Raw genomic sequence first — 57,671 nt, 5'->3', positions numbered from 1 at the left:
GGAAGTGGCACTGGAATACTGCCGCCGGGTGAACGCGGGGAACCTCCCCTCTCTCCTCAGGCTGTTCGCCGTGGACGTGCGGTTCGAGGACCCCGTGGGGACACCTCCGGTCATCGGGCGCACGGCCCTGGGCGCCCACTTCGCCCGGGTGCTGGCGGGCCGGGCCGAGGAGCTGCCCGGACGCCCGATCCCGGCGCAGGACGGCCTGCACGTCGCGGTGCCGATCGTCGCCACCATGGACTACGTGCCGGTCGGCCACGACCTGGCGGCGGCGGGGCTGGTCACTCCCCCCTCGGAGCCCGAGCGCGGGCGGCTGCGCTTCGATCTGCTCGCCGTCATGCGGCTGGACCACGAGTGGCTGATCAGCGGCATGCGGGTGTTCTGGGGGAAGTCGGACGTGAGCGTCCAGATGTAGGGGGCCGACTGGGGTGGACCGCGGCGCGCCACCGGGATAGACGTGCGGTGGAGGAGGATCGCCTATGCCTACGGGAACAGCGGTGGTCGCCGGCGCGGGGCTCGCGGGCATGCTCGCGGCCTCCGTGCTGGCCAGGCGGGTCGGCAGGGTGACGCTCGTCGAGCGCGACGCGCTGCCCTCCGGGCCGCGTCCCCGCCGCGGGGTGCCCCAGGCGCGCCACGCCCACCTGCTGATGAGCGGCGGGGTCCGGGCGCTGGACGCGCTGCTGCCCGGCACGTCGGACCGCCTGGAGGCCGCGGGCGCGCGCCGCGTCGGCATGCCGGGCGGCGTGGTGTCCATGTCCGCGTACGGCTGGCAGCGGCGCTTCCCCTCGACCAGGCACATCTTCGCGTGCAGCCGGGAGCTGCTGGACTGGGTCGTCGGGCGGGCCGTGCTCGCGGACCCTCGGATCACCCTGGTGGAGGGGGCCGACGTGACCGGTCTGCGCGGCGGGCCGGGCGCGGTCACCGGCGTCCGCGTCCGGCCCCGTGACGGCGGGCCGGAGCGCGAGCTGCCCGCCGACGTGGTGGTCAACGCCGCCGGGCGCGGGTCGCAGCTCTCGCGCTGGCTGGCCGAGCTGGGCGCCGCCGTGCCGGAGGAGGAGGTGATCGACCCCGGCACCGCGTACGCGACCCGGGTGTTCCGGGCGCCGCCCGGGGCGCGGGAGGGGTTCCCGCTGGTGGCGATCTACGCCGACCACCGCGAGCCGGTGCCAGGCCGGAACGCGGTGCTGCTGCCGATCGAGGACGGCCGCTGGATCGTGACGCTGTCCGGCACGCGGGGCGGCGAGCCGTCCATGGCCGAGGAGGACTTCGCCGAGTGCGCCCGGCGGGTCCGCCACCCGCTGATCGGCACGCTCATCGCCGGCGCCGAGCCGCTCACCCCGGTCTACGGCTCCCGCAGCACGGCCAACCGGAGGCTGCGCTGGGCCGACATGGCGGCCTGGCCCGAAGGGCTCGTGGTGCTGGGCGACGCGCTGGCGGCGTTCAATCCGGTGCACGGCCACGGGATGAGCGCCGCCGCCCACGCCGCCGAGGCGCTGGACCGCGCGCTCGCGCGGGCGCCCGGCCCCGCCGGCACCCGGGAGGCGCAGCGGGCGGTGGCGGCGGCCGCGGACGATCCCTGGCTGCTGGCGACCTCGCTGGACGTCCGCTATCCCGGCTGCCGCGTCCGGTCGGCCGACCCCCGCCTGACCCGGCGCCCGCCGGAGGGCGGCCCCGAGTTCGGCGACCTGCTCGGCTCCGCCGCGCTGCGCGACCCCGAGGTGAGCGCCGCCGTGATCGACGTGAACACCCTCTCGGGCCCGCTCGCCGGCCTTCAGGCGCCCGGCGTGGTGGCCGCGCTGCGCCGCCCGCCCGCCCACCCGCCGCTCGGCGAACCGCCGATCACCCGGAAGGAACTGGACACAGTGACATCGACGGCCAGGAGACACGCGTGAAGCGGCTGGCGGGCAGGGTCGCCGTGATCACCGGCGCCGCGGGCGGCATCGGCCGGGCCATGGCCCGCAGGTTCGCCGCCGAGGGCATGGCGCTGATGCTGTCCGACATCGAGGAGAAGGAGCTGGCCGCCACCGCCCGGCTGGCCGCCTCGGCGCCGGAGGCCGGCAAGGTGCTGACCCAGGTGACGGACGTCAGCGACGCCGCGGCGGTGCGGGACCTGGCCGACCGGGCGTTCGCCGAGTTCGGCGAGGTGCACCTGCTGTGCAACAACGCCGGCGTGCTGTGCGGGGGCCGGATCTGGACCCGCGAGCCGGCCGACTTCGCCTGGTCGTTCGGCGTCAACACCTGGGGGGTGTTGCACGGCATCCGCGCGTTCGTGCCGCGGATGATCGAGCAGGGCACCGAGGGGCACATCGTGAACACCGTGTCGGTGGCGGGGCTGCTCGCCGGCCCGTACGCGGCGCCGTACGCGGTCAGCAAGTACGCCGCCTTCGCCGCCACCCAGTGCCTGGCCCAGGACCTGCGGCTGGCCGGGTCGCGGCTGAAGGTCACCGCCCTGTGCCCCGGGGTGGTGCGGACCGGGATCGCCCGCTCCGAGCGGAACCGGCCCCCGGAGCTCGCCGCGACCGGCGACAGCGACGACGGCGCCGCCATGCGCGCGTTCGCCGAGGACAGCGTCCGGCACGGCATCGACCCGGCCGAGGTGGCCGCCGCCGTCGTGGAGGCGGTCCGCGCGGAGCGCTTCCTGGTGCTCACCCACCCCCGGCACGCCGACGGGCTGCGGGCCCAGACGAGGCTGCTGCTGGCCGGGGAGCCGCCGCCGGTCCCGGCCGGCGAGTGACCGGGCCGATTAGGGGTTGCCGCTAGGGGGCGAGGGCGGCCTACGCTGCGAGCGGCCGGAACCCACGTCGTCGTACGGCCGCAATGTCATGCACGTCACCGCCACCCGACTTCGAGAGGCGGGCTCATGCGAATCGTCGTGACCGGCGGCGCCGGTTTCATCGGCTCGAACTTCGTGCGCAGGCTCCTGGGAGGGCACTACATCGACGACGCCGGCCTGGAGGTCCGCGTCCTGGACAAGCTGACCTACGCCGGCACGCGGGCCAACCTGGCGCCGGTGCTGGACGATCCGCGGCTGACGTTCACGCGGGGCGACGTGTGCGACGGCGGCTTCATGGCCGAGTCGCTGTGCGCCGGCGACGTCGTCGTGCACTTCGCCGCCGAGTCGCACGTGGACCGGTCGATCGCCGACTCGCGCGACTTCGTGCGCACCAACGTCGTGGGCACCCACACCGTGCTCCAGGCGGCGATGGAGGCCCGGGTCGCCAAGGTGGTGGTCGTCTCGACCGACGAGGTGTACGGCTCGATCGCGTCCGGCTCCTGGGACGAGGACCGGTCGCTGGAGCCCAACTCACCGTACTCGGCGTCCAAGGCGGGGGCGGAGTTGCTGGCGCGGGCCTACCACCGTACGCACGGCCTGCCCGTCTGCGTCACCCGGGGCTCCAACACGTACGGCCCGTACCAGTTCCCGGAGAAGCTGATCCCGCTGTTCATCACGAACCTGCTGGAGGGCCGCACGGTCCCGCTGTACGGCGACGGCCGCAACGTGCGCGACTGGATCCACGTGGACGACCACTGCCGCGCCCTGGCCCTGGTGGCGGCGGCCGGCCGCCCCGGCGGCACGTACAACATCGGGGGCGGCAACGAGCTGACGAATCTGGAGCTCACGATGGAGCTGCTGGCCATCATGGGCGCCGACGCGTCCCGCATCGAGTACGTCGGCGACCGCCTCGGGCACGACCGGCGCTACTCGCTGTCCACGGGCAAGATCGAGCGGGAGCTGGGGTTCCGGGCCGCGATCCCGCTGCGCGAGGGCCTGCGCGACACCGTGGACTGGTACAGGCGGAACCGGGAGTGGTGGGAGCCGCTCAAGCAGCGACAGGAAGTGCGTCTATGACCGTTCGGCTCGACTCGGATCTGTGGGTCCGCCGCTACACCCCCGCGCCGGGGGCGTCCGTCCGGCTGGTGTGCCTGCCGCACGCGGGCGGTTCGGCGCCGTTCTTCCGGCCGGTCTCCCAGGCGCTCGCGCCGGCCGTGGACGTCTTGTCGGTGCAGTACCCGGGGCGGCAGGACCGGCGCTCGGAGCCGTGCGTGGAGACCATCCCGGAGCTGGCCGACCAGGTCGCCCGGGTGCTCGCGCCGCTGCTCGACCTGCCGCTCGCGCTGTTCGGGCACAGCATGGGCGCGACGCTGGCCTTCGAGGTCGCCCTCCGGCTGGAGCGCGACCACGGGGCCCCGCTCGCGTGGCTCTTCGCCTCGGGCCGGCGCGCGCCCTCGACCACGCGCGAGGAGCGGGTGCACGAGCTGGGCGACGAGGAGCTGTTGCGCGATGTGGCGCGGCTGCGGGGCACCGACTCGCGGCTGCTGGAGGACGAGGACGTCCTGCGCATGGTGCTGCCGGCGATCCGGGCCGACTACCGCGCCTCGGAGACCTACGCCTACCGGCCGGGGCCCCCGCTGGCCTGCCCGATCACCGCGATCCTGGGCGACCGCGACCCGAAGGTGACCGTGGCCGAGGCGGAGGCGTGGCGCGGGCACACCACGGGCGGCTTCGACGTCCGGGTCTTCCCCGGCGGCCACTTCTACCTGAGCGACCACTCGCGCGAGGTGCTGCGGGTCATCGCCGAGCGCGTCGTACCCGGCCATCCCATGGCGTAGCCGCGTCCCCGGGCCGGTCAGGGGGCCGTTAGGGGTTGTCCGGCCCGGCGTCGCGCAGTGTGCTGTGCCTGGCAGATCGTGGACGAGACCGAGAGGGACACCGCCCGCATGACCACACGAGTCTGGGACTACCTGCCCGAGTACGAGAAGGAACGGGCCGACCTGCTGGCCGCCGTGGAGAAGGTGTTCGAGTCCGGCCGGCTGATCCTCGGCGAGAGCGTCCGCGGGTTCGAGGAGGAGTTCGCCGCCTACCACGGCGCGGCCCACTGCGTCGGCGTGGACAACGGCACCAACGCCATCAAGCTCGCGCTCCAGGCGCTCGGCGTCGGCCCCGGCGACGAGGTGATCACGGTCTCCAACACGGCCGCGCCCACCGTGGTCGCGATCGACGCCGTGGGGGCGGTCCCCGTGTTCGCCGACGTGGACCCCGACCACTACCTGATGGACGTCGCCCAGGTGAAGGACCTGATCACCGAGCGGACGCGCTGCCTGCTGCCGGTCCACCTGTACGGCCAGTGCGTGGACATGGCGCCGCTGCGGGCCCTGGCCGCGCAGCACGACCTGGTGATCCTGGAGGACTGCGCCCAGGCGCACGCCGCCCGCCACCACGGCGAGCCGGCCGGCACGATGGGCCACGCGGCGGCGTACTCGTTCTACCCGACCAAGGTCCTGGGCGCGTACGGCGACGGCGGCGCGGTGGTGACCTCCGACGACGAGGTGGCCCGCAACCTGCGCCGGCTGCGCTACTACGGCATGGAGGAGCGCTACTACGTCGTGGCGACCCCCGGCCACAACAGCCGCCTGGACGAGGTGCAGGCCGAGATCCTGCGGCGCAAGCTCACCCGGCTGGACGCGTACGTGGAGGGCCGCCGCGCGGTCGCCCGCCGGTACGAGGAGGGGCTCGGCGACACCGAGCTGACGCTCCCGGCCACCGCGCCCGGCAACGAGCACGTCTACTACGTGTACGTGGTGCGCCACCCGCGCCGTGACGACATCATCGAGGCGCTGAAGGCGTACGACATCTTCCTGAACATCAGCTACCCCTGGCCGGTGCACACGATGACGGGCTTCGCGCACCTCGGCTACGAGAAGGGGTCGCTGCCGACGACCGAGCGGCTGGCGGAGGAGATCTTCTCGCTGCCGATGTACCCGGCGCTGCCGCTGGACACCCAGGAGAAGGTGATCCTCGCCGTACGCGAGGTGCTGGCCGCCCTGTGAGCCCGCGCGGGACGGGCGCCCGGGACGGGGTCAGTCCCGGGCGCTCGTCAGGCTGTGCAGGCAGGCGACCAGGCTGCGGGCCTGCACGTTGAGGTAGTGGCTGTGCCGCAGCAGGTCGGCGAGCTGAGCCATGGTGACCCAGCGGTAGTTGGGGTGGGCCAGGTCGGCGTCCGGCTCCACCTCGATGATCGTGTAGCGGTTGCGGGCGTGGAAGAACCGGCCGCCCTCCTCCGACAGGACGGCGGTGAACCGGATCTGTTCCGGGCGGGCCAGCAGCACCTCGTCCAGGAACGGCGGACGGGCGTCGGCCGGCAGGCAGGAGTAGTTGTCGGGCGTGCACTGCACGGTCGGGGCCAGCTCGATCACATCGACGTACCCCGCCTCGACCTGGGCCTGCACCAGCACGTGCAGCACGCCGTCGATCCGCCGGCACAGGAACGCCACCAGGCCGGTGCCGTGGGGCTCGATCATCGGCTGCGTCCAGTGCGCGACCTCGCGGCCGGTCGCCTCGACATCGACGCCGATCACGCTGAAGAACAGGCCGGTCTCGTGCGAGATCCGCTCCTCGGTGCGCCGCCAGCCGCTCACCTCGCGCAGCGGGATGAGGGAGGTGCTGACGTCGATCCTGGTCCTGGCGTCGGTCACCCAGCTCAGGATCTCGCCGAGCCGGTGCAGGGCGGGGCTGGTGCCGTCGCAGGAGCGCAGCAGCGCCGCGCGGAAGCCGTCGCCCTCCTCGCGCCCGGCCGGGTCGCTGGTCGCGAACGGCAGGCACGACATGACCGTGCGGGCGTCCATGTTGACCAGGTCGTCGAGGGCGAGCACGCGATGCATCTGGCCGAGCGTCATCCACCGGAAGCCGTCGAGCACCTCGACGTCGTCGGTGGTCTCGACGATCATGTTGCGGTTGCGCTTCTGGTAGAACGCCGACCCCTGCTCCGACTGGCGCACGTCGGCGATGACCCGCGATCCCGAAAGGTCGCGGAAGTAGTCGAGATAGGGCACCTGCCGGCCGCCGTGCACCCGGGTGTAGTTGCTGCGGGTGGCCTGCACCGTGGGCGAGAGCTGCAGCCCGTTGCTGTTGCCGGGCTCGACCTTGGCCTGCATCAGGCAGTGCATGACCCCGTCGAACTCCTTGACCAGAATGCCGAGGATGCCGATCTCGGGCTGGTTGATGATCGGCTGGCGCCAGTGGGGGACCGGCCGGTCGCGTACGTGGATGTCCAGCCCCTCGATGGTGAAGAACCGGCCGCTGGCGTGCCGGATGACGTCGGCCCCGTTTTGCCAGCCCGTGAGGGAGTCCAGCGGCACCCGCCGGACGAGCGCCGCGGAGGTCCGCGCGCGTTCGGCGAACCAGGCGCGGAACGCGTCCACCTCGGCCGGCCCGCTCTCCCAGGCGAGCGCCGACTCGGCGATCCGGCGGGCGAGGCCGTCCGCCCACGGCGGTGCGGTGGTCATCGGGCCGCGCCCGCCGACAGCGCCAGTTCCAGCTTCTGGCAGGTGGCGTAGTCGGGGAGCAGCCCGCGCTCGCGCGCCTGCTCCAGCGTCATCGCGTCGCGGTCCCTGGCGGACATGATGGGGTCGATGTCGCCGGGGAGGTCCACCCCGATGGCGGGATCGAAGACCGACAGGGAGTGCTCGTGCTCCGGCGAGTAGCTCAGCGAGATCAGGTAGGACATCACGGTGTCGTCCTCCAGCGACACGAAGGCGTGCGCCACGCCGACCGGCAGGTAGACGGCGCGGAAGGCGTCGTCGAGCAGCACCGAGTCGTACGCGCCGAACGTGGGCGAGCCCAGCCGCACGTCCACGACGATGTCCAGCGCCCGCCCTCTGGGGCAGTGAACGTACCGGGCCATGCCGGGCGGGCTCAGCGTGAAGTGCAGGCCGCGGACCACGCCGCGCCGCGAGACGCTGAGACTGCTCTGCGCGATCGGGAACAGCGGCTTTCCGGCGCGTTCCTGGAAAACCGGCGCCTGAAACGGCGAGGCGAACACCCCGCGCTCGTCGGGAAACCGCTGCGGAGTGAACTTCAGAGCGCCCGCGACGGCCAGTTCGTCTACCCACATAATTCGCAAGGATAGCCGCCGGACCAGCCGAATCCGGCACGTCCGGGCCAGGTTAGGGGTATTCGAGAATAGGGGTTGGCGGCTCGGCGGGCGCTATTATGCTGGGCCCGCGGAACCTTTTTGCGCGAATTAATCCGAAGGGAGCCGCGCGGTGAATTCCCGCAGGCCGCTGGTCACCGTCCTCGGCGCTTCCGGCTTCATCGGCTCGGCCGTCACGGCGGCCCTGTCCCGGCGTCCCGTGCGGCTGCGCGCGGTGGCCCGCAGGCCCAGCGCGGTGCCGGCCGGCGCGGCCGAGGTCGAGGTGCGCGAGGCCGACCTGACCTCTCCCTCCGCCGTGGCCGACGCTGTCGCCGGCGCCGACGCGGTGGTGCACCTGGTGGCCAGGATCGAGGGCGCGGCCACGTGGCGGGCGTCCGAGTCCGACGGCCTGGGCGAGCGGGCCAACCTCGGCGTCCTCCTCGACACGGTCGGCGCCCTGCGCGGGGCACGCCGTGCGGGGCCGCCGCCGGTGGTGGTGTTCGCCGGGTCCGCCTCGCAGGTGTGCGCGCCGGTCGGGGGGCGGATCGACGGCACCGAGCCCGACGCCCCCGTCAGCGTGTACGGCCGGCACAAGCTCGGCGCCGAGCGGGCGCTGAAGCAGGCGTCGGCCGAGGGCGTGCTCCGGGGCGTCGTCCTGCGCCTGCCCACCGTCTTCGGGCAGGGCCCGGCCTCGGTGGCGCCGGACCGGGGCGTGTGCGCGACGATGATCCGCCGCGCGCTGGCGGGCGAGCCGCTGACCATGTGGCACGACGGGACGGTCGAGCGCGACCTGCTGTACGTCGAGGACGCGGCGCGGGCGTTCCTGGCCGCGCTCGACCACGCCGACGCGCTGGCCGGCCGGCACTGGGTGGTCGGCACGGGCGTGGGCACCCCGCTCAGGGCCCTGTTCACGCGGATCGCCGAGCTGGTCGCGGCGGCCACCGGCGCGCCGCCGGTGCCGGTGGCCTCGGTCCCGGCCCCGCCCGAGGCGGCGGCGACCGACTCGGTCGGCTACGCGATCGACTCCTCGGCGTTCCGGGCCGCGACGGGGTGGCGGCCGGAGGTGTCCCTGGACGACGGCCTCGCCGCGACGGTGCGCGCCATGGCCGGCTCGGCCCTCGTACGACCCGCCTGACCGTCACCACACTGCCGACCTTGCGGCCGGTACCTCGGCGCGGCCCTCGTACGCCCCGGGCCCTTGGCGCGGTAGGGCCTCAGCCGGTGCGGTGCGCCGAGGTCAGCGTCTCCAGTTCGGCGGCGACCGACGCGAGGGAGGGCGCGGCGAGCGCCTCGTCGCGGGCCAGGGCGGCGTTCGCCCGGAAGGACGGGTCGTCGATCATGCGGCGCACCTGTTCGCGCAGGGCCTCGGGGGTGCGCTCGTCCGGTCCCGCCGACAGGCCGGCGCCGCGCTCGGCGAGCCTGGCGCCGATGAGGGTGCTGTCCCAGGTGCCGTCCGGGACGACGAACTGCGGCACCCCCGCCACGAGCGCGTTGCCGAAGGTGCCGGAACCGCCGTGGTGGATGATCAGCGAGCAGGCCGGCAGGAGCGTGCTCAGCGGCACGAAGTCGACCGGGCGCACGTTGCCCGGCAGCGCCGGGACCGCCGCGAGCTGCGCGGCGTTCAGCGTGGCGACCACTTCGACGTCCAGGCCGCCCAGCGCCTCCAGCATCGCGGGCAGGGCGCCCTCGTGCTCCCCCTCGACCTCCCGTTGCGACAGCCCGAGCGTCAGGCACACCCGGGGCCGCTCCGGTGGCCGCAGCACCCACCGCGGGATGGGCACCGGCCCGTTGTAGGGCACGTATCTCGCGGCGACCCGCCTGAGCCCGAGCGGGAAGCCGAGCCAGGACGGCCAGGGGTCGATGGTCCACTGGCCGGCGACGACCTCCTCGTCGAAGTCGCGGTCGTACGCCTTGAGCGCGCGCCGCAGCCACTCGCCCAGCGGGTCCTCGGTGAACTCCGACAGCGGGTGGGCGGCGATGTCGAGGAAGATCCTGCGCATCCGGCCCAGCAGGTCCATCCCCCACAGCATCCGGGCGTGCGCCGCGCCGGTGACGCGGGCGGCGATCGGCCCGGCCATGGTGAGCGGATCCCAGACGACCAGGTCGGGCCGCCATTCGCGGGCGAAGGCCACCAGGTCGTCGATGGCCCGCGGCGTGTTGAGCTCCTGCATGACCCGGGCGCTGTAGGCCAGGACGGGCAGGACGAAGTCCCACGTCAGCATCTCCGGCCTGGACTCGGCCATCGCCGTCCAGGCGTTGGTGACCTCGCTCCTGGTACGGCGGCGGGCCTTGGCGTCGATGTCGGCCGTCTCGCCGATCGCGACCGGCGTGAGCCCGGTACGGGTGATCTCGGCGGTGAGGTCGGGCGCGCTGGCCACGCACACCTGGTGCCCCGCCGCGTGCAGGGACCACGCCAGGGGGACCATCGAGTACAGGTGGGTGCGGGCCGGCAGCGCCAGGAACAGCACTCGCATCGGCGTCCTCCGGCGGCTCGTTGCGCCGATCGTCGTCCCGTGCCGGAGCGGCGGTCAACCCCTACCGCGCGCCTCTGGGGTCCGGGGGAACGGGGTCGGGGCCCGGGTCGCGCAGCGTGACGGGATACGGCGGACAGACAGGCACGCACCGGCGACCACCCCACATTTCCAATTAACTCGCCAAATCCCCTATTTTTCGCATTTTCCGGTGGACCCGGCGGCAATATATTGGCGCACGTGAGAATGTTGTTCGTCGCCAATCCGGTGCTCAGTCACGTCCTGCCGCTGGTGCCGCTCGCCTGGGCCGGCCGTACGACGGGCAACGACGTGTTGTTCGCCACCGCGGGGGTCACCGAACACGTCCGGCAGGCCGGCCTGCCGGTCGCCGACCTGCTCCCCGGATTCGCCGTGGAGGAGTGGGAGGAGCAACTGCACCGGCGCTACCCCGACGTGCAGGGGCTGGGCGCCCTGCGCGCGCACGGGATGAAGTTCGCCGCCCTGAACGACACGCTGGCCCGGCCGCTGGCGGAACTGGCCGAGGCGTGGCGGCCCGATCTGGTGGTCTACTCCGAGATCACCCCGATCGGCGCGGTGGCGGCGGCCCGGCGGGGCGTGCCCTCGGTCCGGCACGACATCGAGATCTGCGACACCTCCTCGATGCTCGGCCACCTCGCGGACGTGCTCGCCGGCGCGTTCGGGCACGACCTGCCGCCACAGGCGCGCGCGCCCGAGCGGATCGTCACCGCCGTGCCGCCCGCGCTGGCCACCGGCAAGCCGCGCGACCTGGCCATGCGGCACATGCCCTACAGCGGCGGGTTCGTGCTCCCCTGCCGGCAGGCCCCGTCTCCCCGGCCCCGCCTGGTCGTCACCGGCGGCACCTCCACCCAGGACGACCGCATCGGGCGGCTGGGCCGGATCCTGCGGGCCGCCGGCCAGGTCGATGCCGATGTCGTCCTGGCGATGCCCCCGGAGGCGGCGAAGGCGTACGAACCGCTGCCGCCGAACGTGGAGGCGGCGGGATGGGTGCCGCTGCCCCGGCTGCTGCCCGGGGCGTCGGCGCTCGTGCACCACGGCGGCGCGGGCACCGTGATGAGCGCGGTCGCCGCGGGCGTCCCCCAGCTCGTGCTGCCCGACGAACTGCCCCGCCACCTCAACGCGCAGGCCGTGACCCGGCAGGGCGCGGCGATCACCGCCCGTCCCGAGGACGTGGACGCGGCGCTGCTGCGACGGCTGGTGGAGGACCCGGCTCTCCGGGCGGGCGCGGAGCGGCTGGCCGCGGAGTGCGCCGCGCTGCCGCCGCCCGCCGAGGTGGCCGGCACGCTGGCCATATGGGCGCAGGCCGGTAGGGGCGGATAGGGGGCGCCGAATAATCGCCCGGGGAAATTAGGGGGCCGGGCCGCGCACTCCCGCGCGTCAATTCAATTACGATGACAACCGCACTTCACCGCTCCCGATAGCGTGGTCAAGCGGCCTGGCCTATGATTGCCGTCCGGGCACCACCACGAATCGCAGGCCAGCAATACGCTCCACACCCACGCGGTCAGCCGGTCCCGCCCGGCGGGCCGTCCACTGCCCCCGGTGAGGAACCATGACAACGGCGATTTCGGCGACCGGCCTGGTCAAGACCTTCGGCCGCACCCGCGCGCTCGACGGGCTGAATCTCACGGTGACCACGGCCGAGGTCCACGGCTACCTGGGCCCCAACGGCGCCGGAAAGACCACCACGCTGCGGATCCTGCTCGGCATGCTCCGCGCCACCTCGGGCGAGGTGACCCTGCTCGGCGGCGACCCGTGGCGCGACGCGGTGGAGCTGCACCGCCGCCTGGTCTACGTGCCCGGCGACGTCACCCTGTGGCCCAACCTCACCGGCGGCGAGATCATCGACCTGCTCGGCCGGCTGCGCGGCGACCTCGACCGGCGCCGCCGCGACGAGCTGATCGAGCGTTTCGCGCTCGATCCCCGCAAGAGGGCCCACACCTACTCCAAGGGCAACCGGCAGAAGGTCGCCCTGGTGGCGGCGCTGGCGTCCAACGCCGAGCTCCTGCTGCTCGACGAGCCGACCTCGGGGCTCGATCCGCTGATGGAGGCGGAGTTCCGCAAATGCGTCGCGGAGAAGAAGCACCAGGGCGTGACCGTCCTGCTGTCCAGCCACATCCTCGCCGAGGTCGAGGTGCTGTGCGACCGGGTGAGCATCATCCGCGACGGGCGCATCGTCGAGAGCGGCACGCTGGAGGAGCTGCGCCACCTCACCCGTACGACGGTCACGGCCGACCTCACCGGCGACCCCGGCCAGGTGAGCGGCCTGCCCGGCGTGCACGACGCGCGCGTCGAGGGCTCGCGGCTGCACTGCACCGTGGACACCGAGCACATCGGCGAGGTCATGGGCCGGCTCAGCGCGCTCGGCCTGCGCGGCATCACCGCGCAGCCCGCGTCGCTGGAGGAGCTGTTCATGCGCCACTACCAGCGCACCGGCTCCGGCGCCGAGACCGCCTCCTCCGGCACGACGCGGGGGCGCTGAGCATGGCCGCCACCACCGCGACCGTCTCCGGCGGCGCCCACGCGCCCGCCCGGCAGCACACCGGCGCCCTGACCCTGCTGCTGTTCATCCTGGGCCGCGACAAGGTCCGCTTCGCGATCTGGATCCTGCTGCTGGTGGCGATCCCGATCTTCAACGCCTTCTCCCTGGAGGCGCTGCTGCCGACGCCCGAGTCGCGCGAGGTCTTCGCCCAGGGCAACGAGGCCAACCCGGTCACGCTGTCGGTCCTCGGGCCGGTCGTCGACACCTCCATGCAGGGCATCGTCGCCTGGCGCTCGGCGGCCCAGGGCGTCCTGGTCGCCGGGCTCGCCAGCGCCCTCATGGTGATCCGGCACACCCGCACGGAGGAGGAGTCGGGCCGCAGGGAGCTGATCAGCGCCACCGCGGTGGGCCGCCAGGCGGGGCTGACCGCGGCGTTCGCCGCGGTCTTCGCCGCGAACCTGGTCAGCGGGCTGGCCCTGACGCTCCTGCTCGTCCTGGTCACCGGATACCCGCTCGCGGGCTCGCTGCTCTACGGCCTGCTGTTCGCCCTGATCGGGTGCGCGTACGGGGCGGCGGCCGGAACGGTGGCCCAGCTCGCCCAGAGCTCCGCGCTCGGCCGCGGCATCTGCGTCGGCCTGCTCGCCGCCGCCTTCGCCCCCGGGATCGGCGGCGCCCGGGGTGAGAGCGAGTGGCTGGCCTGGCTGTCGCCCATCGGCTGGACCCGGTTCGCCAGGGTCTACGTGGACGAGCAGTGGTGGGTGGCACTCGTCCCGATCGCGCTCACGGTGGCCTTCGCCGCGCTCGCGTACGCGCTGTCGGCGCGCCGCGACCTCGGCTCCGGCACGATCCCCGACCGGGCCGGCACGTTCGGGCCGCCGCAGGCGGGGCCCCGGCTGCGCAGTCCGCTCGCCCTCGCCTGGCGGCTCCACCACGACCACCTGCTGACCTGGACGCTGAGCCTGACCGTGGTCAGCATCCTGGTCGGGTGGGTGTCCAACACCTTCGACGACCGGCTGGGCGGGCTCGGGGTGCTGCGCGAATGGCTCGCCGGGCTGGACAGCGACAGCGTCGGCGACGCCTTCCTGGCGATCATCACCTTCGTGCTGCTCCTCGTGGTCGGCGTGCCCGCCGTGAGCATTCCGCTGCGCGCCCACGCCGAAGAGGAGAAGGCGTTCGCGGCCACCCTGCTGGCCGGGCCGGTGAGCCGGAGCCGCTGGCTGTCCGGTCATGTCCTGTTCGCGCTCGCCGGGCCGAGCCTGATGCTGCTACTCGTCGGGCTCGGCACCGGCGTGCCGTACGCGCTGGCCACGGGGCAGCCGGAGAAGCTGACCCACCAGGTCGGCCAGGCGCTGCTCGGGCTGCCGGCCGTGTGGTTCATCGCCGCGGTCACCCTCGCCCTGTACGGCCTGGTGCCGCGCGCCGCGGTGGCGGTCGGCTGGGGGTTCCTGGTGGTCCTGCTGATCCTCGTGGCCGTCGGCGAAGCGGGACTGATCGGCCGGGGCGCCTTCGTGTTCACCCCGTTCGGCTACAGCCACCCCATGATGACGCTGAACTGGGCGGCGCCGATCGCGTTCACCGTGCTGGCGGCCGTGCTCGTGGCCGCCGCGTACGCGGGCTTCCGGCGGCGCGACCTGGAGGCGTGAGCGCCGGGTCAGAGCAGCGCGAGGTCGTGCAGGGTGAGCAGGGCGTCGGCCACGTCGTCGGGGGTCAGCACCTCAAGCACCTCGAACGGCCAGCGCAGCACCGACATCTGCAGCGGCTTGCCCGGCCCCGGGGCGACCGCCACCCGCACCCCGGCCTGCCTCATGCCGTCGTGCAGGTGCCCCAGCCAGATGGGGTCGGTGTAGTTGCGCACGAACGCGCCGGCGACCTCGGCGGCCGTGGTCACCGGCTCCCGCCGGAACCCGGTGAACAGCGGCAGCCGCGGGTCATGGAACCGCGTCCGGCGTACGTGCGGCTCCATGAAGTCGCGCAGCGGCCGTGACAGCGGGCTGTGCAGCGCGCCGAAGGAGGGGTAGACCAGCGCCCGATCCGCCGGCATGTGCGTGGCCAGCCGTTCGAGCACGTCGAGGTACCCCGACACGGTGATCATGCGGTACTCGCCGTCGGCGGTCAGCCCGGAGTCGGCCGCCAGGTACACCTCCGGCCACACGTCCCCGTAGTACCAGTCGATCTCGCGCTGGGGCGTGGCACGCGGGAACGCGAGCTGGGCCAGCCCTTGCGGCCGGGGCCCCAGCGACAGGTCGGGCGCCTCCATCATGCGCCGGGCCAGCGACAGCAGGTCCTTGCGCTCGATGCCCCCGGCCACGCACGACGCGACCATGACCCCGCTGCTGTAGCCGCCGACACTCCGGGCCCGGACCCCGGCCGCCTCCAGGACGTCCACGATGCCGAGGGAGACCACGATGCTGCGCAGCAGCGGGATATGGGCCAGCTCGTCGGTCCTGATCTCCAGCGAGAGCAGCTCGTCCACGCCGATGCCGAGCCAGCCGGCCGCCTGGTCGCACCAGGTGCGCATGACCTCGTAGCGGCCGTAGAGCGCCTCTCCCTGCGGCTCAAGGGCGGCCCCGGCCTTGAAGAAGTATCCCAGCGACACAGGTGAACCCTTCTCCGCGGGCTTGCCCGGCGAGACGCCCGCCGCCGGGATCTCCGGCCTTTTGTTTTTCCGCATTCTCATTTCGCCCGCATTCCACGGGCCCGTCAACCCCTAAAGCGGCGGCTCACCATACCGGCTCGAATGACCAAGCTCGAATGACCGAGAAGGATGCCCGCGATTTGCGTGGTCCCGCTCCGCGCACGACACCGTTTTCCGCACCTTGGCGCCGAACCGGGTGCGAGGTGACCGGAGTCGGGCGGGGGCGGTTGCGGCGCACGGACGGCCGGGCTCCGCGCGGGGCCGATTTCGGCCCGGCCCCCCGGCGAGCGCGATGAGCACCTCCGGCCGCGGTCCCGGCGGACGGGGCGCGGCGGACGGGCGGGCACACGCCCCGCCGGAACGGCCCAAAGACGTGAGCCTTGCTCGGATCGGGCCTGTCGGCGGGCGGTCGGCGCCGGGGCTCGCGGCGGCGTATCGCAGGTGTCCGGAACAGGGGTTCGGGCGGCGGGAGCCGCGGGGGGACGGGCGCCGCGCCGCGGGGGGACGGGACCGCAAATCGGCGCGGGCGTCCGCCCGGGTGTATGACACAAGATCGGCGCAGGTCAGGCGCGCGCGTCAGACATCGCTTCACCAGATGATGAAGTTCGGGTGCGGCACGCCCACCCTCACCGCCTTATCACGAACCGCCCCTTATTCCAACGGCGTACCCCCCTGAAACGGACTAATCACCGGCTATTGCCGACGGCAACCGCATCCCTGACATCGTGGTTCGTGACAATGTGAGTACGTACCGCTCATTGCGGCCCGGCAGCCGAAGCGGCATACTCTTGCAAATACAATGAGCGATACCGGCTCTTGGAAGTCCGTTGGGCAGGCGGTGACGACCGCCCGTCCGCGGTCACGTTGCGTGACGGTATCGGCTGGTGATCCACCCGGACGAAAGGAGCCCGTGCCCCGCGGGATGGCAGCAGTTCCGGAGCGGCCGATTCGGCAGGGCGCGGGGGCGCACAACTCCATCGAGAGCGTCTTCGATCGAGGTTGCTGCTGGGACTGGAACACACGGGGTGATAGTTGTGGAAGTCGCGGAGGGGCACCGCAAGGTCCATGTGAACACCGCCGCCGAGCCGGAGCGTTGTGCCCGGCCGGGCGCTGACCGGCACAGGAACGCACGATCGCCCGCCGCCACCGCGCCGGTGAGCCGACGCGGGCGCGGCCCGACGAGCCCTGCCGGCCACCCGGCCGTACGCGCGCGGACAACACCGGCCGCCTCGGCGACGACCACCCCAGCCCGGCCGCACCAGGGCCATGGACGGCCGAGCCCCGCCGACGGGCGCACGGGGACCGAGCCCGGACACGCGCCCAAGCCCACGCACGAATCCAAGCCCAGGCACACGCCCAGGCACACGCCAAAGCCGAGACACGTGGCCAAGCCCACGCACGCGCCCACGCCCAGGCAAAGGCCCATGGCCAGGCACACGCCCACGACGAGACACGCGCCCAGGCCCAGGCACGCGCCCATGGCCTGGCCGGCCGGCACGATCACGTCCGTCAGGACCTGCCGGCCCCCTGACGGCCCGCCCCTCACCACCAGGCGATCCGGTGCCGCCGCCAGCGCGTGCGCACCGCCCGCCCCCATGCGGCATCCGCCGCACACAGATCACGCCCGCGGCCGGCGGGCATCGCCCCCGGAACCTCCCCTGCCGTCGCCCGGCACGGTGGTTCTGTGACCGGCGTCCGGGCGTCGCTCATCGCGGTCCGGGCCGCCGGGTCCGGCGAGCCGGGCAGCGGGCGGGCCGGGGCGCCTCCGCAGGCCGGGGCGCCTCCGCAGGCCGACGCGCCTGCGCGGGGCGGGCCGGGACGGCGGCACGGGCCGCGACCACAGCACCGACCGCGACCGCGGCACGGACCAGGACCGCAGCACGGACCAGGACCGCAGCATGGGCCGGGATGGCGGCATGGGCCGCGACGGTGGCCGAAGCCCGCTCGGCGGGCCGCCGGGGCCGTGCGCGGGAGCCGGTTCCATGAGGGCCGAATCACCTGCCGGGTGCGGCCCCCTCCGCCGGTGGCCGCCGCTCGTGGTCACGCTGCGCGACCGCCTCGGTGGCCTGAGCCCTGCGTGCCCACCCGTTCCCCAACCTTCGACGATATTCGAAGTGATACCGGTCGATGACGTGACATCGGCCGGACGGATACGGGCACAACCTCACCTGTGCCGGCTCTTACCACATGCGCGTCCGTACACGTCCGGCTGAATCGGCCGGCGGCCGGAATCGCGTCCGGGGCCGGCCGCCGTCCTCGCCGCAAAGTTTACCCAGAATTCTGGAAGAAGTCCGCCCCCCGCACCCGTAAACCTTTTTCGTAGATTCAGCCAGAGGATTCAAACAATGGCTCTGATCGAACGAGACAGGCAATTTGAACACTTGTTCCGGTCATTTGACGACAGCCCGCAGGGTAAGGGGCTACTGGCGGTGATCAGTGGCTCCGTGGCGGTCGGCAAGAGCCGCCTGTTGCACACGTTATCCGAAAAGGCCGCCGATAATGGTGCGATCGTGCTCACCGCCACCGCGTCCCAGGCCGACCACAAGCTTCCGTTGGAGGTGGTGAACCAGCTCTTCAGCGCGCTGCCGGCCGGCCGCGAGGACAGGGCCGAGCTCGACCTGTTGTTGCGCAAGGGCGCCGTCGCCGCGATGTGGTCGGAGCTCGAAACCGAAACGGTGCCGCAGATGTGGGCGCAGATCATGCAGCGGCTGTGGGGCGTGGTGCTGCGCGCGGCCATGGAGGCGCCGGTGCTGATCGCGGTCGATGACGCGCACTACGCGGACGCCCCCTCCAGCCAGTGCCTGCTCTACTTCGCCCGGCGGCTGCGCTCGTCGAGCGTACGGCTGGTGCTGACCGAGCTGGAGTCGCGCACCCCCGCTCACCCGTGCGTCGATCCCGAGTTCCTGCGCCTGCCCCACTGCGACCGGGTCCGGCTGTCGCCGCTGAGCGAGCGCGGGGTGGCGGCGCTGCTGCAGGAGAGGCCCGGCAGCCGGCTCAGCCGCGCCTGCCACGACCTGACCGGGGGCAACCCGCTCCTCGTGCACGCGCTCATGGCCGACCAGCGGGGTTCACCGGCGGCGGGCCAGGCCGAGGGCCAGTCCGCTCCCCCGCTCGTCCTCGGCGAGGAGTTCTCCCAGGCGGTGCTGAGCTGCCTGCACCGCGGCGGCGAGGACATGCTGGAGCTGGCCCGCGGCATGGCGATCCTCGGCCCGGCGGCGACTCCGGAGTTGCTGGCCGAGCTGCTGGGCATGAACCCGGCGCACGTCCCGCTCGTCATGCGCGCCCTGCGCGGCACCGGGCTCCTGCGCGGTGACGCCTTCCGGCACCCGCACATCCGCGCCACGATCGTGAACGCCCTGGGCCAGGACCACCGCTCGGGGCTGCACGTCCAGGCCGCCCAGCTCCTGCACGAGAGCGGCGCCGAGGCCACCACGGTGGCCGAGCACCTGGTCCTCGCCGGTGTCGCCGACCTCCCGTGGATGCCGGAGGTGCTGGAGGAGGCCGCCCGGCACGCGCTGGCGGAGGACCGCGTCAAGTTCGCCATATCCTGCCTGGAGCTGGCCCGGCGCGCGAGCGACGAGAGCGAGCGGCTGCGGCTCACCGTGTCGCTGGCGGTCGCGGAGTGGCGGCACAACGCCTCACGGGCTGTGCGCCACCTGCCGGAGCTGGCGGCCGGGGTGCGCGCCCGGCGGCTGACCGGCGACACGCTGGTGACCACCATGAAGTTCCTGCTCTGGTACGGCCGCGTGGACGACGCCGCGGCGGCGCTGAGCGAGGTGTCGGGCCAGGAGGAGGCGCTGCGCCAGTGGCTCGCCTGCTCTCATCCCAGCCTGCTGGACAAGGCGGCGAAGGAACCCCCCGCGCCCAGGCACATGGTGCCCGCCACGGCGGCCGGGCTGGAGGCGGAGGCCACGACGGCGCTGTTCACCGTGCTCGCCGAGGGCGGGAGCGAGGAGGCCATCAGCCAGGCGGAGACCGTGCTGGAGAGCTCCCGGCTGGACGAGACCACGATGGAGCCGATCACCTCCTCGCTGCTCGCGCTGATCTACGCCGACCGCGTGGAGAAGGCGGGCCACTGGTGCCGCATCCTGCTCGATGAGGCGATCAGCCGGCGCGCGCCGAGCTGGCAGGCCATGCTCACCGCGATCGACGCCGAGATCGCGCTGCGCCGGGGAGCGCTGCCGCGGGCCGAGCGCAGCGCCGACGCCGCGTTGTCGCAGCTCTCCGCGGCCGGCTGGGGCGTGTGGGTGGCGCTGCCGCTGTCCAGCCTGCTCCAGTCGGTGATCGCGATGGGCAAGCTGGACAAGGCCTCCTGCCGGCTCAGCCAGCCGGTGCCCGAGGCGATGTTCCGGTCGCGGTTCGGCCTGCAGTACCTGTACGCGCGCGGCCAGTACTTCCTGGCCACCGAACGGTTCCGGGCGGCGCTGAACGACTTCACCCGCTGCGGGGCGCTGATGACGGACTGGCGGCTCGACCTGCCGGAGTTCATCCCCTGGCGGACGAAGGCGGCCGTCGCGCACATCGAGATGGGGCACTACGAGCAGGCGCGCCGGCTCATCTCCGAGCAGCTCAAGTTGCTCGGCCCCGGCCGGTCGCGCGCCCGCGGCCACTCGCTGCGCCTTCTGGCGGCCACCAGCGAGCTGCGCAAGCGGCCCGGACTGCTCAAGGAGGCGATCGACGTGCTCCAGGCCAGCGGCGACCGGCTGGAGCTGGCGTGGGCGCTGACCGACCTGAGCCAGGCGCAGCGGGCGCTGGGCGAGGCCGGCCGGGCGCAGATGACCGCGCGCATCGCGTCGCAGGTGGCCGAGGACTGCGGGGCGAAGCCGCTGCTGGCGGCCCAGGCGCACGGCCATCGCGACCGCCCGCGCGACGACGCGCAGCCCGCCGTGCCCTCGGGCGACGGCGGCGCCGAGAACGGCAACGGGGCCGCGCACGGCATCCGTACGCTGAGCGACGCCGAGCGCCGCGTCGCCGCCCTCGCGGCCCGCGGCGACACCAATCACGAGATCGCGCGCAGCCTGTTCATCACGGTGAGCACGGTGGAGCAGCACCTGACCAGGGTCTACCGCAAGCTCAACGTGTCGGGCCGCACCGAACTGCCGACCGAGCTGTGCGTCATGGCCATGGGACCCGGCCAGAGCGGCGGCGTGCCGATGCCCGGCCCCGCCCCCGACGACGCCACCCCGGCCGGTCCGGCGCTGCGACGCGACCTGGAGGCATGCCCCTGATCCACCAGCACGCGTTCACGGCATCGCACCTCAGGGCCGGCCGTCCCGTACGGCAGGTGGCCGCGGCTCCGCCCGCCGCGCCACATCTCCCCGGCCCGCCGAGGACGCGAGCTCCGGCCGCACCAAGGCGCCTCCTCGATCCGGCGGCGGTTCCCCCCGGCCACCGCCGGCGCCCGGCCCGCACCACCGGCCGCGACCGGCCCTGTTGCCGGAGCGCGCCGGATCAAGGCCCCCGGAGTGGCGATGGACCGTCCGGAACGAATGCCGGGACACCCGTCGTCATTCACTTCTCGTGGCGGGAGGGCGAGCCCGCTCAGGCGCTTCCGCCCTGGAATATCTCCGTCGGGATCACAACGCCGGGACGGCCGGTGGGACCGGCGTCGATTTCGGCCTGGCAGCGGGCGATCAGTTCGCTCGCGACCTTTTCCAGCGGTATGCGGACGCTGGTGATGGTCGGCTCGGTGATGAGTCCCATCGCGCCGCCGTCGAAGCCGGTGACCGCGATGTCCCGCCCTACGCGAAGCCCCAGGGAATGGCAGACGTTGACCACGACGGCGGCGATATAGTCGCTTCCCGTGACGATCGCGTCAGGCCGTTGCCTCCGGCCCAGAACGCGGCGCACCTGTTCCCGGATCGCCTCACCGGAACCCTGGAAGACATCGCCGTCGGCCGCATTCAGCCCGTGGTGTTCGAGGGCCCGCCTGAAACCGTGAAGCCGCTCGACCTTCCAGTACTCATCGCCCTCGGCCCCGATATAGGCGAAACGGCCGTACCCCTTGGCGACGAGGTAGTCCATGAGCATGGCCATTCCGTCGGAGTTGTCGATGTCCACCCATTGTTGCGGCAGGTCAGGGGCGAGACGGCCGAAGGAGACGAACGGCAGTTTGCCGTGCGCGAGCAGCCGGACTCGGGGGTCGTCCACCTGTGATTCGGAGATTATCAGCGCATCGACGTTGCCCCGGGCGATCAGCTCGTTGAAAACCGCCAAGGGGTTGCTGTCGGAGTGTGTGAACACCAGGATCTGGTATCCCTGCCGGGCGGCCGCCTTGATCAGCGCCTGAAGGAAGCTGAGCGTGAATCCCTTGACAATCTCCAGCTCCTCGCCCGACATGTGGTAACCGATCTGCATGCTGCGCCGGGAGCGCAGGGTCTGGGCCGCGCGGTTCGGTTTGTAGGAGAGCGTCTCCATGGCCGCCATGACGCGCGCCTGGGTCTGCGTGGAGAAGTAACTCTTACGGCCGTTCAGCACATTGGAGACCGTCTGCCGGGAAACGCCGGCGAGTTTCGCGACATCGTCGATGCTGGGGCGGCGGACTGAGCGGCGGTTGTTCGCGTCGGCCATTCTCCCCCGATCGGCTCTGTCTGACATTCGCACCACTCGTCGTGTCGCAGGCAGCCCGGACCAATGCTTTCGGACTCTAGCACGCATCCCAGGCCGGAAGCGGTCGCGCGAGACTGGGGCGACATCTTGACGTAACGCGGGCGACATGTCAGTCTCGGCGCAGCATTGAACGATACATGTGAGCGCGCTCACTACGACCCGTCATCCCCATCGACCCTTCGCAGCCGGGCACGGGCGGTGCCCGGCCGATGACGCACGGCATCATTCGGACGAGAAGGACGTAAGTGTGGCAATCGTGGAGACCATCGCCGACGAGGGCGACCCTCACTCCGGTGCGAGCGACCGGGGCGGGGCCGACGGCTTCGTGCACCTTGAGGCCTCCGGGGTGGGACTGGTGCTCGACTGCCGCGGTGCCCGGCTGCCGCGGGTGCTTCACTGGGGGCGGGCGCTGCCGCACGCGACCGACGCGGACTTGACGGCGCTGGCGCTGGCTTCGCTGCCGGCGACGGTGCCGAACTCGCTCGACACGCCGGCCTCCGTGACGATGGTCCCGGAGCCGGCGACCGGGTGGTTCGGCCTGCCCGGCCTCCTCGGCCACCGTGACGGCCGGCACTGGTCACCCCTGTTCGCGACCGAGCACGTCGCCGTTCACGACCGCGGCGCCGAAGGCGGCGAGGTCGTGGTCCTCGCGTCGGACGCGGTGTGCGGCCTGTCCCTCGAACTCCGCCTGGACCTGACGGCCTCCGGCGTGCTGCGCATGCGGGCCGTCCTGCGCAACACCGCGTCCGGGTGGTACACGCTCGACGGCCTGGTGATGGCCCTGCCGGTCCCGTCGGAGGCGACCGAACTGCTCGACTTCACCGGCCGCTGGAGCCGGGAGCGCACCCCGCAGCGGCGCGCGTTCTCCGCCGCCGCCCATGTCCGCGACGGACGGCGCGGGCGCACCGGCTCGGACGCCTCGTTCATCCTCGTCGCGGGCGAGAAGGGGTTCGGGTTCCGGTCCGGCCAGGTGTGGGGCGTGCACGTCGGCTGGAGCGGCAATCACCGCACGTACGCCGAGCGGCTGCCCACCGGCGAGTCGGTCATCGGGGGCGGCGAGTTGCTGCGCAGCGGCGAGGTCCGGCTCGCGCCCGGCGCGTCGTACGAGACCCCGTGGGTCTACGCGGTGCACGGTGACGGCCTGGACGAGATGGCCGCCCGCTTCCATCGTCAGGTGCGCAGCGGGCACGCCGGACCGCGACCGGTGATCGTCAACACCTGGGAGGCCGTCTACTTCGACCACGACCTGGGCCGGCTCAAGGCGCTGGTCGACGCGGCGGCCGAGGTCGGGGCCGAGCGGTTCGTGCTCGACGACGGGTGGTTCCGGGGGCGGCGCGACGACCGGGCCGGGCTGGGCGACTGGTACGTCGATGAGGTGCGCTGGCCGGAAGGGCTGCACCCGCTCGTCGAGCACGTGCGGGCGCGGGGCATGGACTTCGGCCTGTGGGTGGAGCCCGAGATGGTCAACCCCGACTCCGACCTGGCCCGCGCGCATCCGGACTGGATCGTGGGCGCCATGGGCCGCCGGCCCCCGCCGATCCGGCACCAGCAGGCTCTCGACCTGCGCCGGCCGGAGGCGTACCAGTACATCCTGGAGCGGCTGGACGCGCTCGTGAGCGAGTACCGGATCGCGTTCCTGAAGTGGGACCACAACCGCGACCTCATCGACGCGGACGTGCACGGGCAGACCACGGCGGTGTACCGGCTGATGGACGAGTTGCGCGCGCGCCACCCCGGGCTGGAGATCGAGTCGTGCTCGTCGGGTGGCGCCCGGGTGGACCTCGGCATCCTCGCGCGGACCGATCGGGTCTGGGCCAGCGACTGCATCGACGGCCTGGAGCGGCAGGCGATCCAGCGGTGGACGGCGTTGCTCCTGCCGCCGGAGCTGATCGGTTCCCACGTGGGGGCGGCACGCTCGCACACCACCGGGCGCACGCAGAGCCTGGCGCTGCGGGCCGGGACGGCGTTGTTCGGCCACTTCGGCATCGAGTGGGACCTGACCACGGCCACCGATGAGGAACGCACCGAGCTGCGGCGGTGGGTGGAGCTCTACAAGCGGATGCGCGGCTGGTTGCACCGCGGCGTCGTGGTGCGGGCCGACCATCCCGACCCGGCGCTGTGGGTGCACGGAATCGTGTCCGCCGAGCGGGACCAGGCGCTGTTCTCGGTGGTGGCGATGACCACCGGCGCCCGCACCCAGCCGGGACGCGTCCGCATCCCCGGGCTCGACCCGCACCGGCGCTACCACGTGCATCCCCTGGCCCCGGGGGACAAGCCGGGCACGACCGCGCTGACCCCGAACCCGTGGCTGGCCGAGGGCGTCGTGGTCACCGGCGAGGTGCTGGCGGAGGTCGGGTTGTCGGCCCCGCCGCTGCACCCCGAACAGCTTCTCCTGCTGCACATCACGAAGGCATGACCGTCATGAGCGCCATCACCGAACGGCAGCACGGCGCCTCGGCGCCGCGGCGGGACACGTCCGTGCCGCGGCGCCGGCGCCGGGCGGGCGACCTGCCCGTGGCACTGGTCTTCCTCCTCCCCGCGGCGGTCGGGTTCGGCGTGTTCTACCTGTGGCCGACGCTGCGGACGATGTACCTCAGCTTCACCGACTACAGCCTGCTCGCCCCGCCGGAATGGGTCGGCGCCGAGAACTACCGGCGCCTGTTCCAGGACCCCCTGTTCTGGAACTCGCTGCGGGTCACGGTCGAGTACGTCGTGATCAACATCGGGGTGCAGACGGTCGTCGCCCTCGGCCTGGCCGTGCTCATGCACCGGCTGACCCGCTCCGGACTGATCCGCGGCGTGCTGCTGCTGCCGTACCTGGTCGCCAACGTGGTGGTCGCGCTGATCTGGTACACGATGCTCGACGCCCAGCTCGGCATCGTGAACAGGGCGCTGGAGTGGGTGGGCCTGGACCCGGTCGCCTTCTTCGGCGAGACCGCCACGGCGATCCCGACCATCGCGCTGGTGAACGTGTGGCGGCACATGGGCTACACCGCACTGCTGATCTTCGCCGGGCTCCAGGCGATCCCGCGGACGGTCTACGAGGCGGCGGCGACCGACGGCGCCTCCGAGCCGACGATGTTCCGCAGGATCACCCTGCCGCTGCTGCGGCCGACCCTCGTGCTCGTGCTGGTGCTGACCGTGATCGGGTCGTTCCAGATCTTCGACACGGTGGCGGTCACGACCAAGGGCGGGCCGGTCAACGCCACCAGGGTCATCTACTACTACATCTACGAGCTGGCGTTCCAGCGCTTCGACTTCGGATACGCCGCCGCCATCTGCGTCGCCCTCTTCGCGATTCTCGCCGGCCTCGCGCTGATGCAGCTCAAGATGCTGCGCGCCGGCGACACGGACCTGGACTGAGGGGGAGCCATGAGCCACGTACCGACAGCACGCGCATCCTTCTCGCCGGCGGGACGGCGGCGGCCGAACTGGCAGCGGATGGCGGCCTGGGCGATCCTCGTGCTGTTCGTCCTGATCACGCTGGTGCCGTTCTACTGGATGCTGCGCATCTCGCTGTCCGACAACCGGACCCTCGCCGCGAACGCGGGTTCGCTGCTGCCGGCGGACTTCACGCTCGGCGCCTTCAAGCGGGTGCTGGGCATCGCGACGCTGTCGGAGGCCACCGCCGAGGGCGGCTCCGGCGCGACGATCGACTTCTGGCGCTACCTGGCGAACTCGGTGCTCACCTCGGCCGTCATCACGGTCTGCCAGGTCTTCTTCAGCGCCATGGCCGCGTACGCGTTCGCCCGGCTGCGCTGGCCCGGACGGGAGAAGGTCTTCTTCGTCTTCCTCACCGCGCTGATGGTCCCGCCGATCTTCACCGCGTTGCCCAACTTCGTGACCGTCCAGCAGCTCGGGCTGCTCAACACGTACGCGGGGATCGTGCTGCCGTACCTGTTCATGACGCCGTTCGCGGTGTTCTTCCTGCGGCAGTTCTTCCTCAACATCAGCAGGGAGGTGGAGGAGGCCGCGATCGTGGACGGCGCGGGACACGCGCGGATCTTCTTCCGGCTGATCGTGCCGATGAGCTCGGCGCCGATCGCCACCATCTCGCTGCTCGTCTATATCGGAGCCTGGAACGAGTACTTCTGGCCCCTGCTCGTCGGCCAGGAGGACGACGTGCGGGTGCTCACCGTGGCGCTGGGCATCTTCCGTTCGCAGACTCCGCAGGCCGGGCCGGACTGGGCCGGGCTCATGGCCGCGACCCTGCTCGCCGCCTTGCCGGTCATCGCGCTCTTCACTGTTTTCGGACGATGGATAGTCAATTCCATCCAGTTCTCCGGGATCAAATGATCCATCCCTGAGCCATCGCCATCCCCCACCGCAACAAGGAGATCTGGCATGCGACGAATCACGCGCCTAGCCGCCGTCGCGACGATGCTGCCACTGGCCCTGGCCGGGTGCGGCAGCGGAGGTGACAGCGGCGGCGACGCCGCGAGCACCGAGAAGACCGAAATCAGCTACTGGCTGTGGGACTCCAACCAGCTACCGGCCTACCAGGCGTGCGCCGACGCGTTCCACGCCGCCAACCCCGACATCACCGTGAAGATCTCACAGTTCGGCTGGGCCGACTACTGGACGAGCCTGACGACCAACCTCGTGTCGGGCAACGCGCCGGACGTCTTCACCAACCACCTGAACTACTACCCCGAGTTCGCCGCCAAGCGGCAGATCCTGCCGCTGGACGACTTCATCAAGGCCGACGGCGTCAAGACCGACGCGTACGCCCCCGGCCTCGCCGATCTGTGGGTGTCGAACGACGGCAAGCGGTACGGCCTGCCGAAGGACTTCGACACGGTGGCGATCTTCTACAACAAGAAGATGCTCGCCGACGCCGGGATCAGCGAAGACGAGATGAAGAAGCTCACCTGGAACCCCACCGACGGCGGCACCTACGAGAAGGTCATCGCCAAGCTCACCATCGACGAGAACGGCAAGCGCGGCGACGAGCCGGGCTTCGACAAGTCGAAGGTCAAGGTCTACGGCCTGGGCCTGGACGAGAACAACGGCGCCGGCGTCGGCCAGCAGATGTGGAGCATGTACGCGCTGTCCACGGGCTGGCAGTTCACCGACAAGAACCCGTGGGGCACCAGGTTCCGGTACGACGACCCGCGCTTCCAGCAGACGATCGCGTGGTGGCGCGGGCTGATCGAGAAGGGCTACATGCCGAGCCTGGCCATCGCCAGATCCGGCACCAGCGTCAACGACGGCTTCGGGGCGGGCAAGTACGCGCTGTCCACCAACGGGTCGTGGATGATCAACTCGTACTACGGCTACGACGGCGTCGAGGTGGGCACCGCGCCGACGCCCGTCGGCCCCTCCGGCAAGCGCGCGACCATCTACAACGGCCTGGCCGACTCCATCTACGCCGGGACCGAGCACAAGGACCAGGCGTGGCAGTGGGTCAAGTACCTGGCGTCCGCCGACTGTCAGAAGAAGGTCGCCGAGAAGGCCGTCGTCTTCCCCGCGATCCCCGAGGCGCTCACCATCGCCGAGGAGAAGTTCGCGGCCAAGGGCATCGACATCAGCGCGTTCACCGTGCAGATCCACGAGAAGACGACGTCGCTGTACCCGATCACCGACCACGCCAGCGACATCAGCGCGATCATGGGTCCCGCGATGGACGCGGTGCTGAGCTTCGAGGCCGACCCGTCCTCGCTCAGCAAGGCGAACGACGAAGTGAACGCCCTCTTCCAATAGCGCGTCGCGCTCACGGCGGCGCGGCCCGAGCCCGAGCCCGCCCCCGTTCGCGACACCCCGGCGACCGGCCGGGAACTCTCTGCCCGAGCCCGGCCGGCCACCGATACACCGAATCCCCTATCCGAAATCGGCCAGCAGTTGGAGAGCTGGAGGAGAAACATGCCCAGATTAGCAACACCCTGGCGAGTCACATCGGCCGTGGCCGGTGCGTTCGCCCTCGTCATCGCGGCGGTGAGCGCCGGCACCCCGGCGTACGGACAGGAACCCGCGGCCCAGCAGCTCGTCGTCGATCTCGGCGAGCGGACCGGCGCCTTCCGCGGCGCCGCCAGCGGGGCCCTGTACGGGCTCAGCGACGAAGGCGTGCCCAGTGACAACACGCTGGAACCGCTGCGGCTGACCACCGTCAACCAGAAGCCGCCCGCGGGCGCCCAGCACCCCAACGGCGACGCGCTGGTGGTGGCGGCCCCGTTCTTCCGGAACGGCGGCCAGTACATCCAGATCAACGTCCAGGACATGTACGCCCAGTGGACCTATGAGAACGCGGGCGGCGTGATCCCCTGCAACCAGGTCTGCTTCGACGACTACATGAAGAAGCTCGCCTGGGTGGTCGATCAGGTCAAGAAGAGCCCGTACGCCGACCGCATCGTCTACGTGCCGTTCAACGAGCCGGACGGCATCTGGTACAACACCTCCACCGGCAACGCCGCGCAGTACCAGACGCGGATGAACGCCCTGCTGACCCAGTGGAAGGCCGCCGTCGAGTACATCCGCGAGCACCACAAGGGCGCGCGGGTCATGGGCACGAACGACGCCGTGTTCCGCGCCCGCAACTACGGTGACTTCCTCACCTACGCCCGCGACAACAACGTGCTGCCCGACTTCGTGTCGTGGCACCAGCTCGACTCCAGCGGGCTGAACCCCCAGAACGCGAACTACTTCCGCAACAACTACCGGGTCTACCGGGAGCTGGAGCGGGAGCGGGGCATCTCCCCCATCCCGATCAACATCAACGAGTACGGCGGCAACCGCGACCTGACCGTGCCGGGCCAGCTCGTGCAGTACGTCTCCATGTTCGAGGAGGCGAAGGTCGACGCGGGCGGCAAGGCGTACTGGACCGCGGCCGGGCTGCTCGGCGGTGACGTCGTGGAGACCAACAAGCCCGGCGGCGGCTGGTGGTTCTACAAGATGTACGCCGACATGGCCGGCGGCGACACCGTCAAGGTCACTCCCCCGGCCGCGACCACGGTCGACAAGCTGGAGGCCATCGCGTCCATCGACGACCGCCGCCGGCAGGCGCGCATCGTGGCCGGTGGTGGCACGGCGACCGACTTCGACGTGGTCGTCGAGGACATCGACGAGGAGCTGTTCGGCGAGAAGGTGAACGTGACCCTGGCGGCGACCACGTGGAGCGGCCAGAACTCCGACGCCCCGCCGCCGGTCGTGCTGCTCGACCAGGACTTCACCCCCGAGAACGGCAAGCTGGTGATCCCGGTGCGCGGGCTCGGGGTCAACGGTGACGGCGGGCCGAACATCGACCTGATGGCGGCGTACGAGATCGTGCTGTCGCCCGGCGGCACCGGCACCCCCCGGCCCGTGGAACTGCCCTGGCGAGCCTCGTACGAGGCGGAGCTCGCCACGATCACGGCGGGAACGATCAGCACCTTCGGGACCCCGGCGAACTGGAACGCGGCCGCCACCTCCGGCACCCGCCACGTCGGCAACCTCACCCAGAGCAACAGCGCGGTGACCTTCGGCGTGGAGGTGCCGAAGGCAGGGGCGTACAAGCTGAGCATCCTGTACGGCAACCAGACCGGCCAGCCGTCCCAGCAGGTGCTCACGGTCAACGGCGGTCAGGCCCAGTTCGTGGACTACCAGGCCACGCTGAACTTCCAGTGGCGGACCCGCAAGGACGTCGTGGTCCAGCTCGAGGCGGGCGCGAACCAGATCAGCCTGGCCAAGTCCCACCCCCAGCTCGGCACCGCGGCCGGCCAGGCGACGCTGGACCGCATCGACCTGGAACCGGCTCCGGCAGGCCCGGCCACCCGGCACTACGAGGCCGAGCGGTCGCAGACCAAGGGCGAGGTGACCTACGAGTACGACAAGCGGCAGCAGTCGGGGGCGGGCTTCCTCACCCTCAAGCGCGGCGGTGAGGCCATGTTCACCGTCTACGCCGAGGAGGACGGCTACTACGACCTGGAGTTCCGGCACAACAGCCCCGGCAAGCGCGGCTCGGTCACCGCGAACATCGGGCTCGACCGGCGCGCTGTCAGCGGCGCGGTGCTCCGCGCCAACCCGGGCGGCGGCTTCTGGAAGACCGACCGGCACCGGCTGTTCCTGTCGGCGGGCGTCAACCGGGTGACGGTGGAGCCCACCGGCCCCACGCCGGTGCGCCTGGACCGGGTGAGCGCGACCCGCGCGACGTCCGGCCCTCAGCCGGTGCAGGTGATCGAGGCCGAGGCGGCCACCCGGTCCGGCTCGGCCGCGGTGGAGAACCACGGCTACGCCTCCGGTGGCAAGTACGTCGGCTGGGTCGGGCAGGGCCCGCAGAACCGGCTGACCCTCCAGGTGGACGTGGACAAGGCGGGCGACTACCTGCTCGTCGTGCACTACGCCAACGACGAGCGGAAGTCCGGCCACGTCTACAACGCCGACATCATCTCGCGCCCTCTCGACATCTCGGTCAACGAGGCCCGTTCGAGCAGGTACTGGTTCAAGAACACCTGGTCCTGGGGCAACTGGTGGGCGCGCGGCGTACCCGTGACCCTCAAGGCCGGCACGAACACCATCACCCTGTTCAACGACCCCGCCAACGGCGCGAAGGCCCAGGGATGCCCGACTCCGTGCATCCCCGAGCTCGACAGCCCGTGGGGGCCCAACCTCGACAAGTTCGCCATCGCACCGATCAAGACCGGCTGATCCTTCGCCCCGGGTGGGTGCGGCCACAACCGCCCCCACCCGGGGCTCCCCCCATCGCGGCGTCTCTCCGCCGTCACAGGACGATGAGGAGGCCGTCGGAGCCCACGGTGATCTCGCCGTCGTAGTGGTCGGACATGCCCTCGGTGAACAGACGGCGGGCCACGAAGCCGTCCGGGTAGGGCGTGAGGTGGGTGAGGACGAGGTGCTTCACGCCCGCCTGCTGCGCCTGTTTCGCCAGGGCGATGGTGTCGGCGTGGTAGGGGATGGTGCGTTCGGCCACCTCGGCGTCCTGGGTCCGGCCGAGGTCCCGCATGATCGGGATGGCCCGGCGGACGAGGTGGGAGGCGTAGGCCTCGTGGACGACGAGGTCGGCGTTCTGCATCGCGGGGAGGTTGACGGGGCTGACCTCCGTGTCGCCGCTGACGAAGACCTTCTTGCCGCGATAGGTGACGACGTAGCCGAGGGCGGGGGCGACGGGCTCGTGGGCGACGAGACGGGCGTCGATGGTGACGCCGCCCTCGTCGTAGACGCGGACGGAGCGGGCGCCGTCGGGGAACTCGATCTCGGTGGGGACGGCGTCGGCCGCCGCGCCGGTGGCGTCCAGGTGGGGCATGTTCTCCTTGCGGTATCCGTGGTCGAGCGCGTAGGCGGAGTTCAGGCCGCCGACGACCTGGTCCAGGCCCACCGGGCCCCAGATGTCGAGCGGCTTGGCGCGGCCCCAGATCCAGGTCGCGTTGACCAGGGAGGCGAGCCCGTTGAAGTGGTCGGAGTGGAAGTGGGTGATGAACACCCGCTCCAGTTCGCCGATGGGCACGTCGGACTCGGCGAGCGACTTGGTGGTGCCCTCGCCGGCGTCGAACAGGAACATCCTGCCGCCGGCGGCGACGAGGGTGCATGCCTGGGCGCGGGCGGCGCTGATCTCCGGCGAACCGGTGCCGCACAGCAGGACGCGGATGTGCTCGGTGTCCTGGACGAAGGCGCGGTCGGTGTCGTCCTTCAGGCGGTCGTGGATGACGGCGTCGATGATGCGGTCGCGGCCGAGGTGGACCGCGACCGCCGCGACGGCCAGGACGGTGAGCAGCACCGCCAGAACGATCCGCGTCTTTCTCAGTTTCACAGGCGGTTTCCCGGGGGTTCGGCTTCCGTCACAGGGACGGGGAAGCGAGGAGGGTCAGCCAGCCGGGCGCCGAGGGCCCGGCGGGCGGGAGGACGGTGAGGACGGTCCGGTCGGGCCGGACGACGACCGCCGACCCGCCGGTCCGCTTCAGCCAGCCGCCGAGGACGTCCTCCCGCCCGGTCCGCGGCGCGCCGTCCGGGGGCAGGATCTCGGTGCCGCCGGGACCGACGCGTACGACCGTCGCGTGCAGGGCGGCGGCCAGGCGCGCGGTCTCCGGGGTCTCCGGGCGGGCGGTGACGACGGCGAATCCGGGGCCGATGAGGTCGTCGAGCCTGTGCCGGGCCCCGCCGACGGTGACGAAGGGCTGGGGCACGAGGGTCCCGGCCGATCGGGACCCCGCCACGAGGGGGCCCGGCCGGAGCCGGGGCGAGACGCCGCGCAGCATCAGCGGCGTCAAGGCGGGCAGCCTGAGCACCCTGGCCAGGGCGGCCCGCCGCAGGGACGCGGTGCGGCCCTGGCCGCCGGTCATCGCCCACCCGGTCGAGACCGCCATCCGTATGACCCGGGTGACGTGCGGTTTCCTTTCGCTCTCGTAGGTGTCCAGGAGCCTGCCGCCGCGGATCGGGTCGGCGCCGGCCGCGGCGAGCTTCCACGACAGGTTGGCCGCGTCGCGCAGCCCGGCGCACATGCCCTGCCCGATGAACGGCGGGGTGAGGTGGGCGGCGTCTCCGAGCAGGAAGAGCCGCCCCCGCCTCCACCGGTCGGCGACGCGGGCCCTGAAGGTGTAGGACGCGGCGCGGATCAGCTCGATCTCCGAGACGGGGACGTCCCGGGTCCAGGGAGCGAGGAGCCGGGCGAGCGCGTCGGGGGCCGTGAGGTCCTCGGCGGTCTCGCCGGGGTGCATCCGGAACTCCCAGCGGTAGCGTTCCGGGCCGATCCGCATGAAGGTGGCGGCCCGGCGGGGGTCGCAGATCTGGTCCACGCCGTCCCATGCGCCGAGCCGCCGCGCGCAGCGCCCATCGACCACGAGCCACCGCTCGGTGAACCGCAGGTCGCGCATCCGGGCGCCGATGGTCCGCCGGACCAGGCTGTTGGCCCCGTCGCAGCCGAGCACGGTTCGCGCCGCGACGGTCTCGACGGCCCCGGTGGCCAGGTCGCGCAGCACCACCCTGGCGGGCCGGGCGGCGTCACCGGGGTCGATGCGCTCGGCCTCGACGCCGGTGCGCAGCCGGATCTCAGCGTGCCGGCCGAGCTCGGCGCGCAGCAGCCGTTCCAGGTCGGGCTGGTCGAACAGGTTGGCCTCGGGCCAGCCGTAGGCGCCGACGAGCTTGTCGCGCCGGAACTCCGCGATGGTCCGGTGCCGGCCGTCGAGCAGGCGCATGCCGAGGGCCGGCCTGCTGACGGCGCTGAACTCCTCGGCCACGCCGGCCTTCTGCAGGATGCGCAGCACCTCGTCGTCCAGATGGACGGCCCGGGGCAGCGGGTAGACGTCGGGGTGGCGCTCGACGACGAGACTGCGCACGCCGTGCCGGGCCAGCAGGATCGCGACCGTCAGCCCGGTCGGCCCGGCCCCGAGGATCAGCACGGGTTCCGGGGCCTCGGCGGTCACGCGATGACCTCATGGGTGAAGGCGTACCTGTCGAGGTCGGCGGTCAGCGCGCCCGGGTCTCCCCCGCCGGTCAGCCGGACCGAGGCGTGCGGCCGCCCGTCGCGCGTCTCGACCTCGACGTGCCCGGTCAGGCCCGCCGCGTCGAGCGCGGCGCGCACCAGGCGGCGGACGGCGTCCTCGACGAGCGCGGGCTTGAAGACCTTGCCGACCAGCGTGGCCGGCAGGCTGTCCACCACGTGCACCGCCTTCGGGGCCGCGGCGGGCTCGGGGGCGTGGGCGCGCGCCCAGGCGAGCAGTTCCGCCTCCTCCGCGCGGGCCCCCGGGGAGAGGACGACGTAGGCGACGGGCACCTCTCCCGAGTGCGGATCGGGCGCGCCGACGACGGCCGCGGCGTCCACGTCGGGACGCCCGAGCAGGCACTCCTCGATGGGCAGCGGGTCGATGTTGTGGCCGCCGCGGATGATCAGGTCCTTGGCGCGGCCGGTGAGGTAGACGTAGCCGTCGGCATCGACCCTCCCGAGGTCGCCGGTGAGCAGCCATCCGTCGAAGACCTTCCCGGACGGGTCGGGCGCGGGCCCGTCGGGTCCGGGCCGCAGGTAGCCGGGGAAGACGCTGGGCCCCTTGATCGCCAGGACTCCGGTCCGTCCTGGCGGGCAGTCCGTCAGCGGGCGTTCCGCGGCGTCCACCATGACGGCCTTGACCTGCTGGTAGGGCAGCCGGAGCCCCACCGAGCCCGCACGCGGCGCGAGCGCGGGCGTGGCGGCGGTCGCGCAGGTGGCCTCCGTCAGGCCGTAGCCCTCCAGCATCGGCACCTTGGCGGCCTCTTCGAACGCGCGCCGGACCTTGCGGGGCAGCGGGGCCGCGCCGACGGCCCCGGCGCGCAGGCTGGAGATGTCGGCGTCCTCGGGCACCTCCGGAAGCGCGGAGTAGACGGTCGGCACGCCGGAGAAGCTCGTCACCTTGTAGTGCTCGATGATGCGCCAGAAGTCGGCCATGAGCGCCTTGTCCCGGTAGCCGAGCGGCCCGAGGCTGACGACCGGCGTCCCATGCAGGAACGGGCCGAGCCCGGTGACGTGGACGGCGTTGACATGGAACAGGGGCAGGCCGGACAGGACGACGGAGTCGTCGAGATAGGCGCCCGAACAGCCCAGCGCCCAGGCCATGTACACCTCCATGGCATGGGTGTGCGGGGCCACCTTGGGCACGCCGGTCGTCCCGCCGGTGTGGAAGTAGGCGGCCAGGTCGTCCGGCCGGGGACGGCGGGCGGTGCGCAGCCCGCCGGACGGCTGCCGCGCGGCCGGCGCGTCGAAGGCCGCTCCCCCGGCGTCCGGCGGGGAACCGACGGCGGCCAGGACGAGCGGCCCGGGCAGCCGGGCGGCGACCCGCCGTGCCTTGGCCCACAGTTCCGGCGACACGCCCGGCCCGGGGGCCAGCAGCAGCCGGGCGCCGGTGAGGCCGAGGATGTCGGCCAGGTGGTCCTCGGCGAGCATCGGGTTGACGGGAGCGGCGATCCCCACGGCCTGGGCGCCGAGCAGGGCCGCGTAGGCGGCTCCGGAGTTCGGCAGCATCGACGCGACGACGCCGCCCTCGGGGACCCCGAGGGCGAGGAACGCGTTCGCGGCCTGGTGCACGCGCTCCAGCAGCGTGCCGTAGGTCCAGCAGGCGGCCTCGCGCCAGGGCAGGCCGCCCTCTCCGAGCAGGTACAGGGCGGGCCGGCCGGGGTGCGCGGTCGCGGTGCGGTGCAGCAGCTCGTACGTGCTCGCGGGCAGGTCGCGTTCGTCCAGGGGGACCGCCTCGACGGCGGGCAGGTCCTCGGGCCGCAGGATGAGCGGGCGGTCGCCCTGGGTGTGCGCGGCGGCGGTCATCGGAGTCTCCTCGAACAGGCAGGGGCGGGAGGCGCGGGGTCAGGGGCGCATCGCCTTGGCGAGGGCCAGCAGCCGCGGCAGGTCGATCTCGTTGTCCGCGCGCAGGGCCGCGATGGCGTCGCGCAGCAGGGCCGGGGACGGGCCGCCGCCGAGGAAGTCGGCGGTGGCGGGCGGCCCCCACTGGGCGAGTCCGGAAGCCGACATCGGGGCCCAGCCCGGCTCGACGGACGCGTCGAAGCGGTCGCCGTCGGTGAAGTGCTCCAGCAGCAGCCGGTCGGGGTCGCGCCAGTAGTCGAAGATCTGGCTTCCCTGGATGTGCCGGCCGATCCCCCACGAGCGCCGGTAGCCGCGCTCCTTCAGGTACTCGCCTCCGGCGGCCAGGGCGTCGAGGTCGGCGACCTGGTAGGCGGAGTGGACGTAGCCGGTGCCCGGCCCGAGGTGCAGCGCGAGGGTGTGGTGGTCGGCCGGTTCACTCCCCCGGTCGCAGCGGATGAACGCCATGGTCGGGCCCCGGTCACGCTGGCCGTCCAGGTACAGGAAGTCGCTGACGATCAGGCCGAGGTGCTTGAGGAACCAGTCGAGGTCCCGCAGGAAGACCGTGGTGGACAGCACCACGTGGCCCAGCCGCTCGACCCGCGCGGGTTCGCGCGGCGGACGCTGGACGGCGTTGACGCGCTCGACGCGCGCGCCGCTGTTGAGCGTGAGCGGCCGCTGCAGATCCAGGCCGCCGTGCTCGGGCGCGCCGTACACGACCCGGACCTCGATCCCCGAAGGCGTCCGCGCGGAGACGTACCGGCCGCCGCCTTCCAGGTCGGCGACCTCGCCGCCGGTCGCGCCGGCCAGCCGCCGCAGGTCCCCGGCGTCGGCGGCCTGGAAGACGAGCCGGGTGAACCGGGAGGCGGTGTCCTTGCGGATGACGAGGCAGTCGGTGCCGGGCAGCGCCCCGCGCAGCCGCAGCAGGGCGGGTGTGCGCTCGACGGCGGTGAAGCCGAAGTCGCGGGCGAAGGTCTCGGCGCGGCGCAGGTCCGGCTTGCCGAACTCCAGCCACGCGAGGTCCACGACCTTGATGACGGGATCGGCGGCCCGTCCCGGGTGTTCGCCGCTCAGCGCGCCCTGCTCGCTGTGCAGGCCCTTGTGCGGATCGGTGTGCATCCTTCCCCTCCCGGTCAGACGGACCCGACGGGGGTGCGCTGCTCGCCGAGGTCGAGCGCGCCGTCGTCGGTCCGGATGCGCAGGGTCATGACGTCGCCGTCCTGGAGGTAGGCGGGGTTGGCGCCCTGGCGCCGGAAGAACACCTTCCATTTGACGTGCGCGGGCAGCAGAGCGCCGAGTTTCTCCGCCAGCGGTCCGGGCGAGCGCAGCGCGGTGCCGCCCGGGGTGCCGGTGAGCAGCACGTCGCCGGGCTCCAGCAGCTGGAAGCGCGACAGCAGCGTCAGCGCCCTCGCCGGGGTGACGATCATGTCGGACGCGGTGCCGTCCTGCCGGACCCGGCCGTTGACCGCGCAGGTCAGGCGCAGGTCCGCCAGCCGGGCGAGGTCTGCGGCGCCGGTGAGGAGCAGCCGGGGGCCGAGGGGGGTGAAGGTCGGATACGACTTGCTCTCGTAGAACTGGGTCTTGGGGAGCTGCAGATCCCGCGCGCTGACGTCGTTGGCGATGACGAGACCGGCGACGTACTCGGCGAGGTTCTCCTCGGTCACCGTGGTCCCGACCGGGATCGGGGCCCCGATCACGAGGCCGAGCTCGACCTCGTGGTCGAGCAGCCGCACGCCCTCCGGGCGCAGGACGGTCGCGTACGGACCGGTGATCGAGCCGGAGGTCTTGCGGAAGAACGCGGGCGGCACCCGGTCGGGGTCGAAGCCCGAGTCGGCGGCGTGCGACCGGTAGTTGACCATCTGTGCCACCACCCGGCAGGGGGACGTCACCGGGGAGAGCAGTTCGGCCTCTCCGGCCGGCTCGGCGGGACCGCCGTCGCGTGCCGCGGCCGTGATCGCGGCGCGGTCGGCGAGCAGTTCGGCGGTGGTCGCCGCGGCGGTCCGGATGGGGACCAGGCCGGCGGGCGTCTCGATCCGCCAGCCGGCTGTGGTTCTCACGATGGGCACGGTCATGGGCGTTCCTTGCGAAAACGGGCCGGTTCGGACGGGCCGGCGCTTGGGAGGGAAGCATCAGACCTGCCATCCGATGGCGTCAACAGCCATCAGTACTGATGATCTCATCAGAACTGAGGCATGTATCATCTAAAGGTGAGCAGCTCAGAAGAGACGGCGCGTCCGGTCAGCCGCCTGGACCGGCGCAAGGCCCGCACCCGGGCCGCGTTGATCGCGGCGGCCCAGCGGCTGCTGGCCGAGCAGGGCGGGACCGAGGCGAGCATCCAGCAGATCACCGACGCCGCGGACGTCGGCTTCGGCTCGTTCTACAACCACTTCACCAGCAAGGCCGAGCTGTTCGACGCCGCCATCTCCCAGGCGCTGTCCGACCACGCCGAACTGCTCCGGCGGGCGACCGCCCACCTGGACGACCCCGCCGAGGTCTTCGCCGCCTCGGTCCGCCTCACCGCCCGGCTGCGCGACACCCACCCGCGGGTATCCAAGATCTTCCTGCACACCGGCCTGCCCTACCTCACCGCGGGCCACGGCATGCCCGTGCACGCGCTGCGCGATCTGCGGGCCGCCGACGCCGCGGGCCGCCTGGACATCGGCGACCCCGAGCTCGCCGTGGCCTGCGTCGGCGGCGCCCTCCTCGGCGCCCTGCAGCTTCTCGACGCTCGCCCCGGCCTCGACCCCGACGCCGCGATCGAGCAGGTCACGGTCAACCTGCTCCGCATGTTCGGCCTGGACGCCTCCGAAGCCCGCCGCCTGGCCACCCGCCCCCTGCCCGGCCTCCCCTGACGCCCTGTCATGGTGGTCCGGTGCGTCACGGCACGAGGAACGACGAGTTGTGGAGGATCGATGGAGCTCGGCTCCGCGGTGGTACTGGTCACCGGGATCATGGCCTCGGGCAAGTCCACCGTGGCGCACCTGCTGGCCGAGCGCCTGCCGCGCTCGGTCCACGTGCGCGGCGACGTGTTCCGCCGCATGATCGTGTCCGGCCGTGCGGAGTTCCTGCCCGAGCCGAGCGCCGAGGCCCTGGCGCAGCTCCGCCTGCGATACCGCGCCTCCGCCGCCACCGCCGATGTGTACGCGCAGGCCGGCTGGACCGCGATCGTGCAGGACGTCGTCCTCGGCGGGTTCCTCGACGAGTACGTGGCGGCCGTACGGACCCGGCCCCTGTACCTCGTGGTCCTGGCCCCGTCGCCGGAGGCGGTGGCGGCGCGGGAGGCCGCGCGGGCGAAGACCGGCTACGGGGCCTGGACGGTCGAAATGCTGGACCGGTCGCTGCGGCACGAGACCCCGCGGCGCGGGCTGTGGCTGGACAGCACGCACCAGACCCCGGGCGAGACCGTGGACGCGATCCTCGCCCGGCTCACCGAAGCCCGGATCGACGAAGCCCGGATCGACGAAGCCCGGATCGACGACTGACCAGCACCGCCCGCGAGCTCAGGGCGGCGCCGGTGCGTCCGGGCGTGTCCGGGCCTGTCCGGACGTAGATCGCCGCCGGCCCGGGTCCCGGTGTTCCTTCCGGCCCGCGTCACTCCGCCACGTACGTGCGGCGGGCCCACACGAAGACCCGCAGCTCGCGGTCGCCGACGAGGGTCGTGTCGGTACTGGCCTCGAAGTGCTCGTAGCGGTTGCCGCACAGCACCTTGACCGTGGTCACGTTGAGGTCCGGCAGGTAACGCAGCCGCTCCTCGTCGGCGAGCGCCGTGCCGGGGCCGCCGCTGAGGAACACGTTGGGAGCGCCGTTGTCGTCCATGATCACCCTCACCCTCTGGACTTGCGATTCCAGCACGCTGAACGTGCGATTCCGGCACCTGCCTGCCCGGGACTCCTACAGCGGGATGTTCCCGTGCGTCCCGCGCTGGTGGGCCGCGTCGGCGAAGACCTCCGCCACCGCGGCCCGGGTCCGCGACGGGTCGATGACCTCATCGATCACCCCGAGCGCGAGTCCGCGCTCGACACCGCCGGCGAGCCGTTTGTGCTCCTCGATGAGCCGCGCGCGCAGCGCCTCGCGCTCCTCTTCGGGCGCGGCGGCGAGCGCCTTCCTGTGCAGGACGCCCACGGCCGACTCGGCGCCCATCACGGCGACCTCGGCGTCCGGCCAGGCGAACACCTTGGTGGCGCCCAGGGAACGCGAGTTCATGGCGATGTAGGCGCCCCCGTACGACTTGCGCGTGACGATCGAGACGCGCGGAACCACCGCTTCGGCGAAGGCGTACAGCAGCTTCGCGCCACGTCTGACGACGCCTCCCCACTCCTGGGCGACGCCGGGCAGGTAGCCGGGCACGTCGATCAGGGTGAGCAGCGGCACCCCCATGGAGTCGCACATCCGTACGAAGCGGGCGGCCTTCTCCGCGCTCAGCGAGTCCAGGCAACCGCCCTTGCGCAGCGGGTTGTTCGCCACGACGCCCACGGTCTGGCCGGCCAGCCGGCCGAGGCCGGTCACGACGTTGGGCGCCCACTTCGCCTGGAACTCCTCGAAGGTACCGCTGTCGCCGCCGGGATGCGCGGCCTCGGTGTCGAGGAGCCCGGTCACCAACGGCCGTACGTCGTAGGCCCGCCGAGGTGAGGCGGGCAGCAGCGCCCGCAGGTCCCTGGCCGGGCCCACCGCGTCCAGGTCCACCTTCCCGGGGACGGCGAGCAGGGAGGTCACGTGCCGGGCCCGCGACAGGGCGTCCTCCTCGGAGTCGGCCACGATGTGCGCCACCCCGGACTTGCGGCCATGGGCTTCCGTCCCGCCCAGGCCCTCCATGTCGATCCGCTCGCCGGTCACGCTGCGCACCACTTCCGGGCCGGTCACGAAGACCCGGCCGGCCGGCGCCATGATCACCACGTCGGTCAGCGCGGGCCCGTACGCGGCGCCGCCGGCGGCCGGGCCGAGCACCACGGAGATCTGGGGGATCTTGCCCGACGCGCGGACCGTCGCGGCGAAGATCCGGCCGATCCCGTCCATCGCCTCGATCCCGTCGGCGAGTTTGGCGCCGCCGGAGTGCCACAGGCCGATGACCGGGCAGTTCTCCCGGAGAGCGAGGTCGGTGGCGTCGGCGATGCGGTTGCACTCGCCGGCTCCCACGGCTCCGCCCATCACCCGCGCGTCGGTGCAGAACGCGATGACCTCCACGCCGTGCACCCGCCCGCGCACCACCGCCGTCCTGATCACGTCGCTCTCGTGGACGACGGTGAGGGTTCCCTTGTCCAACAGCCTCGCCAGCCGGATCAGGGGGTCGCGTGGGTTCTCCTCGGCGAAGGGCTCGCCCACCGGCTTGCCGCCGGTGCCCGCCGGCCCCGGCGGCGCAGGTGTGGACAGCTTCGTCATGGCGATCCCCTTCTCCATGGATTGACTGGCTTGTTCACGGCATCGGCGGACCCGCGGGGGCCTGGCTCGGCCGGTCGGAGCACCGCCGATCCGAAGAATTCACGGAGTCAACGTCTCGGTGAACTGCTTGTGGTACAGATCGTGGTAGAAACCGCGGCGGTCCAGCAGTTCCCGGTGGGTGCCCTGCTCGACGATTCGCCCGGCGTCCATGACCACGATCGCGTCGGCCGCCTGAATGGTCGAGAGCCGGTGCGCGATGACGAAACTCGTCCGTCCGGACCGCAGCCGGGCCATGGCCGCCTGAATCATCGCCTCGGTACGGGTGTCGACGTTACTGGTCGCCTCGTCGAGTATCAGAATACCCGGATCGGCGAGAAAAGCTCGGGCGATGGTCAGCAATTGTTTCTGACCCGAGGAGATATTGGACGCGTCGCCGTCGAGGACCGTGTCGTAACCGTCGGGCAGGGCGCGGACGAAATCGTCGACGTGGGCCGCTTCGGCCGCGGCGAGGATTTCGTCCTCCCGGGCGCCCTCCTTGCCATAGGCGATGTTGTCCCTGATCGTGCCGTGGAACAACCAGGTGTCCTGCAGCACCATGCCGAAACACCGGCGCACCTGCTCGCGGCTGAGGTCGCGGTAGTCGACGCCGTCCAGGAGGATCTTCCCGCCGTCGATCTCGTAGAACCGTACGAGCAGGTTGACGATGGTGGTCTTCCCCGCTCCGGTGGGTCCGACGATCGCCACCGTCTCGCCCGGCGCCGCTTCGAGCGTGAAGTCCTCGATCAGCGGCCTGTCCGGTTCGTAACGGAAGCTGACGCCTTCCAGGCGTACCCCACGGGCGTCCGCCGTCGCCTCTGCCGGTCCCGCCCCGGACGGCAGGGCCGGCAGAACCGGCTCTTCCGGCGCGTCGAGGAATTCGAAGACCCGCCTCGCCGACGCGATTCCGGATTGGAGCACGTTCATCTGACCGGCGATCTGGATGACCGGTGACGTGAAACGCTGCGAATACTGGATGAACGCCTGCACGGCACCGAGCGAGAGCGCCCCGGTGGCGACCTGGAACCCACCGAACGCGGCGACGACGACGTAATTCAGGTTGCCGACGAACAGGACGATCGGAAAGATCGCTCCGGACAGGAACTGGGCTCTGAATCCCGCCTGCCGCAACCGGTCGTTCTGGCGGCCGAACTCCTCGGCCATCGCCTGCCGCTGACCGTAGGCCAGCACCAGAGCATGGCCGGCAAAGGTCTCCTCGACCACCGACGTGATCTGACCGGTGCGGTCCCATTGGGCGGTGAACCCGGCCTGCGACCGGCGAGCGATCAGGAACGTCACCGCCATCACCACCGGGATGGTGGCCAGGGCCACCGTGGCCAGCAGCGGGGAGATCCAGAACATGATGCCCAGGGTCCCCAGGACCGTGAGCACCGCGGCCGGGAGCTGGCTGAGCCCCTCTTGCAGGCCGGTGTTGACGTTGTCGATGTCGTTGGTGACCCGGCTCAGAATGTCGCCGCGCGGATGGCTGTCGAAGTGCCGCAACGGCAGGCGGGTCAGCTTCTCCTCGGTCGCCTGGCGCAGCCGGTACATGGTGCGCTGGACGACACCGACCAGGATCCGGGTCTGAACCCAGGTGAGAACGGCACTCAGCACGTTCACCAGGGCCACCATGCCGAGCACCCACCCGAGCCGGACCAGATCGATCCCGCCCAGGTTGAAGAGCCTTCCGAAGACACCCTCGACGAGGATGTCGGTGGCCTGACCGAGCAGCGCGGGACCGCTCACGAGGAAGCCGACCGAGAGCACGGTGACCACGGCCACGACCATCAGCCGGAACCACTCGGGGCGGAGCAGGGCGATCAGCCGGGGCACGACGGGGCGCTGCCCGCCACGGCCATCGTCGATGGCATCGCCGATGGCATCGTCTCGGGCATCGTCTCGGGCATCGTCTCGGGCTTCGTCGAGGGCATCGTCTGGCGCGCTCACGAGCCCGATCCCCATCCGAGCTGCGATTCCATGATTTCCTGATATGTTCGGCAGCCCGCCATCAGCTGCGAGTGGGTGCCGATGCCGGCGATGCTCCCGGCGTCCAGGACGATGATCTGGTCGGCGTTCATGACCGTGCCGGCCCGCTGCGTGGCGATGACCACGGTGGCGTCACCGGTTTCGGTGAGCAGCGCGGCCCGCAGGCGGGCATCGGTGGCCGTGTCCAGAGCGGAGAAGCAGTCGTCGAACAGGTACAGGCTCGGGCGCCGGACGAGGGCCCGGGCGATGGACAGCCGCTGGCGCTGGCCCCCGGAGAGGTTCGCGCCGCCCCGCTCGATGCGAGCGTCGAGCCGCCCGGGCAGGGCCATGACGAAGTCACGGGCCTGAGCGATGTCGAGTGCCCGCCACAGCTCCTCCTCGGTGGCCTCCGGCCGGCCGAACCTGAGGTTGCCGGCGACCGTTCCGGCGAAGAGAAAGGCCGTCTGCGGTACCAGCCCGATGCCGGCCCGCAGCCGGTCGAGCGACTGGGCCGGAACCTCGATCCCGTTGACGAGCACGGCCCCCGCGGTCGCATCGAGGAAGCGGGGGATGAGATTGAGCAGCGTGGTCTTGCCGCTGCCCGTGCCGCCGAGGATGGCGGTGGTCTGCCCGGGCCGGAAGGCGAACGTCAGATCGTTCAGCACGGGCCGCTCACTCCCCGCGTACCCGAAGGTGACGTGGCGGAATTCGACGGCACCGGTGACGGCTTCCGGGACGACCGGCTTCGGCGGGTCGGCGATGGCCGCTACGGAGTTGTTCACCTGCTGGATCCGTTCCGCGCTGGCCATGGCGCGCGGGAGCAGGATGAGGACGGTCACGCCGACCACGACGTACAGCATGATCTGCATGATGTAGAGGAGGAACGCGGTCAGGTTGCCGATCGACATCGAACCGCTCTGGAAGAGCTCCGCACCGAACCAGAAGACGCCGGCGCTCGACAGGTTCGTGATGGCCATCACGAGCGGAATGAGCAGAGCGAAGACCCGGCCGGCCCGAAGCGCGGTATCGGTGATGTCGGCGTTGGCCCGTCCGAACCGGTTCTCTTCCCAGCCCGTGCGCAAGAACGCCCGGGCCACCCGGACGCCGGCGATCTGTTCGCGTAGCACCTGGTTGAGGCGGTCGGTCTTGACCTGGACGGAATGGAACATCGGAAGCAGCCGGACCACGACCCAGCCGGTGACGGCCAGAACGGCCGCCAAGGTGATCGCCAGCAGGGGGGACAGCCCGGGCCCTTGCCCGACCGCAAGGATCACCGCCCCCAAGGTCGTGACGATCGCGCTGGGCAGCAGGCTGAGCGCCACTTGGAAGAAGAGCTGGACCTGTTGTACGTCGTTGACGCTGCGAGTGGTCAGCGACGCGACCCCGAACCGGTTCAGCTCGACGACCGAGAAGGTCTGGACACGATCGTAGATGGCGGTACGGATGTCCGCCCCGACCGCCATCGCCACCCACGAGGACAGATACACCGAGATGAGGGAGGCGACGCAGAGCAGGACGGCGATGGTGAGCATGATTCCGCCGGTCCGGCCGATGTGACCGACGTCGCCCTTGAGCACGCCGTTGTTGATGATATCGGCGGTCAGAATCGGCAGGTAGAGGTTCCCGGCGGCTTCGAGTACCTGGAGGATGGCGATGACGCCGAGCTGACGGGCGTAGGGCCGGAAGAAGCCCCGGATCAGGCCGATCAGCCGGCCTCGCACGGGGGCCCGGCGACCGACCTGATCGGCGTTCAGCCGCCGTTCGTGCTCCGTGACACCGGAGTCGAGGTGCGCAGTCGCCATCGCGTTTCTTTCGTCCTGTCCTTGTATGACCATCACGGCGGCCGCTTCTCGCGTGTTCCAGGAGTGCCGGGAAACGCGAGAAACGATCCGCCGTCGACCTGGACAAGGGCCGGGCAACGCCGCAGCCGTCTCACACGGCCCCATCCGGCCGCGGACGTCTCCGAGCCGACGCTCGGCTACTCCTGGACGACCTCTCCGACCAGCACGGGCTCGTCCTGGTTCTCGTTCTGGTTCTCGTTCTGGTTCTCGTCCTGGTCCTCCTCCGACGCCTTCGGCACGGCCGGAACCGTGAGCCCCGGAACGGACAGGTCCGGCACCTTCTTCACCGCTTCGAGAGCCGACTCGATCGCCTCGGCCAGCGAAGGGGACACCGTGTCGTCGAAATCCATCTTCGTGACCTTGACGTCGGCGTTGGTCGGCAGTGAGTCGGTCCCGAAACTGGCACCAGCGCAACCTGCTTCCCGCAGGATCGCCGATTCTTCCTCAGTGATCTCCCGGCTGAGAATGAGCGAGAACACATGCCCCACCGCTCGTCACCCCTTAAGTTTCGATGTCGGCTAAATCCTTCGGATGATGATTCACACCGACGGCAGATTGGCAACGGTGACGGATTTCACCGGCCAGCAGAACGGTACCCAGACCGATTGGCGCGATACAACCTCGGCCTGCTGCGGGCGGGCGATCCTCCGACTTGGCCTGCACGTTGCCGTTCAACTGCCGAACCGCAGCAGTTGAACAAGCGGAGGCATCACCTGAAACCCGCCGACTTGTTTGATCGATGACCTGAGTTATTTACGTTCGGCGATATCGCATAAGCCGGCGCACCGCCGCCGGCGCCGCCCGGACGTCTGCGGGACGCCCGGGCGCCGGCGGCGGAACCCCGGTCCGGAGGACGGGTTTCAGTTCCCGAAGTGCTGGTACAAGACCTTGATGACGTCGTCCGCCTGGTCGCTGACGAAGAAATGCCCGCCCGGGAACACCTTGACCTCGAAGGAGCCGGAGGTGGTGTGCCGGGCCCAGGCGTGCGCGTCGTCCAGGGACGTCTTCGGGTCCCGGTCGCCGGTCAGAACCGTGATCGGGCAGCTCACGGTGGCGCCGGGCTCGCCCCGGTAGAGCTCCGCCGCCTGGTAGTCGGCCCGCAGTGCCGGGAGCGCGGCGCGCATCAGCTCGTCGTCGTCGAGCACGAGTGACGACGTCCCGTTCAGCCGCCTGATCTCGGCCAGGAGCCCGGCGTCGTCCATGCGATGCACCGTCTCCTCGCGGAAGACGGACGGCGCTCGCCGCCCGGACGCGAACAGCCGCACCGGAAAGTGGCCGTCGGCCTCCATCCGGCGGGCCACCTCGAAGGCCAGTGACGCGCCCATGCTGTGGCCGAAGAAGGTCAGCGGCAACTCCGGCTGCTTCCGGAGAACGGCGTAGACCTGGTCGGCGAGCAGCGACAGGTCGGTGAAGGGTTTCTCGTTACGGCGGTCCTGCCGGCCGGGGTACTGGATCGACACCACGTCGACCCGGGGACTGAGCGCCGTCGACACCGGCAGGAAGAAGGACGCCGAACCACCCGCGTGCGGTAGGCACACAAGCCGGGCGGTCGCCGTGTCGGTGGGCCGGTAGCGACGGCACCAGAGACTGTGGTCGGGAGAGGGCTGAGACATGCCGCTCCATAGGAGTCGTCGCGTCGAATGAACACATTGCCATGGAGTGTTGTTCCGGCACCGGACGGTAACAAGGTCGCAAAGAGGCTGACAAGGCGCATCGGTGCTCGTTCAACTGCGGTGATGCCGCAGTTGAACGACACGTCCGGGAGTGGGCGCGTCGATCCATACGAGTGCGCGGGCCGGCGTCCATCGGCCGGGAACGGAGCCGCTCCACCGGCTCGGCGGGCATCGCCGAGATCCGCGATTCCAACAGCCGGATGATGCGACGCGGTGCCCCACAGCCGCCCCCGGTGGCCGTCGCGGGATTGACCCACTGGTCACCCATCTCGCCGGTAGCCGGCACCGCGGATCCGCCCGGCCTCCGCATCCGTCATCCGCCGCGCGCGGTCGTCGTGCGCAGCAGCCCGGGCTCGCCGCGGCACGGGTGTCCTCGAAGCACTGCCAGGCAGCGGACACCTGCCATTGACGACCACTTCGTCCCCTTCGTACCACCATGAGCGAATAAGGAGGGCGAAGTGACCGTCTGTTATCACCCGTGCGCCATCTTCGGAAAACGAACAGTTGAATCATTGACCGAACAACTGATTCGACCTGATGTGGGCCGAGAGCAGGCACGATCGTCCTAACAGGGCTCTGAGCGCGGGTACAGATAGGTGAAGCCTGCGCTACGCCCGGTGGAACCGTCCGATAATGTCATTGTCAGCTCATGATCGCGAGAGCTATAAAGAGATCACCCAGGCGGGCGACCTGGACTGGCGCACCGTCAAGAAGTACCTGATGTGAAACGCTCCGCCCTCCCCGTATTCCCGCGGTTCATTGCCGCAAACAGCACCGCCGCAAAACAGCACCAGTGCGTTGAAGATTACATCTTCGCCGCCCCGGTCATCTCGAGCTGAAACCAAGGCATTTGCATGACCGAACGCCGGTTGCCAGTTGTTGAAGAAAGCGCAGCGCGATGCCCTCGAATACCGTATCGTCCCATCAAGCCCCAGATCCCGCTATTGCCGGAAAGCGAATCTACGACTCGGCCGAGGCCATCGATCGGTTACCGGTCCAGTACATGCCGCTGAGCAGACTGGAGCCGGGGGTCTTCGTCCGCGGCGCCGGCACGGACCCCGCCCATGTGCAGATGCTGGTGGAGGCCGCGAGTTCGTGCACGTTGCCGGCCATCCTGGTCCAGCAGAGCAGTTCCCGCATCGTCGATGGAATGCACCGCTTCGAAGCGGCGAAACTTCGCGGCGAGGAGACCATTCGGGTACGGCTGATCAACTGCACGGACGAGGACGCCTTCATCCTGGCGGTCAAGGCCAACACCTGGCACGGGTTACCGCTGAGCCGGGCCGACCGGATGGCCGGGGCCAAGCAGATCGTCGAGTGGCATCCGGACTGGTCGGATCGGGCGATCGGAGCGGCCACGGGGCTGAGCGCGAAGACGATCGCGGGCATCCGCCGTCAATCGGCCGATGACGGTCAGAGGTTTGGCAAACGCCTGGGCCGGGACGGGAAACGCCGCCCGCTCACGGCCGCCGAGGGCCGGCGGCGAGCAGCAGAATACATAGCCATCCACCCGGACGCATCATTGCGGGAGATCGCCCGCGAGGCCGACGTCGCCCCGGCGACGGCCCAGGACGTGCGGGCCCGGATCAGGCGCGGAGCGGATCCGATCGCGACCCGCAGAACCACGCGATCCCTGAAGAACAGCAATCACGAAACCGGACATTCCTCCACATTGTCCCCGCTACAACCATGGCCGCCCACCAGGCCGAACCTGCCCTCGTCGGCGGTGCGCCGGCCGCCGACGTGGTCGGCGCTGTCGCCGAAACTGGCCAACGACCCCTCGCTGAAGTACGCCCAACGTGGACGCGCCTTCATCGGCTGGATGGCGATGCACGTCATCAATTCGGGAGAATGGAAGGAATTCATTGACGCGATTCCGGTGCACTGGTTGCCGGACCTGAGTCTGATCGCCGACCAGACCGGCCAGGATTGGATGGCATTCGCCGAGGAGCTCCGCCGGCGGCAGGAAGTGATCGATTGAGCCCGGAGTATTCGAACCGGCACAGCCGCCCTGCGCCTTTGTCAACCATCCTTGTACCACAGGGAGAAGGTCGCCTGCCACCGACGCGTGGTCAGGCGACCTGGCACGATGCCCGCGGATCTCGCCCCGCCTCCCCTTCCGAGCCGGGGGGATGAGGCCGGGAAGGCTCATTTCCCGGAACATTCTCCTGTCTTTCACGCTCGTCGTACGCGTCGCCCCCGAAAGCGGTCGGCCGGATACCCGTCATTCCTCGGGATCATTGTGCCATTGCGAAGCCGCCTGCAGAAGTAGCTGTTCTCCAAGGTTGTTTTCAGATCTGCGAGACGAAACAATCTGGTCTGGCCCTGATGGACCGGGACGCCGCCCCGATGCGCGGCAGAACGAATGGAAATCCTCATGAAAACACGTTTGAAAGCTGCTGCTGTGATCAGCAGCCTCGTGGCGGGTTGCGCGTTGCTCTCACCGGTATCGGCACAGGCCGCGCCGACGAGCGGGGCGACCACGGCCGGCGAGGTCACCGACAAGTCGTACACGCCGCCGCCGATCGAGTGGGCGGCGTGCACGAACGGGCTGCAGCACCTCGGCGGCGAGTGCGGCTTCCTGGTGGTGCCGCTCGACTACTCCCGCCCCCACGGCACGAAGATCAAGATCGCGGTGTCCCGGATCAAGCACACCTCGTCCGAGGCCGACTATCAGGGCGCCATGGTGGTGAACCTGACCTGGCCCGGTGGCTCCGCGCTGAGCCAGTCCACGGTGGGCAAGCTCCTGCCCGAAGCCATCAGCGGGGACTACGACTGGATCGGCTTCGACCCGCGGGGCGTCGGCGCCAGCGAGCCCACCCTGAGCTGTGACTCCGGCCTCGACTACTACAGCCGCCCTTCCTACGAGCCGACCTCGAGGCAGCACCTGTCCACGCTGATGGAGTACGCGCAGTTCTACTCCAAGGCCTGCGCGAAGACCAACAGCCCGCTGCTCAGGCACGCCACCACCACCCACACGGTCAAGGACCTGGACAGCCTGCGCAAGGCCCTCGGACTGAGCCAGATCAACTACTACGGCTACCTCTATGGCGCCTACCTCGGCGAGGTCTACAGCTCGATGTACCCGACCCGGGTGCGCCGGATGATCCTCGACAGCAGCATCGACCCGCGCAAGGTATGGTTCAGCTTCAACAACGGCCAGGACGCGCCGCTGGACCAGAACTTCTCGGCGTTCTCCGCATGGGTGGCGAAGTACGACAACCTCTATCACCTCGGCACCACTGAGAACGCCGTCAAGAAGCAGTACTACTCCACGCTGGCGAAGCTGGCGAAGAAGCCGGCCGAGGGCGTCTACGGCGCGGCCGTCTGGACCGACGTCGCTCTGCTCGCGTACAACACGAGCCACTGGAAGACCCTGGCGGAGGCCTTCTCGGCTTATATCAACAAGGGTGAGACGGCACCGCTGAAGGCGCTCTACGACGCCAACTATCCGACGAGCGGCGACAACAACCAGGCGATGTCGATGGCGACCATGTGCACCGACACCCGGTGGCCGAGGGACTGGCGCACCTGGCTCCGCGTCGCCGAGGACCACCACAGGAAGTGGCCGCTGGCGGCCTGGGCCAACACCTGGTATGTCGCCTCGTGCCAGTCCTGGAAGGTGCCGCCGCAGAAGCCGGCCGTCGTCGACGGGTCGAAGGCCCCGGCGATTCTGATGGTGCTCGACACGACCATCGACCCGGCCTCGACCTACGAGGGCAGCCTGGCCGTTCGCAAACTGTTCCCGAAGGCGGTGCTGGTCCAGAGCGGCGCCACCCCCGCCGACTCGGCCACCCCGACCTCCTGCTCTCCCGGCGCGGCGATCGCCGCCTACCTGAACGACGGCACCCTGCCGCCCAGGGTGGCGGGCAACACCGCGGACCTCAAGTGCCCGGCGAACCCGCTCCCGGATCCGACCAGTGCGGCGAGCGCGCAGAACTCCCCGCTTGGAGGACTCACGGTGACCAGCCCGGCTGGTCAGTAGCGCTGATCCGAACACCGTAGGCAGCTGGGGTCACCGGGACACGGGACCCCAGCTGCTCTCGTTCGGACGTGCCGTCGCCGCCCCACGGCCCTGTGTACCAGCCTTTGAGATTGACGGTAAACAATGACTGCTTCGTGCCCGTTTGAAGCCACTCGCGACGACCGGAAGTCGGCGGCCCTGGCTGCCGAACGGATCACCATAGGTCCCGAGACGCGCGTCATCGGCAGCTTGGCCTTCGCCCGTGACGTGCTGCGCAGCAACGTGACCCGGCAAGCCGGAGCCGGAGCCAAGGGCGAGGTCAGCGGCGACCCGGCCTTCACCTCGGTGTTCTACCTGGACGGCGAGGCGCACAAGCGCAAGCGGCAGGCGATCGTCCGGTTCTTCACCCCCAAGGCGATCAGCACCCGCTACCGCGCGGTCATGGAGGAGGCCACCGACACCCTGCTCGCCCGGTTGCGGGCCCGCGGGCAGGGCCGGCTGGACCAGATGAGCTTCGAGCTCGCGGTGACCGTGGCCGCCGAGATCGTCGGGCTGACCAACAGCGACCAGCGTGCGATGGCCCAGCGGATCCAGGCCACTCTGATCGGCCTGCGCCTGCCGCAGATGAGCCGCTGGCGGCGACCGTTCGGGCAGCTCCAGGCGACCTTCCACGGCGCGCGCTTCCTCGCCCGCGACGTGCGGCCGGCCATCCGGGCCCGGCGCGCGGAGCGCCGGGAGGACGTGATCTCGCACCTTCTCGACGAGGGCTACCCGGAGCAGGCGATCCTCATCGAGTGCATCACCTTCGCCGTCGCGGGGATGATCACCACTCGGGAGTTCGTCGTCATGGCGGCCTGGCATCTGTTCGGGAACGACGCGCTGCGCGAGCGTTTCCTGTCCGCGGAGGACTCCGGCCAGATCGCCATCCTGGAGGAGATCATGCGGCTGGACCCGGTGGTCAACATGATCGCCCGCCGGGTCACCGCCGACATGACGACGGACTCCGGCTCGGTGTCCGAGGGCGAGGAGCTCGTCATCGACATCCGCGCCGCCAACCTCGACGCGGCCGGCGTGGGCGAGTGCCCCTACGCCCTGGACCCGGACCGGGCCCGGCGGACGAAGATGGCCGGCTCCTACTTGAGCTTCGGCGACGGTAGCCACCGGTGCCCGGGCGCGCAGGTGGCCCTCAACGAGACCCGGGTCTTTCTCGACCGCCTCCTGCGCGTGCCGGGCATCCGGCTGCGGCGCGAGCCGGACCTGTTGTGGACCGACGAACTGATGGGCTACGAACTGCGCAACGCCGTCGTCACCTGCGACCGCGCCTGACCCGCCGGACCGCCGCCGATCCACCCGGTGCGCCGGTATCGGCGGCGTCAGCCGGTCACGAACCGTGGCGGAGCCGCGTCCGCGGTCGCGTCAGGTACGGACGCGGGCGCTCCACTGGAAGATGAGGCGCTGCGCGAGTGATCTCGGCATGAGACGGTACAGGTTCGTGCTCATCCTGTAGTTCCGGCCGGGCACGGACAGCAGCCTGCCTTTCCGCAGATCAGCCAGGCAGTCGTGCACCACGCGGTCGGCTTCCAGCCACAGTCCCGGCGATATCCCGCCTGTGTCGACGCGGGCCCGCTCGAAGAATCCGGTGCGGATGAAACCGGGGCACAACCCGATGATCCGCACTCCGCTCCCGGCGACCAGCGATGCCATGGTCTCCGAGAACGAGGTCACCCATGCCTTGTCCGCGCTGTAGATCCGGCCGTCTCCGGGCAGCAGTCCGGCTGTGCTGGACACATTGATCACGTCGCCGCTTCCACGGGCGAGCATGCCGGGCAGCACGGCCCGGGTGAGTCGCAACACGCTGGTCACGTTGACGTCCAACTGGGACTGGAGCTTCTCCGGATCGGTCATCCAGAAATCGCCGTGGTTACTGAATCCCGCGTTGTTGACGAGCAGGTCGATCGGCTCGTCCTCGGCGGCGAGCCGTGCTTCGACGCGGGCCCGCTCGGTGGGATCGGCGAGATCGGCGACCAGTACCTCGACGTTGACGCCGTGCTGTTCGCGCAGTCCGGCCGCCGACTGCTCCAGAAGCGCGGCGGAGCGGGCGACCATTACCAGATCGTGCCCATCCGTCGCGAGCCGATGGGCGAATGCGGCGCCGAGCCCGGAGCTGGCTCCTGTCACCAATGCGGTAGGCATGGGGGGAATCTATCAGCCGCTTGGGAAATAACCCAGTTTATGCGCCTTATGGATGACCACGGGCAGGTGCGCGGGGCAGGCCGGCAATGTATCCGACCCCAGCCTTTTCCAAGCGCCCTGTTCCCGGTCGCCCATCGGTGACGAGCAGGTTGTGGTGCACCCGAGAACCACTGGGCTGCCGGAACAGGATCTCGGTGCTGTCGGGCGTCCAGGTGCGTGGTCGTCACCCTGGCCTCTCGCGGCCAATGATGACATATCCAGGAAAACCGCGGGCCACACCCGTTCAACTGTGGAATGTCAGCAGTTGAGCACCCCCGATCCGAACACCCCTTGCCAGAATTCCAGTCGCTTGTCTGCGTCATTTGGGATTCATATTCGCCCCAGATCAATTCCGGCGATGCGACGGCTCTTCCGGAAGCGGCACGCCCCGGTCAGGCGTCCGTCATCTCGGTTCCACCGCGGGGCCGCGTGCCGGCGAACGCCGGGGCCACCAGAACGCGAGTGGCCCCGGCTTGGGTCGTTCGCGCCTTCAGATCCCCAGTTCCCGGTCGATCAGCTCGAACATCTCGTCGTCGCTCGCCGCGGACAGGTCGCGATAGGACGTCGTGTTGTCCATGGTCCGGCTCCGGAAGTCGGCGATCAGGCCCTCCAGGCGCACGATGATCTCCGCCCTGCGGTCGCTGTCCTCATCGACGGCGGCGAGCAGGGAGGCGAGCCGGTCGAGACCGTCGAGGACGGGCAGCGCCGTTTCGGCGGGGACGACGTTCGCGCACAGGTACCCGGCCAGCGCGGCGGGCGTCGGGTAGTCGAAGATCACGCTGGCCGGCAGGGTCAGGCCGGCGACACCGCTCAACTGGTTGCGGAGCTGCAGCGCGGTCAGGGACGTCAGTCCCAGCTCCAGGAAGGAACGGCCGGCGTCCACCGCGTCGGGGCCGGGCAGACCGAGGACCTGGGCGGCCTCGGCCCGGACCAGATCGTGGACGGCGCGTTCGCGGGCGGCCGGGGGGAGCGTGGCCAGGCGGGCGGCCAGCCCGTTCTGCTCGGGCTCGCCGGCCGGGCCGACGACCCGCCGACGGGCCGGGCCGGACGCCGTCACGCCGGCCAGGCCGGACAGCAACGGCGGCAGTCCCACCCCGTTGTGCCGGCGCAGGGCGCCGAGATCCAGGTGGACCGGGACGAGCAGCGCCGGAACCGTGCCCGGGGCGCGCAGGTTCCGCTCGATCACCGCGTCCAGCAGGGCCAGGCCGTCGGCGCTGCTGAGGGGCCGCAGGCCGTGCCGGGCCATTCGCCGCCACTCGGCGTCCCCGATCCGCCCGGCCATCCCGCCGGTCATCCCGCCGGTCGCACCTGCCGTGCCGGGCTCGTCGATCCGCCATGGCCCCCAGGCCAGGGAGGTGGCCGGCAGTCCTGCCCGGCGCCGGTGCGCGGCCAGGGCGTCCAGGAAGGTGTTGGCCGCGGCGTAGCCGCCCTGACCGGCGTTGCCCCAGATCCCGGCCATCGACGAGAACAGCACGAAATCGCGGAGTTCCAGGTCCTGCGTCAGCTCGTGCAGGTTCCAGGCGCCGTCCACCTTCGGCCGCATCACGGCCTCGACCCGGGCCGGGGTCAGCGATTCGATGATCCCGTCGTCCAGGATCCCGGCGGCGTGAACCACTGCGCGCAGCGGCGTCTCGGCCGGGATCGCCGCGATCACCGCGGCGACGCCGTCACGGTCGGCGGCGTCGCAGGCGGTCACGTGGGCCGTGGCCCCCAGACCGGCGAGTTCGGCCGCCAGGGCGCCCAGTCCCGGCGCCTGGGCGCCGCGCCGGGAGAGCAGCTCGACCCGCTCGGCCCTTCCGGCGCCGACCAGACGGCGGGCGACGAGCCGGCCGAGGGCTCCGGACGCGCCGGTGACCAGCAGCGTTCCCCGCCGGTCGGCGTTCGCCCCATCGGGGGCCTTCGCGTCCACGGTCGCCGGAACCAGTCTCGGGACCAGGAGGCGGCCGGCTCGGACGGCGATCTGCGCCTCTCCCGACACCACGGCGGCCGGGAGTGCCTGATCGAGGGCCGCCGGTGTGTCCAGGTCGAGCAGCACGATCCGGCCGGGGTACTCGGACTGAGCGACGCGGATCAGACCCCAGACCGCCGCGCCGGCGACGTCGACCGGCCCCGGCCCGGCGTCGACGGCCCGGTGCGTGAGCACGATCAGCCGGGTTCCGGCGAGGTCCCGGGCCGCCAGCCATTCCCGCAGCGGCGTCAGCGTGGCCAGGACCGCGGCCCGCGCCGCGCCGGCGACGTCGCCGGCCGGGTCCTCGGACGGCCCGCCGCTGACGACGATCGTGTCCGGGACGGGCGTGCCCGACGCGACCGCCGCCACCAGCTCGCTCATTCCGGCGTGGTGCTGAGCCTGCGGCCATCCCCGGCCGGTGTTCTCCAGACCGGGCCCGACCAAGGCCACCCGCTCCGGGGCGGAGAGGGCCCCGGGTTCGGCCGGGAGCCATTCGAGCTCGAACAGGGAATCGGAGGGCTCGGCGGGCAGTTCCTCGGCGGAGAGCGGGCGCCGGGCCACGGATCCCACCGAGGCCACCAGCCGCCCCGTGGCGTCGGACAGGGTCACCGACATCGCCTCGGTGCCGGGGACGGGTGCCAGCCGGGCCCGCACGCCGACGGCTCCGGTGGCGTGCACGACCACGTCGGTCCAGGCGGACGCCAGCATCGGCGCGTCCCCGGCCGGCCCGATCAGGGGCAGGACGGCGTCCAGGAGGGCGGGGTGGAGGCCGAACCCGGCGACGTCCAGGGTCTCGTCGAGGGTGATCTCGGCGAAGAGCTCCGAACCCCGCCGCCACACGGCACGAATGTGCCGGTACGTCGATTCGGGCTCCGGCTGCGCGCCGGCCGGCGGCCACTCGGCCGCCACTTCGCCAGGTTCGACGGCGGCAGCGGTGAGGACGGCGGTGACGTGGCGGGTCCAGGGACCGTGCGGCGCCTGGTTCTCCGGACGGGAGTAGATGGCCAGTTCCCGGCGGTCGTCGTCGTCCGGGCGTTTGATCACGACCTGAACCTGAAGCGCCCCGGAGCCGGGGAGGACCGGCGGAACGTGGACCTCCAGTTCGCTCACGTGAGCGTGCCCGGTCTCGTCGCCGGCCCGCACCGCCATCTCGATCAGGGCCGTTTCGGGGACGAGGGTCCGGCCCGCCGTCCGGTGGCCGGCGAGCCAGGGCTGCGCGGTCAGGGACAACCGGCCGGTCAGGACCAGGCCGCCGTCGGCGGGCAGGTCCACGGCCGCGCCGAGGAGGGGATGGCCGGTCACGGACTGTCCCAGCTCGGCCGCGTCCCTCCGGGCCGGGCTGGTGTTCAGCCAGAACCGCTCGCGGGTGAAGGCGTAGGTCGGCAGATCGACGCGCCGCACCCCGCTTCCGGCGTAGAAGCGGGACCAGTCCGCGGTCCCGCCCCGCGCGTACAACCTGCCGACTGCCGCGACCAGGGTCGCGGGCTCGTCCTGGTCTCGGCGCAGTGCCGGAATCCAGGCTTCGGTGTCGGCGGCCACCGGGCCATCCGCGGCCGTGGCGGTTTCCGGGCCGAGGGCGGAGAGGACGGCGTCCGGGCCGATCTCGACGAACGTCCGGACACCGGCCTGCCGCAGGCCGGTGACGGCGTCGGCGAACCGCACCGGCTCGCGCACCTGACGCACCCAGTACTCCGGGTCCGTCACCTCTGTCGTCACCGACGCCCCGGTCATCGTGGACACCAGCGGAATCCGCGGCGGCGCGTACGACACCGACGCCGTCACCTTGGCGAACTCGGCCAGCATCGGTTCCATCAGCGGCGAGTGGAACGCGTGCGACACCCGCAGGTTCCGCACCCGCACGCCCCGCGCGGTGAACGCCTCGGCCACCTCCGCCACCGATCGTTCCGCCCCGGACACCACCACGGCGGCCGGGCCGTTGACCGCCGCGATGTCCACGCCTTCGGTCCCGGCGAGTACCCGACGGACGTCGTCCTCACCGGCGTGCACCGCCAGCATCGCCCCACCGGCCGGGAGCGCCTGCATCAGCCGGCCCCGGGCCGCCACCACGGCGCACGCGTCGGCCAGCGACCACACCCCGGCCACATGCGCGGCGGCCAGCTCACCGATCGAGTGCCCGGCCACCATCGCCGGGGTCACACCCCACGACTCCAGCAGCCGGAACAGGGCCACCTCGACCGCGAAAAGGCCCGCCTGCGCCCACACCGTGTCATCGATACGGCCGGCGCCTTCGATGACCGCTTGCAACGACAGACCCGGCTGATCCAGGTGCTCCTCCAGCCCCGCGCACACCGCGTCGAACGCCTGGGCGAACACCGGATACGCCGCGTACAGCTGCCGGCCCATGCCGACCCGCTGCGCGCCCTGACCGGTGAACACGAATCCGACCTTGCCCGCGGAGCCGGCCGAGCCGGTCACCACCGACGGCGACTGCCGGCCGGACGCCACGTGGTCCAGCCCGGCCAGCAGTTCCTGCCGGTCCGCGCCGACCACCACCGCCCGGTGGGGCAGCGCCGACCGCGTGGTGGCGAGGGACCATGCGACGTCGGCCGGATCGAGATCAGGCCGCGAGGCGCTGAACTCCTGCAGCCGCCGCGCCTGCGCGGCCAGCCCGTCCGCGCTCCGGGCCGAGATCAGCCATGGCACCACCGGCAGCGGCCGAACCTCGGCGTCGTGCACGCTCGGTTCCTCTGGGGCCTGCTCCAGGATGACGTGCGCATTCGTGCCGGAGAACCCGAACGAGGAGATTCCGGCCCGGCGGGGGCGGTCCGTCCGCGGCCAGGGCGTCGCCTCGGTCACCAGTTCGACCGCGCCCGCCTCCCAGTCCACCTGCGATGACGGGGCGTCCACGTGCAACGTCGCCGGGACCACGCCATGGGACATCGCCAGGACCATCTTGATGATCCCGGCCACCCCGGCCGCGGCCTGGGTGTGGCCGATGTTCGACTTCACCGACCCCAGCAGCACCGGACGATCGTCGTCTCGGTCCTGCCCGTAGGTGGCCAGCAGCGCCTGCGCCTCGATCGGGTCGCCCAGCCGGGTGCCGGTCCCGTGGCCCTCGATCACGTCCACGTCTCCGGGCCGCAGGCCGGCGTTCTCCAGCGCGGCGCGGATCACCCGCTGCTGCGAGGGCCCGTTGGGAGCGGTCAGGCCGTTGGAGGCGCCGTCCTGGTTCACGGCGGTCCCGGCCACCACGGCGAGCACCCGGTGACCGTTGCGCCGCGCGTCG

At 71.5% G+C, this 57,671-nt stretch carries 40 protein-coding genes (2 of these 40 running past the window's edge); 22 read left to right on the top strand and 18 right to left on the bottom strand.

Annotated elements, in window-relative coordinates:
* The 6 genes from HNP84_RS35690 to HNP84_RS35665 all read left to right on the top strand — a co-directional run.
* A protein-coding gene (locus tag HNP84_RS35690) for a nuclear transport factor 2 family protein (protein ID WP_185054424.1) crosses the window boundary here: on the top strand, positions 1-415 show its 3' portion. 23 nt of this gene lie to the left of the window's left edge; the window shows 415 of its 438 coding nt (coding positions 24-438); its start codon lies beyond the left edge, outside the window; it ends in the stop codon at positions 413-415.
* A gap of 64 nt (positions 416-479) precedes the next feature.
* The gene (locus HNP84_RS35685; protein WP_185054423.1) at positions 480-1,892 is read left to right on the top strand and encodes an FAD-dependent monooxygenase; all 1,413 of its coding nucleotides are present in this window, start codon (positions 480-482) and stop codon (positions 1,890-1,892) included.
* A complete protein-coding gene (locus tag HNP84_RS35680; protein WP_185054422.1) occupies positions 1,889-2,734 on the top strand; it encodes an SDR family NAD(P)-dependent oxidoreductase in 846 nt (281 codons plus the stop codon). Before HNP84_RS35685 ends, HNP84_RS35680 begins: the two co-directional genes overlap by 4 nt.
* 126 nt (positions 2,735-2,860) lie before the next feature.
* Positions 2,861-3,850 (top strand): dTDP-glucose 4,6-dehydratase, encoded by a 990-nt coding sequence (gene rfbB / locus HNP84_RS35675; RefSeq protein WP_185054421.1) that lies wholly within the window; start codon positions 2,861-2,863, stop codon positions 3,848-3,850.
* A complete protein-coding gene (locus HNP84_RS35670; RefSeq protein ID WP_185054420.1) occupies positions 3,847-4,611 on the top strand; it encodes a thioesterase II family protein in 765 nt (254 codons plus the stop codon). The genes rfbB and HNP84_RS35670 overlap by 4 nt, the downstream gene beginning before the upstream one ends.
* 108 nt (positions 4,612-4,719) lie before the next feature.
* Entirely contained in the window at positions 4,720-5,829 is a 1,110-nt protein-coding gene (locus HNP84_RS35665) for a DegT/DnrJ/EryC1/StrS family aminotransferase (protein ID WP_185054419.1), read from the top strand.
* A gap of 30 nt (positions 5,830-5,859) precedes the next feature.
* Here HNP84_RS35665 and HNP84_RS35660 read toward each other — a convergent pair whose 3' ends face one another.
* Positions 5,860-7,284 (bottom strand): NDP-hexose 2,3-dehydratase family protein, encoded by a 1,425-nt coding sequence (locus HNP84_RS35660; RefSeq protein WP_185054418.1) that lies wholly within the window; start codon positions 7,282-7,284, stop codon positions 5,860-5,862.
* The gene (locus HNP84_RS35655; RefSeq protein WP_185054417.1) at positions 7,281-7,892 is read right to left on the bottom strand and encodes a dTDP-4-dehydrorhamnose 3,5-epimerase family protein; all 612 of its coding nucleotides are present in this window, start codon (positions 7,890-7,892) and stop codon (positions 7,281-7,283) included. Before HNP84_RS35655 ends, HNP84_RS35660 begins: the two co-directional genes overlap by 4 nt.
* Before the next feature lie 151 nt (positions 7,893-8,043).
* On the opposite strand from HNP84_RS35655, the gene HNP84_RS35650 reads away from it, so the two are divergent.
* Positions 8,044-9,045: an NAD-dependent epimerase/dehydratase family protein gene (locus HNP84_RS35650; protein ID WP_185054416.1), complete on the top strand. Its 1,002-nt coding sequence runs from the start codon at positions 8,044-8,046 to the stop codon at positions 9,043-9,045.
* Between the two features lie 79 nt (positions 9,046-9,124).
* On the opposite strand, the gene HNP84_RS35645 is transcribed toward HNP84_RS35650, so the two are convergent.
* On the bottom strand, positions 9,125-10,384 hold the full coding sequence (locus HNP84_RS35645; RefSeq protein ID WP_185054415.1) for an activator-dependent family glycosyltransferase: 1,260 nt from the start codon (positions 10,382-10,384) through the stop codon (positions 9,125-9,127).
* 243 nt (positions 10,385-10,627) lie between these two features.
* On the opposite strand from HNP84_RS35645, the gene HNP84_RS35640 reads away from it, so the two are divergent.
* The 3 genes from HNP84_RS35640 to HNP84_RS35630 all read left to right on the top strand — a co-directional run bounded on the left by HNP84_RS35640 (position 10,628) and on the right by HNP84_RS35630 (position 14,545).
* Positions 10,628-11,740, top strand: coding sequence for a glycosyltransferase (locus tag HNP84_RS35640; RefSeq protein ID WP_246519143.1), 1,113 nt, complete (start codon positions 10,628-10,630; stop codon positions 11,738-11,740).
* Positions 11,741-11,972: 232 nt separating this feature from the next.
* Positions 11,973-12,902: an ABC transporter ATP-binding protein gene (locus tag HNP84_RS35635; RefSeq protein ID WP_185054413.1), complete on the top strand. Its 930-nt coding sequence runs from the start codon at positions 11,973-11,975 to the stop codon at positions 12,900-12,902.
* Between the two features lie 2 nt (positions 12,903-12,904).
* Positions 12,905-14,545, top strand: a complete 1,641-nt coding sequence (locus tag HNP84_RS35630; protein ID WP_185054412.1) for an ABC transporter permease — start codon at positions 12,905-12,907, stop codon at positions 14,543-14,545.
* Between the two features lie 8 nt (positions 14,546-14,553).
* Here HNP84_RS35630 and HNP84_RS35625 read toward each other — a convergent pair whose 3' ends face one another.
* Positions 14,554-15,573: a hypothetical protein gene (locus tag HNP84_RS35625; protein WP_221337182.1), complete on the bottom strand. Its 1,020-nt coding sequence runs from the start codon at positions 15,571-15,573 to the stop codon at positions 14,554-14,556.
* A gap of 2,309 nt (positions 15,574-17,882) precedes the next feature.
* On the opposite strand from HNP84_RS35625, the gene HNP84_RS35620 reads away from it, so the two are divergent.
* Positions 17,883-20,765: an ATP-binding protein gene (locus tag HNP84_RS35620; RefSeq protein WP_246519132.1), complete on the top strand. Its 2,883-nt coding sequence runs from the start codon at positions 17,883-17,885 to the stop codon at positions 20,763-20,765.
* Positions 20,766-21,078: 313 nt separating this feature from the next.
* On the opposite strand, the gene HNP84_RS35615 is transcribed toward HNP84_RS35620, so the two are convergent.
* Positions 21,079-22,107, bottom strand: a complete 1,029-nt coding sequence (locus HNP84_RS35615; protein ID WP_185054409.1) for a LacI family DNA-binding transcriptional regulator — start codon at positions 22,105-22,107, stop codon at positions 21,079-21,081.
* A 295-nt stretch (positions 22,108-22,402) separates the two neighbouring features.
* Here HNP84_RS35615 and HNP84_RS35610 point away from each other — a divergent pair, with 295 nt between their 5' ends.
* The 5 genes from HNP84_RS35610 to HNP84_RS56390 all read left to right on the top strand — a co-directional run bounded on the left by HNP84_RS35610 (position 22,403) and on the right by HNP84_RS56390 (position 30,765).
* Complete coding sequence (locus HNP84_RS35610; RefSeq protein ID WP_376772010.1) at positions 22,403-24,562, top strand: alpha-galactosidase; 2,160 nt, start codon at positions 22,403-22,405, stop codon at positions 24,560-24,562.
* Positions 24,559-25,509, top strand: a complete 951-nt coding sequence (locus tag HNP84_RS35605) for a carbohydrate ABC transporter permease (protein WP_221337181.1) — start codon at positions 24,559-24,561, stop codon at positions 25,507-25,509. The genes HNP84_RS35610 and HNP84_RS35605 overlap by 4 nt, the downstream gene beginning before the upstream one ends.
* A 9-nt stretch (positions 25,510-25,518) precedes the next feature.
* Positions 25,519-26,442 carry a carbohydrate ABC transporter permease gene (locus HNP84_RS35600; protein WP_221337180.1) on the top strand — a complete coding sequence of 308 codons (924 nt, stop codon included), beginning with the start codon at positions 25,519-25,521 and terminating at the stop codon, positions 26,440-26,442.
* Between the two features lie 48 nt (positions 26,443-26,490).
* Positions 26,491-27,849: an ABC transporter substrate-binding protein gene (locus HNP84_RS35595; RefSeq protein ID WP_185054408.1), complete on the top strand. Its 1,359-nt coding sequence runs from the start codon at positions 26,491-26,493 to the stop codon at positions 27,847-27,849.
* 198 nt (positions 27,850-28,047) lie between these two features.
* On the top strand, positions 28,048-30,765 hold the full coding sequence (locus tag HNP84_RS56390; RefSeq protein ID WP_185054407.1) for a CBM35 domain-containing protein: 2,718 nt from the start codon (positions 28,048-28,050) through the stop codon (positions 30,763-30,765).
* A gap of 73 nt (positions 30,766-30,838) precedes the next feature.
* Here HNP84_RS56390 and HNP84_RS35585 read toward each other — a convergent pair whose 3' ends face one another.
* From HNP84_RS35585 to HNP84_RS35565, 5 genes are read right to left on the bottom strand one after another with little or no spacing between them, the layout of a single operon-like run.
* On the bottom strand, positions 30,839-31,882 hold the full coding sequence (locus tag HNP84_RS35585) for an MBL fold metallo-hydrolase (protein ID WP_185054406.1): 1,044 nt from the start codon (positions 31,880-31,882) through the stop codon (positions 30,839-30,841).
* 28 nt (positions 31,883-31,910) lie between these two features.
* Positions 31,911-33,491, bottom strand: a complete 1,581-nt coding sequence (mhpA, locus tag HNP84_RS35580; protein WP_185054405.1) for a bifunctional 3-(3-hydroxy-phenyl)propionate/3-hydroxycinnamic acid hydroxylase MhpA — start codon at positions 33,489-33,491, stop codon at positions 31,911-31,913.
* A complete protein-coding gene (locus tag HNP84_RS35575) occupies positions 33,488-35,356 on the bottom strand; it encodes an acyl-CoA synthetase (RefSeq protein ID WP_185054404.1) in 1,869 nt (622 codons plus the stop codon). Before HNP84_RS35575 ends, mhpA begins: the two co-directional genes overlap by 4 nt.
* A 39-nt stretch (positions 35,357-35,395) precedes the next feature.
* The gene (locus tag HNP84_RS35570) at positions 35,396-36,508 is read right to left on the bottom strand and encodes a VOC family protein (protein ID WP_185054403.1); all 1,113 of its coding nucleotides are present in this window, start codon (positions 36,506-36,508) and stop codon (positions 35,396-35,398) included.
* Between the two features lie 14 nt (positions 36,509-36,522).
* Positions 36,523-37,446, bottom strand: a complete 924-nt coding sequence (locus HNP84_RS35565; protein ID WP_221337179.1) for a fumarylacetoacetate hydrolase family protein — start codon at positions 37,444-37,446, stop codon at positions 36,523-36,525.
* 150 nt (positions 37,447-37,596) lie between these two features.
* On the opposite strand from HNP84_RS35565, the gene HNP84_RS35560 reads away from it, so the two are divergent.
* Both HNP84_RS35560 and HNP84_RS35555 read left to right on the top strand, forming a co-directional pair.
* The gene (locus tag HNP84_RS35560) at positions 37,597-38,241 is read left to right on the top strand and encodes a TetR/AcrR family transcriptional regulator (RefSeq protein WP_221337178.1); all 645 of its coding nucleotides are present in this window, start codon (positions 37,597-37,599) and stop codon (positions 38,239-38,241) included.
* A 60-nt stretch (positions 38,242-38,301) separates the two neighbouring features.
* Positions 38,302-38,871: an AAA family ATPase gene (locus tag HNP84_RS35555; RefSeq protein ID WP_185054400.1), complete on the top strand. Its 570-nt coding sequence runs from the start codon at positions 38,302-38,304 to the stop codon at positions 38,869-38,871.
* Positions 38,872-38,980: 109 nt separating this feature from the next.
* Here HNP84_RS35555 and HNP84_RS35550 read toward each other — a convergent pair whose 3' ends face one another.
* The 5 genes from HNP84_RS35550 to HNP84_RS35530 form a co-directional block, all read right to left on the bottom strand.
* The gene (locus HNP84_RS35550; protein WP_185054399.1) at positions 38,981-39,205 is read right to left on the bottom strand and encodes a DUF5988 family protein; all 225 of its coding nucleotides are present in this window, start codon (positions 39,203-39,205) and stop codon (positions 38,981-38,983) included.
* A gap of 75 nt (positions 39,206-39,280) precedes the next feature.
* Entirely contained in the window at positions 39,281-40,765 is a 1,485-nt protein-coding gene (locus HNP84_RS35545) for an acyl-CoA carboxylase subunit beta (protein WP_185054398.1), read from the bottom strand.
* Positions 40,766-40,864: 99 nt separating this feature from the next.
* Complete coding sequence (locus HNP84_RS35540) at positions 40,865-42,763, bottom strand: ABC transporter ATP-binding protein (RefSeq protein WP_185054397.1); 1,899 nt, start codon at positions 42,761-42,763, stop codon at positions 40,865-40,867.
* Entirely contained in the window at positions 42,745-44,568 is a 1,824-nt protein-coding gene (locus HNP84_RS35535) for an ABC transporter ATP-binding protein (RefSeq protein WP_185054396.1), read from the bottom strand. Before HNP84_RS35535 ends, HNP84_RS35540 begins: the two co-directional genes overlap by 19 nt.
* Before the next feature lie 176 nt (positions 44,569-44,744).
* Entirely contained in the window at positions 44,745-45,095 is a 351-nt protein-coding gene (locus HNP84_RS35530) for a hypothetical protein (RefSeq protein ID WP_185054395.1), read from the bottom strand.
* Positions 45,096-45,138: 43 nt separating this feature from the next.
* Here HNP84_RS35530 and HNP84_RS35525 point away from each other — a divergent pair, with 43 nt between their 5' ends.
* Entirely contained in the window at positions 45,139-45,303 is a 165-nt protein-coding gene (locus HNP84_RS35525) for a hypothetical protein (RefSeq protein WP_185054394.1), read from the top strand.
* Between the two features lie 164 nt (positions 45,304-45,467).
* Here the strand turns inward: HNP84_RS35525 and HNP84_RS35520 are convergent, their stop codons facing one another.
* Positions 45,468-46,220 (bottom strand): thioesterase II family protein, encoded by a 753-nt coding sequence (locus HNP84_RS35520; protein WP_185054393.1) that lies wholly within the window; start codon positions 46,218-46,220, stop codon positions 45,468-45,470.
* Between the two features lie 958 nt (positions 46,221-47,178).
* On the opposite strand from HNP84_RS35520, the gene HNP84_RS35515 reads away from it, so the two are divergent.
* The 3 genes from HNP84_RS35515 (at position 47,179) to HNP84_RS35505 (ending at position 51,570) form a co-directional block, all read left to right on the top strand.
* Positions 47,179-48,261, top strand: coding sequence for a ParB N-terminal domain-containing protein (locus HNP84_RS35515; protein ID WP_512700967.1), 1,083 nt, complete (start codon positions 47,179-47,181; stop codon positions 48,259-48,261).
* A gap of 423 nt (positions 48,262-48,684) precedes the next feature.
* A complete protein-coding gene (locus HNP84_RS35510; protein WP_185054391.1) occupies positions 48,685-50,265 on the top strand; it encodes an alpha/beta fold hydrolase in 1,581 nt (526 codons plus the stop codon).
* 228 nt (positions 50,266-50,493) lie between these two features.
* Positions 50,494-51,570, top strand: coding sequence for a cytochrome P450 (locus tag HNP84_RS35505; protein WP_221337177.1), 1,077 nt, complete (start codon positions 50,494-50,496; stop codon positions 51,568-51,570).
* Positions 51,571-51,660: 90 nt separating this feature from the next.
* Here the strand turns inward: HNP84_RS35505 and HNP84_RS35500 are convergent, their stop codons facing one another.
* On the bottom strand, positions 51,661-52,437 hold the full coding sequence (locus tag HNP84_RS35500) for an SDR family NAD(P)-dependent oxidoreductase (RefSeq protein ID WP_185054389.1): 777 nt from the start codon (positions 52,435-52,437) through the stop codon (positions 51,661-51,663).
* Between the two features lie 529 nt (positions 52,438-52,966).
* Positions 52,967-57,671: the 3' portion of a type I polyketide synthase gene (locus tag HNP84_RS55480; protein ID WP_281396389.1), read on the bottom strand. 19,661 nt of this gene lie beyond the right edge of the window; only the last 4,705 of its 24,366 coding nucleotides appear in the window; the start codon falls outside the window, past its right edge; the stop codon is at positions 52,967-52,969.

Origin of the sequence: Thermocatellispora tengchongensis (assembly GCF_014202315.1) — a bacterium.
GTDB lineage: Bacteria > Actinomycetota > Actinomycetes > Streptosporangiales > Streptosporangiaceae > Thermocatellispora > Thermocatellispora tengchongensis.
This window is presented reverse-complemented; position numbering and strand designations above follow the sequence as displayed.

What these genes read in the sequence shown, in the direction of transcription:
- HNP84_RS35685 (WP_185054423.1), top strand. Translation starts at nt 480, where the DNA reads ATGCCTACGGGAACAGCGGTGGTCGCCGGCGCGGGGCTCGCGGGCATG.
- rfbB (WP_185054421.1), top strand. Translation starts at nt 2,861, where the DNA reads ATGCGAATCGTCGTGACCGGCGGCGCCGGTTTCATCGGCTCGAACTTC.
- HNP84_RS35670 (WP_185054420.1), top strand. Translation starts at nt 3,847, where the DNA reads ATGACCGTTCGGCTCGACTCGGATCTGTGGGTCCGCCGCTACACCCCC.
- HNP84_RS35665 (WP_185054419.1), top strand. Translation starts at nt 4,720, where the DNA reads ATGACCACACGAGTCTGGGACTACCTGCCCGAGTACGAGAAGGAACGG.
- HNP84_RS35660 (WP_185054418.1), bottom strand. Translation starts at nt 7,284, where the DNA reads ATGACCACCGCACCGCCGTGGGCGGACGGCCTCGCCCGCCGGATCGCC.
- HNP84_RS35655 (WP_185054417.1), bottom strand. Translation starts at nt 7,892, where the DNA reads ATGTGGGTAGACGAACTGGCCGTCGCGGGCGCTCTGAAGTTCACTCCG.
- HNP84_RS35645 (WP_185054415.1), bottom strand. Translation starts at nt 10,384, where the DNA reads ATGCGAGTGCTGTTCCTGGCGCTGCCGGCCCGCACCCACCTGTACTCG.
- HNP84_RS35640 (WP_246519143.1), top strand. Translation starts at nt 10,628, where the DNA reads ATGTTGTTCGTCGCCAATCCGGTGCTCAGTCACGTCCTGCCGCTGGTG.
- HNP84_RS35635 (WP_185054413.1), top strand. Translation starts at nt 11,973, where the DNA reads ATGACAACGGCGATTTCGGCGACCGGCCTGGTCAAGACCTTCGGCCGC.
- HNP84_RS35630 (WP_185054412.1), top strand. Translation starts at nt 12,905, where the DNA reads ATGGCCGCCACCACCGCGACCGTCTCCGGCGGCGCCCACGCGCCCGCC.
- HNP84_RS35625 (WP_221337182.1), bottom strand. Translation starts at nt 15,573, where the DNA reads ATGCGGAAAAACAAAAGGCCGGAGATCCCGGCGGCGGGCGTCTCGCCG.
- HNP84_RS35620 (WP_246519132.1), top strand. Translation starts at nt 17,883, where the DNA reads ATGGCTCTGATCGAACGAGACAGGCAATTTGAACACTTGTTCCGGTCA.
- HNP84_RS35615 (WP_185054409.1), bottom strand. Translation starts at nt 22,107, where the DNA reads ATGGCCGACGCGAACAACCGCCGCTCAGTCCGCCGCCCCAGCATCGAC.
- HNP84_RS35605 (WP_221337181.1), top strand. Translation starts at nt 24,559, where the DNA reads ATGACCGTCATGAGCGCCATCACCGAACGGCAGCACGGCGCCTCGGCG.
- HNP84_RS35600 (WP_221337180.1), top strand. Translation starts at nt 25,519, where the DNA reads ATGAGCCACGTACCGACAGCACGCGCATCCTTCTCGCCGGCGGGACGG.
- HNP84_RS35595 (WP_185054408.1), top strand. Translation starts at nt 26,491, where the DNA reads ATGCGACGAATCACGCGCCTAGCCGCCGTCGCGACGATGCTGCCACTG.
- HNP84_RS35575 (WP_185054404.1), bottom strand. Translation starts at nt 35,356, where the DNA reads ATGACCGCCGCCGCGCACACCCAGGGCGACCGCCCGCTCATCCTGCGG.
- HNP84_RS35570 (WP_185054403.1), bottom strand. Translation starts at nt 36,508, where the DNA reads ATGCACACCGATCCGCACAAGGGCCTGCACAGCGAGCAGGGCGCGCTG.
- HNP84_RS35555 (WP_185054400.1), top strand. Translation starts at nt 38,302, where the DNA reads ATGGAGCTCGGCTCCGCGGTGGTACTGGTCACCGGGATCATGGCCTCG.
- HNP84_RS35550 (WP_185054399.1), bottom strand. Translation starts at nt 39,205, where the DNA reads ATGGACGACAACGGCGCTCCCAACGTGTTCCTCAGCGGCGGCCCCGGC.
- HNP84_RS35545 (WP_185054398.1), bottom strand. Translation starts at nt 40,765, where the DNA reads ATGACGAAGCTGTCCACACCTGCGCCGCCGGGGCCGGCGGGCACCGGC.
- HNP84_RS35540 (WP_185054397.1), bottom strand. Translation starts at nt 42,763, where the DNA reads ATGGGGATCGGGCTCGTGAGCGCGCCAGACGATGCCCTCGACGAAGCC.
- HNP84_RS35535 (WP_185054396.1), bottom strand. Translation starts at nt 44,568, where the DNA reads ATGGCGACTGCGCACCTCGACTCCGGTGTCACGGAGCACGAACGGCGG.
- HNP84_RS35525 (WP_185054394.1), top strand. Translation starts at nt 45,139, where the DNA reads ATGATGATTCACACCGACGGCAGATTGGCAACGGTGACGGATTTCACC.
- HNP84_RS35520 (WP_185054393.1), bottom strand. Translation starts at nt 46,220, where the DNA reads ATGTCTCAGCCCTCTCCCGACCACAGTCTCTGGTGCCGTCGCTACCGG.
- HNP84_RS35515 (WP_512700967.1), top strand. Translation starts at nt 47,179, where the DNA reads ATGCCCTCGAATACCGTATCGTCCCATCAAGCCCCAGATCCCGCTATT.
- HNP84_RS35500 (WP_185054389.1), bottom strand. Translation starts at nt 52,437, where the DNA reads ATGCCTACCGCATTGGTGACAGGAGCCAGCTCCGGGCTCGGCGCCGCA.